47 protein-coding genes (1 of these 47 only partly in view) are annotated in these 47,430 nt (G+C 72.6%); 12 read left to right on the forward strand and 35 right to left on the reverse strand.

Features of this window, described 5'->3' with window-relative positions; translation table 11 throughout:
- The 7 genes from lepB to ACIRPP_RS28835 form a co-directional block, all read right to left on the reverse strand.
- Positions 1-427 carry the 5' portion of a signal peptidase I gene (gene lepB, locus ACIRPP_RS28805; RefSeq protein ID WP_403648700.1) on the reverse strand. It extends 311 nt beyond the left edge of the window, so the window shows 427 of its 738 coding nt (coding positions 1-427); its start codon is at positions 425-427; its stop codon lies beyond the left edge, outside the window.
- Positions 428-472: 45 nt separating this feature from the next.
- Positions 473-823 carry a 50S ribosomal protein L19 gene (gene rplS, locus ACIRPP_RS28810; protein ID WP_164334521.1) on the reverse strand — a complete coding sequence of 117 codons (351 nt, stop codon included), beginning with the start codon at positions 821-823 and terminating at the stop codon, positions 473-475.
- A 129-nt stretch (positions 824-952) separates the two neighbouring features.
- Complete coding sequence (gene trmD, locus ACIRPP_RS28815) at positions 953-1,786, reverse strand: tRNA (guanosine(37)-N1)-methyltransferase TrmD (protein ID WP_403648704.1); 834 nt, start codon at positions 1,784-1,786, stop codon at positions 953-955.
- A complete protein-coding gene (gene rimM, locus ACIRPP_RS28820; RefSeq protein ID WP_403648707.1) occupies positions 1,786-2,361 on the reverse strand; it encodes a ribosome maturation factor RimM in 576 nt (191 codons plus the stop codon). Before rimM ends, trmD begins: the two co-directional genes overlap by 1 nt.
- Positions 2,362-2,443: 82 nt before the next feature.
- Entirely contained in the window at positions 2,444-2,683 is a 240-nt protein-coding gene (locus ACIRPP_RS28825) for an RNA-binding protein (RefSeq protein WP_055606155.1), read from the reverse strand.
- Between the two features lie 2 nt (positions 2,684-2,685).
- Positions 2,686-3,114 (reverse strand): 30S ribosomal protein S16, encoded by a 429-nt coding sequence (rpsP, locus tag ACIRPP_RS28830; RefSeq protein WP_164334524.1) that lies wholly within the window; start codon positions 3,112-3,114, stop codon positions 2,686-2,688.
- A gap of 268 nt (positions 3,115-3,382) precedes the next feature.
- Positions 3,383-3,982 (reverse strand): hypothetical protein, encoded by a 600-nt coding sequence (locus ACIRPP_RS28835; protein WP_164334525.1) that lies wholly within the window; start codon positions 3,980-3,982, stop codon positions 3,383-3,385.
- A gap of 543 nt (positions 3,983-4,525) precedes the next feature.
- On the opposite strand from ACIRPP_RS28835, the gene ACIRPP_RS28840 reads away from it, so the two are divergent.
- Positions 4,526-5,380, forward strand: coding sequence for a methyltransferase domain-containing protein (locus ACIRPP_RS28840; protein ID WP_403648711.1), 855 nt, complete (start codon positions 4,526-4,528; stop codon positions 5,378-5,380).
- Positions 5,381-5,469: 89 nt separating this feature from the next.
- Here the strand turns inward: ACIRPP_RS28840 and ffh are convergent, their stop codons facing one another.
- The 5 genes from ffh to ACIRPP_RS28865 all read right to left on the reverse strand — a co-directional run bounded on the left by ffh (position 5,470) and on the right by ACIRPP_RS28865 (position 13,185).
- Positions 5,470-7,011, reverse strand: a complete 1,542-nt coding sequence (gene ffh, locus ACIRPP_RS28845; protein ID WP_403648714.1) for a signal recognition particle protein — start codon at positions 7,009-7,011, stop codon at positions 5,470-5,472.
- A gap of 220 nt (positions 7,012-7,231) precedes the next feature.
- Positions 7,232-9,673, reverse strand: a complete 2,442-nt coding sequence (locus ACIRPP_RS28850; RefSeq protein WP_403648717.1) for a [protein-PII] uridylyltransferase — start codon at positions 9,671-9,673, stop codon at positions 7,232-7,234.
- 29 nt (positions 9,674-9,702) lie between these two features.
- Positions 9,703-10,041 carry a P-II family nitrogen regulator gene (locus ACIRPP_RS28855; protein ID WP_403648720.1) on the reverse strand — a complete coding sequence of 113 codons (339 nt, stop codon included), beginning with the start codon at positions 10,039-10,041 and terminating at the stop codon, positions 9,703-9,705.
- Positions 10,038-11,375, reverse strand: a complete 1,338-nt coding sequence (locus ACIRPP_RS28860; protein WP_403648722.1) for an ammonium transporter — start codon at positions 11,373-11,375, stop codon at positions 10,038-10,040. Before ACIRPP_RS28860 ends, ACIRPP_RS28855 begins: the two co-directional genes overlap by 4 nt.
- 316 nt (positions 11,376-11,691) lie before the next feature.
- Positions 11,692-13,185, reverse strand: a complete 1,494-nt coding sequence (locus ACIRPP_RS28865) for a hypothetical protein (protein ID WP_403648725.1) — start codon at positions 13,183-13,185, stop codon at positions 11,692-11,694.
- Positions 13,186-13,632: 447 nt separating this feature from the next.
- On the opposite strand from ACIRPP_RS28865, the gene ACIRPP_RS28870 reads away from it, so the two are divergent.
- Complete coding sequence (locus ACIRPP_RS28870; RefSeq protein WP_403648728.1) at positions 13,633-14,307, forward strand: bifunctional DNA primase/polymerase; 675 nt, start codon at positions 13,633-13,635, stop codon at positions 14,305-14,307.
- Between the two features lie 116 nt (positions 14,308-14,423).
- Here ACIRPP_RS28870 and ftsY read toward each other — a convergent pair whose 3' ends face one another.
- A complete protein-coding gene (gene ftsY, locus ACIRPP_RS28875; RefSeq protein WP_403648829.1) occupies positions 14,424-15,623 on the reverse strand; it encodes a signal recognition particle-docking protein FtsY in 1,200 nt (399 codons plus the stop codon).
- Between the two features lie 164 nt (positions 15,624-15,787).
- Here ftsY and ACIRPP_RS28880 point away from each other — a divergent pair, with 164 nt between their 5' ends.
- On the forward strand, positions 15,788-16,759 hold the full coding sequence (locus ACIRPP_RS28880; protein ID WP_403648731.1) for an LLM class flavin-dependent oxidoreductase: 972 nt from the start codon (positions 15,788-15,790) through the stop codon (positions 16,757-16,759).
- A gap of 141 nt (positions 16,760-16,900) precedes the next feature.
- Here ACIRPP_RS28880 and ACIRPP_RS28885 read toward each other — a convergent pair whose 3' ends face one another.
- From ACIRPP_RS28885 to ACIRPP_RS28900, 4 genes are all read right to left on the reverse strand, one after another.
- Positions 16,901-18,319, reverse strand: a complete 1,419-nt coding sequence (locus ACIRPP_RS28885) for a sugar porter family MFS transporter (RefSeq protein ID WP_403648734.1) — start codon at positions 18,317-18,319, stop codon at positions 16,901-16,903.
- Between the two features lie 205 nt (positions 18,320-18,524).
- The gene (gene smc / locus ACIRPP_RS28890; protein WP_403648736.1) at positions 18,525-22,079 is read right to left on the reverse strand and encodes a chromosome segregation protein SMC; all 3,555 of its coding nucleotides are present in this window, start codon (positions 22,077-22,079) and stop codon (positions 18,525-18,527) included.
- Positions 22,080-22,342: 263 nt separating this feature from the next.
- Positions 22,343-22,546 carry a hypothetical protein gene (locus tag ACIRPP_RS28895; protein WP_030824772.1) on the reverse strand — a complete coding sequence of 68 codons (204 nt, stop codon included), beginning with the start codon at positions 22,544-22,546 and terminating at the stop codon, positions 22,343-22,345.
- A 378-nt stretch (positions 22,547-22,924) separates the two neighbouring features.
- Positions 22,925-23,206 (reverse strand): acylphosphatase, encoded by a 282-nt coding sequence (locus ACIRPP_RS28900; RefSeq protein WP_403648739.1) that lies wholly within the window; start codon positions 23,204-23,206, stop codon positions 22,925-22,927.
- A gap of 161 nt (positions 23,207-23,367) precedes the next feature.
- Here ACIRPP_RS28900 and ACIRPP_RS28905 point away from each other — a divergent pair, with 161 nt between their 5' ends.
- From ACIRPP_RS28905 to ACIRPP_RS28915, 3 genes are read left to right on the forward strand one after another with little or no spacing between them, the layout of a single operon-like run.
- Complete coding sequence (locus tag ACIRPP_RS28905; protein WP_403648742.1) at positions 23,368-24,975, forward strand: CAP domain-containing protein; 1,608 nt, start codon at positions 23,368-23,370, stop codon at positions 24,973-24,975.
- Positions 24,976-25,002: 27 nt separating this feature from the next.
- The gene (locus ACIRPP_RS28910) at positions 25,003-25,584 is read left to right on the forward strand and encodes a GNAT family N-acetyltransferase (RefSeq protein ID WP_403648745.1); all 582 of its coding nucleotides are present in this window, start codon (positions 25,003-25,005) and stop codon (positions 25,582-25,584) included.
- 15 nt (positions 25,585-25,599) lie between these two features.
- Positions 25,600-26,001: a winged helix-turn-helix transcriptional regulator gene (locus tag ACIRPP_RS28915; protein ID WP_403648748.1), complete on the forward strand. Its 402-nt coding sequence runs from the start codon at positions 25,600-25,602 to the stop codon at positions 25,999-26,001.
- Here the strand turns inward: ACIRPP_RS28915 and mutM are convergent.
- From mutM to ACIRPP_RS28960, 9 genes are all read right to left on the reverse strand, one after another.
- Entirely contained in the window at positions 25,974-26,840 is an 867-nt protein-coding gene (gene mutM, locus ACIRPP_RS28920) for a bifunctional DNA-formamidopyrimidine glycosylase/DNA-(apurinic or apyrimidinic site) lyase (protein ID WP_403648751.1), read from the reverse strand. The two genes, ACIRPP_RS28915 and mutM, sit on opposite strands and share 28 nt — an antisense overlap.
- Before the next feature lie 153 nt (positions 26,841-26,993).
- A complete protein-coding gene (rnc, locus tag ACIRPP_RS28925) occupies positions 26,994-27,821 on the reverse strand; it encodes a ribonuclease III (protein ID WP_403648832.1) in 828 nt (275 codons plus the stop codon).
- 19 nt (positions 27,822-27,840) lie between these two features.
- Entirely contained in the window at positions 27,841-28,014 is a 174-nt protein-coding gene (rpmF, locus tag ACIRPP_RS28930; protein ID WP_003951102.1) for a 50S ribosomal protein L32, read from the reverse strand.
- A gap of 2 nt (positions 28,015-28,016) precedes the next feature.
- Positions 28,017-28,661 carry a YceD family protein gene (locus ACIRPP_RS28935; RefSeq protein ID WP_403648755.1) on the reverse strand — a complete coding sequence of 215 codons (645 nt, stop codon included), beginning with the start codon at positions 28,659-28,661 and terminating at the stop codon, positions 28,017-28,019.
- Between the two features lie 172 nt (positions 28,662-28,833).
- Positions 28,834-29,961 (reverse strand): cell division initiation protein, encoded by a 1,128-nt coding sequence (locus ACIRPP_RS28940; protein WP_403648757.1) that lies wholly within the window; start codon positions 29,959-29,961, stop codon positions 28,834-28,836.
- A 132-nt stretch (positions 29,962-30,093) separates the two neighbouring features.
- The gene (gene coaD, locus ACIRPP_RS28945) at positions 30,094-30,573 is read right to left on the reverse strand and encodes a pantetheine-phosphate adenylyltransferase (RefSeq protein ID WP_403648760.1); all 480 of its coding nucleotides are present in this window, start codon (positions 30,571-30,573) and stop codon (positions 30,094-30,096) included.
- Positions 30,574-30,599: 26 nt separating this feature from the next.
- Positions 30,600-31,187, reverse strand: coding sequence for a 16S rRNA (guanine(966)-N(2))-methyltransferase RsmD (rsmD, locus tag ACIRPP_RS28950; RefSeq protein ID WP_403648763.1), 588 nt, complete (start codon positions 31,185-31,187; stop codon positions 30,600-30,602).
- A 73-nt stretch (positions 31,188-31,260) separates the two neighbouring features.
- The gene (gene recG, locus ACIRPP_RS28955) at positions 31,261-33,546 is read right to left on the reverse strand and encodes an ATP-dependent DNA helicase RecG (RefSeq protein WP_403648766.1); all 2,286 of its coding nucleotides are present in this window, start codon (positions 33,544-33,546) and stop codon (positions 31,261-31,263) included.
- Positions 33,547-33,694: 148 nt separating this feature from the next.
- Positions 33,695-35,428: a DAK2 domain-containing protein gene (locus ACIRPP_RS28960; protein ID WP_403648769.1), complete on the reverse strand. Its 1,734-nt coding sequence runs from the start codon at positions 35,426-35,428 to the stop codon at positions 33,695-33,697.
- 267 nt (positions 35,429-35,695) lie between these two features.
- Between ACIRPP_RS28960 and rpmB the strand changes: the two genes are divergently transcribed.
- Positions 35,696-35,881, forward strand: coding sequence for a 50S ribosomal protein L28 (rpmB, locus tag ACIRPP_RS28965; RefSeq protein WP_003993230.1), 186 nt, complete (start codon positions 35,696-35,698; stop codon positions 35,879-35,881).
- Between the two features lie 102 nt (positions 35,882-35,983).
- Here rpmB and thiD read toward each other — a convergent pair whose 3' ends face one another.
- Both thiD and ACIRPP_RS28975 read right to left on the reverse strand, forming a co-directional pair.
- Entirely contained in the window at positions 35,984-36,808 is an 825-nt protein-coding gene (gene thiD / locus ACIRPP_RS28970) for a bifunctional hydroxymethylpyrimidine kinase/phosphomethylpyrimidine kinase (RefSeq protein WP_403648773.1), read from the reverse strand.
- Positions 36,805-37,770, reverse strand: coding sequence for a thiamine-phosphate kinase (locus ACIRPP_RS28975; RefSeq protein ID WP_164334632.1), 966 nt, complete (start codon positions 37,768-37,770; stop codon positions 36,805-36,807). Before ACIRPP_RS28975 ends, thiD begins: the two co-directional genes overlap by 4 nt.
- Before the next feature lie 206 nt (positions 37,771-37,976).
- On the opposite strand from ACIRPP_RS28975, the gene ACIRPP_RS28980 reads away from it, so the two are divergent.
- Positions 37,977-38,210 (forward strand): Lrp/AsnC family transcriptional regulator, encoded by a 234-nt coding sequence (locus ACIRPP_RS28980; RefSeq protein WP_164334633.1) that lies wholly within the window; start codon positions 37,977-37,979, stop codon positions 38,208-38,210.
- A gap of 20 nt (positions 38,211-38,230) precedes the next feature.
- Positions 38,231-38,731, forward strand: coding sequence for a DUF3515 domain-containing protein (locus tag ACIRPP_RS28985; RefSeq protein ID WP_403648776.1), 501 nt, complete (start codon positions 38,231-38,233; stop codon positions 38,729-38,731).
- 52 nt (positions 38,732-38,783) lie between these two features.
- On the opposite strand, the gene ACIRPP_RS28990 is transcribed toward ACIRPP_RS28985, so the two are convergent.
- The 3 genes from ACIRPP_RS28990 to ACIRPP_RS29000 form a co-directional block, all read right to left on the reverse strand.
- Complete coding sequence (locus tag ACIRPP_RS28990) at positions 38,784-39,941, reverse strand: D-alanine--D-alanine ligase family protein (protein WP_403648779.1); 1,158 nt, start codon at positions 39,939-39,941, stop codon at positions 38,784-38,786.
- Between the two features lie 104 nt (positions 39,942-40,045).
- Positions 40,046-41,056, reverse strand: a complete 1,011-nt coding sequence (locus ACIRPP_RS28995) for an NAD(P)H-dependent glycerol-3-phosphate dehydrogenase (protein ID WP_403648781.1) — start codon at positions 41,054-41,056, stop codon at positions 40,046-40,048.
- Positions 41,053-41,889 carry a lysophospholipid acyltransferase family protein gene (locus ACIRPP_RS29000; protein ID WP_403648784.1) on the reverse strand — a complete coding sequence of 279 codons (837 nt, stop codon included), beginning with the start codon at positions 41,887-41,889 and terminating at the stop codon, positions 41,053-41,055. The genes ACIRPP_RS28995 and ACIRPP_RS29000 overlap by 4 nt, the downstream gene beginning before the upstream one ends.
- A gap of 158 nt (positions 41,890-42,047) precedes the next feature.
- Here ACIRPP_RS29000 and cofC point away from each other — a divergent pair, with 158 nt between their 5' ends.
- Positions 42,048-42,686 (forward strand): 2-phospho-L-lactate guanylyltransferase, encoded by a 639-nt coding sequence (gene cofC, locus ACIRPP_RS29005; RefSeq protein ID WP_403648787.1) that lies wholly within the window; start codon positions 42,048-42,050, stop codon positions 42,684-42,686.
- Positions 42,687-42,696: 10 nt separating this feature from the next.
- On the forward strand, positions 42,697-42,900 hold the full coding sequence (locus ACIRPP_RS29010) for a hypothetical protein (protein WP_164343022.1): 204 nt from the start codon (positions 42,697-42,699) through the stop codon (positions 42,898-42,900).
- A 95-nt stretch (positions 42,901-42,995) separates the two neighbouring features.
- Here ACIRPP_RS29010 and ACIRPP_RS29015 read toward each other — a convergent pair whose 3' ends face one another.
- From ACIRPP_RS29015 to leuC, 4 genes are all read right to left on the reverse strand, one after another.
- Positions 42,996-43,640 carry an HU family DNA-binding protein gene (locus ACIRPP_RS29015; RefSeq protein WP_403648791.1) on the reverse strand — a complete coding sequence of 215 codons (645 nt, stop codon included), beginning with the start codon at positions 43,638-43,640 and terminating at the stop codon, positions 42,996-42,998.
- Between the two features lie 136 nt (positions 43,641-43,776).
- The gene (locus tag ACIRPP_RS29020) at positions 43,777-44,007 is read right to left on the reverse strand and encodes a hypothetical protein (protein WP_164343024.1); all 231 of its coding nucleotides are present in this window, start codon (positions 44,005-44,007) and stop codon (positions 43,777-43,779) included.
- 274 nt (positions 44,008-44,281) lie between these two features.
- Positions 44,282-44,875 carry a 3-isopropylmalate dehydratase small subunit gene (gene leuD, locus ACIRPP_RS29025; protein ID WP_403648794.1) on the reverse strand — a complete coding sequence of 198 codons (594 nt, stop codon included), beginning with the start codon at positions 44,873-44,875 and terminating at the stop codon, positions 44,282-44,284.
- 6 nt (positions 44,876-44,881) lie between these two features.
- The gene (gene leuC / locus ACIRPP_RS29030) at positions 44,882-46,312 is read right to left on the reverse strand and encodes a 3-isopropylmalate dehydratase large subunit (protein ID WP_403648797.1); all 1,431 of its coding nucleotides are present in this window, start codon (positions 46,310-46,312) and stop codon (positions 44,882-44,884) included.
- Positions 46,313-46,526: 214 nt separating this feature from the next.
- On the opposite strand from leuC, the gene ndgR reads away from it, so the two are divergent.
- On the forward strand, positions 46,527-47,240 hold the full coding sequence (gene ndgR / locus ACIRPP_RS29035; RefSeq protein WP_164343030.1) for an IclR family transcriptional regulator NdgR: 714 nt from the start codon (positions 46,527-46,529) through the stop codon (positions 47,238-47,240).
- Positions 47,241-47,430 lie beyond the last annotated feature (190 nt).

Raw genomic sequence — 47,430 nt, forward strand, 5'->3', positions numbered from 1 at the left:
TCACCCGGATCCTCCCCTCCTCGTCGCAGCAGACCACGCGGTCCCCGCCCACCCCGACGACGCGCTTGATGAAGTCGCCGTCGCCGAAATGTCCGGCTCCGTCGAACACCACCACGTCGCCGCGCTGCGGCGCGGCTCCGAAACGGTATGCCAACTTGTTTACGAGAACACGGTCCCCGATCCTCAATTCCGGCTCCATCGAGCCGCTGGGGATCTGGAAGGGCCGCACCACGAACGTGCTGAGCGCCAGCAGGAAGACCAGGCAGAGCGTCAGGGTCAGGGTGACCCATCCGCCGGGAAGCCAGGCGACGCCCCGCCCCAACGCGGAACGCGACCGGCCCTCCGGGCCCGGTGTCCCCGAGGTGTCCTCGGTCGTGTCCGGGCGGGAGGAGCGGTCGCGCTCCGTCTGCTGTGCTTCGGTGTCCATCGGGGCCAGATGCTATCCGGCCCCGGCGTGACCCCGGAAAAGCGCTCAGCTCTCGCGCTTCTCCCTGATCTTCGCGGCCTTGCCGCGCAGTTCGCGCAGGTAGTACAGCTTGGCGCGGCGGACGTCACCCTTGGTGACGAGCTCGATCTTCTCCACGATCGGGGTGTGCACCGGGAAGGTGCGCTCGACGCCGACGGAGAAGGAGACCTTGCGGACCGTGAAGGTCTCGCGGACGCCGGCACCCTGGCGGCGGATCACCACGCCCTTGAACTGCTGCACACGGGAGCGGCTGCCCTCGATGACGCGGACGTGGACGTTGACGGTGTCGCCGGGGCGGAAGGCCGGGACGTCGCTGCGCAGCGACGCGGAGTCGACGGAGTCGAGCAGGTGAGACATTTCGTCTGCTTTCTTCGCTGATGCCGCAGGTCATCAACGGCAAGAAGGTCGGATCGGGGATGTGCGGCGCGGGCGGGCGTCGTGTCCCCCTGCGGCAGGGGCGCACGCCGGTCGGCGCACAACAGCGGCCTATTCTTCCACGCCGCCGGTCCTGCGCCAAAATCGGCCGTACGGCTCGCCCGCGGGGTCCGGTTCCCAGCCCAGGACGGACAGCATCTCGCGGTCCTTCTTGTCGAACGCCGTGGGGGCGCTGCGCTCGATGAGGTCGGGCCTGTGGGCGGTGGTGCGCTTGAGCGCCTCGTCGCGGCGCCAGCGGGCGATCCTGCCGTGGTGGCCGCTGAGCAGCACGTCGGGGATGCCCCGGCCGCGCCAGTGCGGCGGCTTGGTGTGCACGGGACCCTCCAGGAGGCCGGCCATGGCGCCGGGGGCGAAGGAGTCGTCGCGGTGGGACTCGGCGTTCCCGAGCACGCCGGGCAGGAGCCGCGCGACGGCCTCGGTGACGACCAGGACGGCCGCCTCGCCGCCGGCCAGGACGTAGTCCCCGATGGACACCTCGTACACGGGCATGCGGGTGGCGTACTCGTCGACGACCCGGCGGTCGATGCCCTCGTAGCGGGCCGGGGTGAAGATCAGCCAGGGGCGCTCGGAGAGGCGGACGGCGAGTTCCTGGGTGAACGGGCGGCCGCTGGGGGTGGGCACGATGAGGGCCGGTTCCCGGGCGCCGCTCTCGTACCCGTCCGCCAGGACGGTGTCCAGGGCCTCGCCCCACGGCTCGGGTTTCATCACCATGCCGGGACCGCCGCCGTACGGGGTGTCGTCGACGGTGTGGTGCCGGTCGTGGGTCCAGGCGCGCAGGTCGTGCACCCGGACGTCCAGCCGGCCGCGCGCGCGGGCCTTGCCGACCAGGGAGACGTTCAGCGGTTCGAGGTACTCGGGGAAGATCGTGACGACGTCGAGCCGCATCAGGCGTCGTCCCCGGCGTCGTCGCGGGTCCCGTCGGCGTCGTCGCGGGCGGAGGCGATCTCGGCGCGGTCGTCGATCAGACCCGGCGGCGGGTCGATGACCGCGCGCTGTTCTCCCAGGTCGATGTCGGTGACGATCTCCTCGACGAACGGCACGTAGACCTCGCTGCCGTCGGGACGCTCCACGACGAAGAGGTCCTGGGAGGGCAGGTGGGAGATCTCGGTGATCCGGCCGACCTCGGTGCCGTCCACGGTCACCACGTCGAGGTCGATCAGCTGGTGGTCGTAGTACTCGTCCTCGTCCTCGGGGCGTTCGTCCGGGTCGACGTCGGCGATGAGGAGGGTGTTGCGGAGTGCTTCGGCGGCGGTGCGGTCGCGCACGCCCTCGAAGCGCAGCAGCAGGCGTCCGCTGTGGACCCGGCCGGTCTCGATGGTCAGCGGCCCGGTCGAGGGCGGGTCGGTGGCCAGGACGGCACCGGGGCCGAGCCGGAGCTCCGGCTCGTCGGTGCGGACCTCGACGGTGACCTCGCCCTTGATGCCGTGGGCGCGGCCGATGCGTGCGACTACCAGCTGCACGGTGCTTGATCTCCTGTCGGGACGACTTCGGGCCGGGGACGGCCGAGTGGCCCTCCCCGGCCCGAGCCGGTTGCGATAAGCGTCAGCGGACGTGGTCCACGTCGACGAGGTCGACACGGACACCGCGGCCGCCGATGGCGCCCACGACGGTGCGCAGAGCGCGTGCGGTGCGGCCGTTGCGGCCGATCACCTTGCCGAGGTCGTCCGGGTGCACCCGGACCTCGAGCACGCGTCCGCGGCGCAGGTTGCGCGAGGCGACCTGCACATCGTCAGGGTGGTCGACGATGCCCTTCACGAGGTGCTCGAGAGCCTCCTCGAGCATGCTCAGGCCTCGGTCGGCTCGGACGCGGAGGAGTCGGCCGCGGCCTCGTCCTTCTTGTCCGCCTTCTTCTTCTGGGTGATGGCCTCACCCTTGGCGTCGTCGTCGCCACCGATCGCCTCGAAGGACGGACGGGCGGCCTTCTCCTCCGGCTGGAGGAGCGGCGCCGGGGCGGGCTCGCCCTTGAACTTCTGCCAGTCGCCGGTCTTCTGCAGGATGGCGCGGACGGCCTCCGTCGGCTGGGCGCCGACACCGAGCCAGTACGCCACGCGCTCGCTGTCGACCTCCATCACCGACGGGTTGTACGTCGGGTGGTACTTGCCGATCTCCTCGATGGCCCGGCCGTCACGGCGGGTACGGGCGTCGGCGACGACGATGCGGTAGTGAGGCGAACGGATCTTGCCCAGACGCTTCAGCTTGATCTTGACTGCCACGGGAGTGGAATCTCCTGAATTTGACGTGGTTGGGCACGGCGAGTGAAGCCGCGTGGGGTTGCGGTACCCGAGTGCCCGATGGACGCGTCAGCCGGAGGAGAGAGGGGTCCTGTGCGACTGTCGAGTACAGCAGGCCATTCTGCCACACCCGCGGGGTGGTCGCGGACAGCGGGTGCGGGCGGGCACGACGTCGAGGCGCTCCGCGAGCGCGGAGCGCCTCGACGCGCCGGCACCTGACCCCCCGGCACCCACGAGATGCCGGGCGGGGTCAGCCTGCCGCTGCCACGACCTCCGGAATGCGGAACGGCTTGCCGCAGCCGCCGCAGACGATAGGGGCCTGGGCCAGCACCGACGGGACGACGCGGACGTTGCGGCCGCAGTCGCACACCGCCTTGACGCGAACACCTCCTCCGGAGGATCCGTGCCGGGCGGCGGGACCGCGGAAGCTGCGCGCGGTGTCCCCCGCGGTGGCGGCGGTGTGGGCCTTCAGCGCGCGCTGGAGGCGTTCGATGGTCGGACGGTAGCGGCGCTTCGCCTCCGGGGTGAGCGTGACCAGTGAGAAGCCGCTGCTGGGATGCGGCTCCTCGGGATGGTCCAGGCCCAGTTCCTCGGCGATCGCGAGGAACCTGCGGTTGTGGTAGCGGCCCGCTCGGGACGTGTCGCGTACGCCGCGCGCGGCGGCGACGCCATGGACTGCCTCGTGCAGCAGTCGCTCGAAGGAGAGCTCGTGACCGCACGCGGACGACGACTCCCCGATCAGGGACTCGGGCGCGGCAAGATCCGGCAGCTCGGGGTGGTGCCGCTGAATGTCGGCCCACGCCTGCGCCAGCTCTGCGGCGAGTACAGGTGGTGTCTGTGTCGTGCTCACGTAATGACAACGAGCCGGGGTGGCTGTGTGTTCCGATTCCGGGCCATCCCAAATATTTTGCACGTACCCGTCAGTTCGCACTGATGCGTCCTGACGAGGGCGGGTGCGCTGATCTGCGGAGAAAGCCTCGCAGCTCGCCTCAAGCCGGTACGTAGGCTGACGTACGGCCCCGCGCACGGGCGGGCCGCGTGCGCCGATCATGCCAGGGATCGCGGAAGCGCAAGAGGCATTTCGGCCGTACTCGCGCCGGAACATGCCCCGGGAGGCCGGGGAGGGCGAGCGGTACGACCGTGACGTTACCGGGTCCGCGGCCGCCCCACGCCGCCGCCCCGCACCCCCGCGGACCCGGCCCGGGAGCGCCCCGTGTTGCCGCCAGGTGAATTCTTGCCACTGGCACGAGCAACTACCAAGCCGCCGTCCCCTTCCACTGGACGCCGGGTCGAGGGCGGAGTTACCTGGCATACGGGGGGAGTGCGAGCGCACTGCACGGGGGCCAAGGAAACGGGCACAGCGGCAACTCTCGGCTGATTGGGGCGCTTACCTATGACACCTACGCTCGTGCGGCAGCACCTGCCTCAGGCGGGGGCCGCCCCCCGCGTGGACCTGCATGCACGCGCGCGTGACTGGTCCGAGATCCAGGAGCGGATGCTCGTCCCGCTCTACGAGGCCGTCCACGAACGGCTCGACGTGGGGCCGGCGACCCGGCTGCTCGGCCTCGGCTGCGGTTCCGGACTCGCGCTGCTGATGGCCGCCTCGCGCGGAGCCGCCGTGACCGGCGTCGACACCGGCTCCGACCTGCTGCGCCTCGCGCGCGAGCGGCTGCTGCCGGAGGACCGGGACCCACGCGGGCGCTCGGAGCCCCGCATCGTGCGCGGGCACCCGGCCGACGCCGCCCCCGCTCCCCGGCACCCGTACACCGTGGTGACCGCCTTCGAGCCGATCGGCTGCCTGGCCGGGGACGCGGACGCCCTGGCCGGCCTGCTCGCCGAGGCCGTACCGCTCGCCGGACGCGGCGCCGCCGTGGTGCTGGCGGGGTGGGGTCCGCCGGAACGGTGCGCCACGCTCTCCGTGCTCCGCACCGCCACCGGAGCGGCCCAGCCGCTGTGCAGCACCGGAACCTGGCGCCCCACGCACCGCGACGACTTGGAGGAGGTGGCCGCCCGGGCGGGGCTGCGGCCCGACGGCTCCGGGCGGGTGGCCTGCCCGTTCGGCTACGCCGACCCGGACAGCGCCCTGCGGGGCCTGCTGTCGACCGGCCTGTTCGACCCGGCGATCAAGGCCACGGACCAGGTGCAGGTCACCAAGGAACTGGCCGAGGCGCTGCACCCGTACCAGCGCCCCGACGGCACCGTGTGGATGCCGAACGTCTTCCGGTACCTGATCGCCCGCACCCCCTGATCGCCCGCACCCCTGAACGCGCGAAGGGCGCCGCCTCCCGTGGAGGGGCGCCCTCGGCGGACGTGGGGCCGCGCGGCCCGTACGCCCGTTCAGCCCATGAACTTCTTGAACTCCTCGGGCAGCTCGAAGTCCTTGCCGCCCTGCTGCGGCAGCCCGAAGGCGTTGCCGCCCTCGGCCGCGGCCGCGCGGCGGGCGGCCTCCTCCTGCTCCTGCTGCTTGCGCTTCATCGGGTTGCCGGAGCGCTGCTTGCCCTTCGCCTGCTTCTGCTTCTTCTTCTGCCGGCCGGGACCGCCCCCCATGCCCGGCATCCCCGGCATGCCGCCGCCCTGCGCCATGCGGGACATCATCTTGCGGGCCTCGAAGAACCGCTCGACCAGGTTCTTCACCGCGCTGACCTCGACACCGGAGCCCTTGGCGATCCGGGCGCGGCGCGAGCCGTTGATGATCGTCGGCTCCTGGCGCTCGGCCGGGGTCATCGACTTGATGATGGCGGCGGTGCGGTCGACGTCGCGCTCGTCGAGGTTGTTGATCTGGTCCTTCATCTGGCCCATGCCCGGCAGCATGCCGAGCAGCTTGGAGATCGAGCCCATCTTGCGGACCTGCTCCATCTGGGCCAGGAAGTCGTCCAGGGTGAAGTCCTGGCCCTTCTTGGACGCCAGCTTGGAGGCCATTTTCTCGGCCTCTTCCTGGCTGAACGTCTTCTCCGCCTGCTCGATCAGGGTGAGCAGGTCACCCATGTCGAGGATGCGGGAAGCCATCCGGTCCGGGTGGAAGGCGTCGAAGTCGTCCAGCTTCTCGCCGTTCGAGGCGAACATGATCGGCTTGCCGGTGACCTGGCGGATCGACAGGGCCGCACCACCGCGCGCGTCACCGTCCAGCTTGGACAGCACCACGCCGTCGAAGCCGACGCCGTCGCGGAACGCCTCGGCGGTGTTGACGGCGTCCTGGCCGATCATGGCGTCGACGACGAAGAGGATCTCGTCGGGCGAGACCGCGTCGCGGATGTCCGCGGCCTGCTGCATCATCTCCTGGTCGATGCCCAGGCGGCCGGCGGTGTCGACGATGACGATGTCGTGGACCTTGGTCTTCGCGAACTCGATGGAGTTCTTGGCGACCTTCACCGGGTCGCCCACGCCGTTGCCCGGCTCGGGCGCGTAGACGGCGACGCCCGCGCGCTCGGCGACGACGCTGAGCTGGTTGACGGCGTTGGGGCGCTGGAGGTCGGCGGCGACCAGGACCGGGGAGTGCCCCTGGTCCTTGAGCCACTTGCCCAGCTTGCCCGCGAGGGTGGTCTTACCGGCACCCTGCAGACCGGCCAGCATGATCACGGTGGGGGGCTGCTTGGCGAAGCGGAGGCGGCGGGTCTCGCCGCCGAGCACGTGAACAAGTTCGTCATTGACGATCTTGAGAACCTGTTGCGCCGGGTTCAGTGCCTTGGAGACCTCGGCGCCCAAGGCCCTGTCCTTGACGTTCTTGATGAACGATCGGACGACCGGCAGGGCCACGTCGGCCTCGAGGAGCGCGATACGGATCTCCCGCGCCGTGGCGTCGATGTCGGCCTCGGACAACCTGCCTTTGCCGCGGAGGTTTTTGAAAGTCGCGCTGAGGCGGTCGGAGAGGGTATCGAACACGGTGGCGTCGGTCCTCGAAGTCGGGGGCGGAACTGGGCTGCCCTCCAGAGTATCCGGCCCGGCAAGTAAATCGCCCCCGCCCACTGCAGCGAGTGGACAGGGGCGGACCCCCGCGTCAGCGGGGAGCAACCGAGGATCGTGATGAGCTCGTCGTTCACGATCGGACCATCCCCGCTTCGGCGGGCAGCACGCCCCATCAACGCACGGAGCGTCCACGAGGTCACGCCTCCAACGTTTCCTCCACTTTCCCCGCCACCGCCACCGCCTCCTCGGCGGGGAGGCGTGTGCCGTCCGGGCCGGTGACGTAGAAGGCGTCCACGGCGTTCGCGCCGAGCGTGGAGACGTGGGCGCTGCGCACCCGTACCCCCGCGTCCTCGAGCGCCCGCCCGATGCGGAACAGCAGCCCCGGCGCGTCCTGCGCGCGGACCTCGATCACCGTGGCGTGCCGGGAGGCGGCCGGGGCGACCGTCACACGAGGCGGGGGCGCGACCACGCCGCGGCGTCTCGGATACGCGGCGTCGCGTTCGGTGAGGCGGCTCGCGACGTCGAGGCCGCCGTCCAGGGCCCGCACCAGGTCCGCGCGCAGCCGGGCGGCCTGGGGCAGGGAGCCGTACTCGGCGGCGACCCGCCAGTCCAGGAGCAGCACGCTGCCGTCGACGCCGTCGGGGAGGCCGGCCGCGCGCAGCCCGGCGGTGCGGACGGTCAGCCGGTGCAGGGCGAGCACCCCGGCGACGGCGGGCAGGACGCCCGGCTGGTCGGGCACGGCGACGAGGAGTTCGACGCCCAGCGGCTCGGGGCCGGCTGCGTCCTCGGCGGCGGAGGGCTGCTCGGTCCGGGTCCGCAGGGCGAGCACCGGGCCGCCGGTGGCGGCCGCCTCGACGGCGAGCCGTTCCTGTTCGGCGGTGGGGGCCGCCTCCTCGGGGGCGGAGGGGGGTGCTCCGGCGAGGACCGACGAGACGCGGTGCACCAGGCCGGTGACGAGGGAGGCACGCCAGGCCGACCAGGCGGCGGGTCCGGTGGCGAGGGCGTCGGCCTCGGTGAGGGCGTGCAGCAGTTCCAGGGTGCCGGGCGTTCCGACGGCGTCGGCGACCGCGCGGACGGTGGCCGGGTCGTCCAGGTCGCGCCGGGTGGCCGTATCGACGAGGAGCAGGTGGTGGCGCACCAGGGTGGCGATCACGTCGACGTCGTGGACGTCGAAGCCGATGCGGGCGGCCACGTCCCGGGCGATGACCTCGCCGGCCACCGAGTGGTCGCCGGGCCAGCCCTTGCCGATGTCATGCAGCAGGGCTGCGACGAGCAGCAGGTCGGGGCGGTGCACGCGCCGGGTGAGGGCGGAGGCGCGCACGGCGGTCTCGATGAGGTGCCGGTCGACGGTCCACAGGTGCACGGCGTTGCGCTGCGGGCGGCAGCGCACGCGCTCCCAGTCGGGCAGCAGCCGGCTGATCAGGCCCTCCGCCTCCAGGGCCTCCCAGACGTCGACGGCGGGGCGCCCGGAACCCAGCAGGGTGACGAGCTGTTCGCGGGCCTCGGCGGGCCAGGGGGCGGGCAGCGGGCGGGTGGTGGCCGCGAGGCGTCGTACGGCGTACAGGGAGAGCGGGAGGCCGGCCTGGGCCGCGGCGGCGGCGGCGCGCAGCGGGAGCACGGGGTCTCGTTCGGGGCGGGCGGTGCGGGCGAGGACCACTTCGCCGTCTTGTTCGACGACTCCCTCGGCGAGGGGGGTGCGTTCGGCGGTCTGCCTGCCGCCGAGGAGGGAGCGCAGCCGGGGCCGGGCGGAGCGGGAGCGCAGGACGCGTCCCACCTCGCGCCAGGTGACGTCGCCGGCGTAGGCGATGACGCGGGCGGCCTCGTAGACCTGCCGCAGGAGGGCGTCGGCGTCGAGGAGGCCGAGGGCGGCCGCGACCTGGTCCTGTTCCTGGAGGGCGAGCCGGTCCGTCGCGCGGCCGGTGGTCAGGTGCAGGGCGTCGCGTACGTCGAGAAGGCGGCGGCGGGCGTCGGCGAGGCCCTCGCGCGGGGCGTCGGCGAGCCAGGAGGCGGCGACGGCGCGCAGGGCGGTGGCGTCCCGCAGGCCGCCGCGGGCCTCCTTGAGGTCGGGTTCCAGCAGGTAGCAGAGTTCGCCCTGCCGTCCGGCGCGCTCGTCGCACAGGTCCTTCAGGGCGGTCAGGCGCCGGGGGGCCTGGTTGCGCCAGTCGGCGAGCACGGTGGTGCGCAGGGCGGTGGTGAGGCCGAGGTCGCCGGCGAGGTGCCGGGCGTCGAGCAGGCCGAGCTGGACCTTGAGGTCGTCGGCGGCGGTCCCCCGGGCCTCGGCGGGGGTGCGCACGGAGTGGTCGAGGGCCAGGCCGAGGTCCCAGACGGGGTACCAGAGGCGGTCGGCGAGCGCGGCGACGGCCTTGGGGTCGCTGCCGTCGTGCAGGAGGAGCAGGTCGAGGTCGCTGCGCGGGGAGAGCTCGCCGCGCCCGTAGCCGCCGACGGCGACCAGGGAGACGCCCCGGGTGTGTTCGGTGCCCGCCGTGAACAGCCCGGTGAGCCAGGTGTCGGTCAGCTCCGCCAGGGCGGTGCGGCGGTGCGGCCCGGGCCGCGCCTCCTCGGTGAGGAGGCGCAGCCGGGCCGCCGCGTAGCCGCCGGGTCCCGCGATGTCCGTGTCGTGCGTGTCCGTACCCGTCACCCGGCGGCTCCTGTTCCGTTGCCGTGTCGTCAGAGCGCGTCCGGTCCGCGCTCGCCGGTCCGGACCCGTACGGCCGTGTCGACCGGGAGGGACCAGACCTTGCCGTCACCGATCTTGCCGGTGCGGGCGGCCTTGACGATCACTTCGATGAGCTGTTCGGCGTCGTCGTCCTCGACCAGCACCTCGATGCGGATCTTGGGCACGAGATCGACGGTGTACTCGGCACCGCGGTAGACCTCGGTGTGGCCGCGCTGGCGGCCGTATCCGCTGGCCTCGGTGACGGTCAGACCCTGTACTCCGAAGGCCTGGAGGGCTTCCTTGATCTCGTCGAGCCGGTGCGGCTTCACGACGGCGATGATGAGCTTCATGCGTCCACCTTCTTGCTCTCGGCCGGTGCGGGGGCGGGGGCGGCGGCGGTGCGGGAGCCGCCGCCGGTGCCGCTGAAGTCGTAGGCGGTCTCGGCGTGTTCGGCCTGGTCGATGCCGGCGACCTCGTCGTCCTCGGGGACGCGCATGCCGATGGTCCTGTCGAGGAGGAGGGCGAGGACCGCGGAGGCGATCAGGGAGTAGGCGAGGACGCCGAAGACACCGGCGCACTGCTTCCAGAACTGGTCGAGGCCGCCGCCGTAGAAGAGGCCGGCCACGTCGGACTGGCCCTTGCCGGTGGCGAAGAAGCCGACGAGCAGGGAGCCGATGATGCCGCCGACGAGGTGGACGCCGACGACGTCGAGGGAGTCGTCGTAGTTGAACCGGTACTTCAGGCCGACGGCCATGGCGCACAGGACACCGGCGACGAGGCCGACCGCGATGGCGCCGAGCGGGGAGACCGCGCCGCCGGCGGGGGTGATGGCGACCAGGCCGGAGACGGCGCCGGAGGCGGCGCCCAGGGTGGTGAAGGCGCCGTGGCGGATCTTCTCGTAGGCCAGCCAGCCGAGGACGGCGGCGCCGGTGGCGACCTGGGTGTTGACGAACATCAGCGCGCCGACGCCGTCGTCGTTGCCGAGCCACGAGCCGGAGTTGAAGCCGAACCAGCCGAACCACAGCAGGGCGGCGCCGAGCATGACCAGCGGGAGGCTGTGCGGGCGCATCGGGTCCTTCTTGAAGCCGATGCGGCGGCCGATGACGAGGATCACGCCGAGCGCGGCGGCGCCGGCGTTGATGTGGACGGCCGTGCCGCCGGCGAAGTCGATGACGCCGAGCTCGAAGGCCCAGCCGCCGGAGCCCCAGACCCAGTGGGCGACCGGGAAGTAGACGACGGTGACCCACAGGGCGACGAACAGGCCCCAGGCGGTGAACTTCACGCGGTCGGCGAGGGCGCCGCTGATCAGGGCGGGCGTGAGGATGGCGAACATCATCTGGAAGACGAGGAACACGAAGAGCGGGATGGTGGTGCCGTCCCACAGTTCGGTGAGGCCGATGTCGCTGAGGCCGACCCAGTCGGAGTTCCAGCCGATGAGGCTGCCGGAGTCGGTGCCGAACGCCATGGAGAAGCCGTACAGCACCCACAGGACGGTGACGATGCCGAGGCTGATGAAGCTCATCATCAGCATGTTCAGGGTGCTCTTGACCCGGACCATGCCTCCGTAGAAGAAGGCCAGGCCCGGCGTCATGAGCATCACCAGGGCGGAACAGATGAGCATGAACCCTGTGTTGGCGGCGGACAGCGCGGGCGCGTCTGCGGCCAGGGTGATGGCTGGTGCCATCGGCGTCTCCTCGTCGTTGGTACGGCCCCGTGCGGGCGAAGCCTTGAGCGGATTGAGGGGTGGGCCTTTATGGGCCATGAGATTCGCGCAGCACCGTTTCGGTGGGCGCCCCTCGTTGTTTCGCCGCCGTGACGAAGACCTCCGGCGTGTTACGCGTCGGTGAACAGCGGTGTGCCCCGCTGTCCGGCGCGGGCCGCGGCAGGTGCGGGGGAACGGGGCCGGCCGCGGCCGGCCTCCGAAATGACTGGCATGGGGGAGCCGAGTCGGGCAGTTCGGGAGGGCCGGCCGCGGCCGGGGTCTGCGGTTCCGCCGCGGGTCAGACCGCCTCGGCGGTCTCCGGCAGCTCGACGGAGAGCCGCTCGGTGAGGTCGACGACGGCGGCGAGGTCGCCGAAGTCGCGGACGGCGGTGTCGACCGTCTTTCGGATACGAGTGTTCACGCGCTCCGAACGGACCTTCTTGGCCGCCCTGATGGCGTCGATGGCCAGGGCCGCGCCCTGCTCGGGTTCGCGCTGGAGGAGGTGGACGGTGGCCATGCCGATCAGGTTGAGGGCGTAGGAGCGCTGGTGCTCGCCGCTCTCCCGGGCGAAGAGTTCGACGGCGCGCTCCATCAGCGGTTCGGCGAGGGAGGCGTAGGTGGGGCTGCGGCCCGCGACGTAGGCGAGGTCGCGGAAGGAGTGGGAGTTCTCCCCGTACAGCTCGGCCTCGGAGAAGAAGCTGATCCAGCCGGGGTCCGGCTCGTCCCACTCGGCGGCCTCGGCGAAGGTGTCCTCGGCCATGCGGACCGCCCGCTTGCACCGGCCGGGCTGGCCCATGTTGGCGTAGGCGCGGGCCTCCATCGCATACAGCATCGACTGGGTGCGCGGACCGGCGCAGTCCCGGCTGCCGTACTGGGCGAGGTGGATGAGTTCCAGGGCGTCGTCGGGGCGGCCGAGGTGGATCATCTGGCGGCTCATGCTGGAGAGGATGTAGGAGCCGAGGGGACGGTCGCCGGCCTCCTTGGCGGCGTGCAGGGCGAGGACGAAGCACTTCTGCGCGGTGGGCTGGAGCCCCACGTCGTACGACATCCAGCCGGCCAGCTCGGCGAGCTCGGCGGCCACCTTGAACAGGCGCCGGGTGGTGGACTCGGGCTGGGGTTCCTGGAGCAGGTCCGTGACCTCGTGCAGCTGTCCGACGACGGCCTTGCGGCGCAGGCCGCCGCCGCACTGGGCGTCCCACTGCCGGAACATCACGGTGGTGGCCTCCAGCAGGTCCAGCTCCGGCTTGGACAGCCGGCCCCGGCCGCGGCCCGAGGAGGCGGACTCGGACTCCGGGCGGGACTGCGGGGCCGCCGGGGTGGGGACGAGCCAGCGCTGCATCGGCTCGATGAGGGACGGGCCCGCGGAGAGGGCCAGCGAGCTCCCGAGGAAGCCGCGCCGCGCCAGCATCAGGTCGCTGCGCGAGAACTCGCTGAGCAGGGCCACGGTCTGCGGGCCCGTCCAGGGCAGGTCGACGCCGGCGGCGGAGGGTGACGGCCGGGTGGCGCGCAGGCCCAGGTCCTCGACGGAGACGACGACGCCGAAGCGCTCGGAGAACAGCTCGGAGAGGATCCTGGGGATGGGCTCGCGGGGGTTCTCGCCGTCGAGCCAGCGGCGCACGCGCGAGGTGTCGGTCGAGATGTGGCCGGCGCCCAGCTGGCGGGCTCTGCGGTTGACCTGACGGGCCAGCTCGCCCTTGGACCAGCCGCTGCGGACGAACCACGAGGAGAGCAGTTCGTTCGGACGTTTCTCCGGACTCGCCGCGCTCGCACCGCCGTCGCCGTTGCCGCTCACTGGAACGCCCCCATCCCTGAAGACCACTTGTCGCTGAGTGCGCCAAGCCTTATCAGAATGCCGCTTGCCAGGGCCGCCCGTCCGGCGGTTGCCACTCTTCGAACGGAAAGCCGAGTTGCCTCCGGCATACCCATGAGTGCATGTGCCCCGAGAGGTTGTGCACACACCGTAATCTCACGATCACCCGTCCAGCCATGGCGTATGCGCAATCGCCACCATTCGCCACCCCTTCGAATGAACTCATGGTTGCCATCTCGCGATTGACTTGACACTGGACAGCCAAGAGCGGAGGCGTCAGCGCGCGCAGGGGCGCACACGGCCATGCGTACCACCCTTGGCGCTGCCGGACGCCGAGTGGGCCGAGCGGCACGGGGAAGTCGGAATACAGAGCGTCACATCTCGCGTCCGCTGCGTAACCACCGGCTTGTCGGACCCGTTGGAGGGGGCATGGGCTTCACGATCGGTATCAGCCGGGGCATCCGCGACATCCGGTCCGGCTCGCGTCGCCGCGGCCGCGCGTCGGACGCCACCACCGTGGCGGAGTACACCGGCCTGTGGGGCTGGGACGTCCTGCCGGGCGCCCGGGCCGCAGCCGGCGCCTGTTCCTGCGGGCGGCCGGACTGCCGGATGCCGGGCGCGCACCCGCTGGACTTCGCCCCGCGCATCCCCGCGGGAGCGCCGCTGGACGAGGTGACCGAGACCTGGGCCGGGTTCCCCGGGGCGTCGGCGATGCTCCCGGTCGGCAACGCCTTCGACGTGCTGGAGGTGGCCGAGCCCGCCGGCCGGCACGCGCTGGCCCGCCTGGAGCGCATGGGCCTGCCCGTGGGACCGGTCACCGCCACCCCGGACGGACGCGCCCAGTTCCTCGTGGCCCCGGGCGCCGCCGCGGCACTGCCCCGGCTGCTCTACCGCATGGGCTGGGACGACCCGGCCACGCTGGACCTGCGGGGCCTCGGTCCCGGTACGCACATCACGGCCCCGCCGTTCGACCGGGCCGGCCTGGGCCCGGTCCGCTGGCTGCGCTCCCCCGCCCTGGACTCCGCCACCCGGCCGCCCCAGGCCCGCCTGATCCTCGGCACGCTGGCCTACGTGGCCCACCGTTCGCGCGCGCAGGGGGCGTGACCGGGCGGCGTACGCGGCGCCCCGCTCCCCCTCCGCCGGTGCCGGTACGGCGAAGCGCCCGTCCCCGGGCTGTCCGGGAGGCGGGCGCTTCTTCGCGTGCGGGTGGCGGCCGGGGGTCACTCCCCGAGGAGAGCGTCCACGAATGCCGCCGGTTCGAACGGGGCCAGGTCGTCCGCGCCCTCGCCGAGCCCGATCAGCTTGACCGGGACGCCCAGCTCGCGCTGGACCGCGACGACGATGCCGCCCTTGGCGGTGCCGTCCAGCTTGGTGAGGACGATGCCGGTGATGTCGACGACCTCGGCGAAGACACGCGCCTGGACCAGGCCGTTCTGGCCCGTGGTGGCGTCCAGCACGAGCAGCACCTCGTCCAGCGGGGCCTGCTTCTCCACGACGCGCTTGACCTTGCCGAGCTCGTCCATGAGGCCGGTCTTGGTGTGCAGGCGGCCGGCGGTGTCGATGAGCACCGCGTCGGCGGCCATCTCCTTGCCCTCCTTGACCGCGTCGAACGCGACGGAGGCCGGGTCGCCGCCCTCGGGGCCGCGCACGATGTGGGCCCCGACCCGCTCGCCCCAGGTCTGGAGCTGGTCGGCGGCGGCGGCGCGGAAGGTGTCGGCCGCGCCCAGCACGACGGTGTTGCCGTCGGCGACCAGCACGCGGGCCAGCTTGCCGGTGGTGGTGGTCTTGCCGGTGCCGTTGACCCCGACGACCATCACGACACCGGGGCCGCCGGTCTCGTTGCCGGTGTGCACGGTGCGGTCCATGTCGGGGCCGACCAGCGTGATCAGCTCCTCGCGGAGCAGACCGCGCAGTTCCTCGGGGGTGCGGGTGCCGAGGACCTTCACGCGCTCGCGCAGCCGCTCGACGAGCTCCTGGGTGGGCTGCACGCCGACGTCGGCGGTGAGCAGGGTGTCCTCGATCTCCTCCCAGGTGTCCTCGTCGAGGTGCTCGCGGGACAGCAGGGAGAGCAGGCCCTTGCCGAGGGCGTTCTGCGAGCGGGAGAGACGGGCCCGCAGGCGGATCAGGCGGCCCTCGGTGGGGGCCGGGATCTCGATGGCGGGAGCCTCCGCGGCCGGCGGCTCCTCGATGACGACGGCCGAGCCGTCCGGAAGATCAACCTCCTCGATGGTGCGCCGCGGTTCCTCCCGCGGCGTCTCGGCCTCGTCGCCGACGTGCGGCTCGGCCGGAGGGGCGGTGATGTCGGGCGCGGCGGGCGGCGGCGGGGGCAGCGGCTTCTTGCGGCGGCTGCCGACGATGAGCCCGCCGATCGCGCCGAGCACGACCACGGCGATGACTACAGCAAGGATGACGATGTCCATAACCCGTCCAGTATCAGCCATGGCATCCCCCGCCGCCCCGACCGCGGGCCGCCCGGACCGGCCGTGCCGGGGGCTCACGCAGCCTGGCCGGCTGACTGCCCGTCAGCTACCGTCCGTCCCAGAGCCGCCCGGCGGACGGTGGACACGGCGAAGGGGACCCAGCCATGCCCGTCACGGTCGTACGTTTCAACCTGGTCGCTCCCGGCGCCTCCCCCGCCGAGCTCGGCGCGCGCTACCGGGCCGCCCTGGAGATGGCCGCCTATGCGGACGACCGGGGGATCACCACCGTGCAGACGGAGGAGCACCACGGGGCGGTCGACAACTGGCTGCCGTCGCCGTTCGTCTTCGCCGGTGCCGTCCTCGGCGCCACCCGGCGGATCGCGGTCACCGTCTCCGCCATGATCGGCCCGCTGCACGACCCGCTGCGGCTGGCCGAGGAGATCGCGGTGCTGGACCTGATCGGCGGGGGCCGGCTGGTCACGGTCGCCGGGATCGGGTACCGCCCGGAGGAGTACGAGCTGTTCGGAGTCGATTTCGCCCGGCGCGGCGCACTCCAGGACGAGCTGCTGGAGACCCTGCTGAAGGCGTGGACGGGTGAGGAGTTCACCCATCGGGGCCGCACGGTGCGGATCACTCCGCGCCCCTCGACCGAGCCGCACCCGCCGCTCCTGGTGGGCGGGTCGTCCCGGGCCGCCGCCCGCCGGGCCGCCCGGCTCGGGCTGCCGTTCTTTCCCAGCGCGCACCTGCCGGAGCTGGAGGCGTACTACAAGGAGCGGCTCGCGGAGTACGGCACCTCGGGCTGGGTGATGATGCCCGCCGCCGAGACCTCGCTGCTGCACGTGGCGGAGGACCCGGACCGGTCCTGGGCGCTGTACGGGGACCACTTCCTGCACGAGGCGCGCACCTACGCTTCCTGGCAGCCGGCCGGGGTCCGCTCGGCGGTGCGGTCGGCGGCCGCCACGGTGGAGGAACTGCGCGCGGAGGGCGTGTACCGGATCCTGACCCCGGACGCCTGCGCGGCCCTGGGGCGTGACACGTACGTGCTGCACCCGCTGGTGGGCGGGATGCCGGTGGACGAGGGGTGGCGCAGCCTGCAGTTGTTCGCGGAGCGGGTCCTGCCCCGGCTGGACGCCTGACCGTCCTGGCCGTCGCCGGACGTGACGCCGCCCCGGCCCGGGGGTCCGGGGCGGGGCGGCGGTGGGGGGAGGGGGAGGGGCAGCGGGGAGTGAGCCCTTCCCCCGTTCGTGGGGCGCCGGCCGCGGGGCCGGCCGCCGGGGTCAGCCCATCTCCTCCAGCGCCTTGCCCTTCGTCTCCTTGACGAACTTCAGGACGAAGGGGATGGAGAGGGCGGCGAAGAGGGTGTAGATCACGTAGGTCGTCGACAGGTTCCAGTCGGCCAGCGACGGGAAGCTGGCGGTGATGGCCCAGTTGGCGATCCACTGCGCGGCGGCGGCCACGCCCAGGGCGGCGGCGCGGATCCGGTTGGGGAACATCTCGCCGAGCATGACCCAGACGACCACACCCCAGGACAGGGCGAAGAAGAGGACGAAGACGTGGGCGGCGATCAGGGCGACCCAGCCCTGGGTGGCGGGCAGCTTGCCGTCGACGAGGTCGAAGGAGAAGGCCCAGGCCTCCAGTCCGAGGCCGATCACCATGCCGACGGAGCCGATGACGGCCAGCGGCCTGCGGCCGATCCGGTCGACGAAGATCATCGCGATGACGGTGCCGACGATGTTGATGATCGACGTGGTGAAGGAGTAGAAGAACGAGTCCGTGGGGTCGACGCCGACCGACTGCCACAGCGTGGCCGAGTAGTAGAAGGCGACGTTGATGCCGACGAACTGCTGGAAGACCGACAGGCCGATACCGACCCAGACGATCGGCTTGAAGAAGAAGCTGCCGCCGAGGAGGTCCTTGAAGCTGGTCTTCTCCTCCCGGTGCATCGCGGCCCGGATCTCGCCGACGCGGGCGTCCAGATCGACGTTCGAGCCCTCGACCTCTTCGAGGATCTTCCGGGCGCGCTCGTGCTTGCCGACGGAGATCAGGTAGCGGGGGGACTCGGGGATGGCGAAGGAGAGCAGGCCGTAGAGGACGGCCGGGACGACCATGACGCCGAGCATGACCTGCCAGGCCTCCAGGCCCAGCAGCTTGCCGCGCTGGTCGCCGTCGGCGGCGTTCAGGATGCCCCAGTTGACCAGCTGTGACACGGCGATGCCGACGACGATCGCGGCCTGCTGGAAGGAGCCGAGCCGGCCGCGGTAGGCGGGCGGGGCGACCTCGGCGATGTAGGCGGGGCCGATCACGGAGGCCATGCCGATGGCGATGCCGCCGACGACGCGCCAGAAGGCGAGGTCGTACAGCGAGAAGGGCAGCGCGGAGCCGATGGCGCTCACGGTGAACAGGACCGCGGCGATCTGCATGCACCGGATGCGGCCGATGCGGTCGGCTATGCGGCCGGCGGTCGCGGCGCCGATGGCGCAGCCGATCAGGGCGACGGCGATGACCTGCGCGAGGGCGGCCGAGCCGATGTCGTAGCGGTCACGGATGGCCTCGACGGCGCCGTTGATCACGGAGCTGTCGTAACCGAAGAGGAAACCGCCCATCGCGGCCGACGCCGCGATGAAGACGACGTGCCCGAGATGGTCGGGGTGAGCCGTTGCGGCTCCTGGTGGGTGTGCCTGCGTCGAGCTGGTCACGTGTACTCCTCGGGCCACCGGCAGCATCGCCGGACGGGGGGGTCGGCCCTTCGAGGTTCACCTGAAGGTACCTGAAGGTAAGAACAACATCGCAGAGACTATGTCTTCAATTCTTGAAGTCAAGAGTCCATGTCATGTGACTTTTTAGACCGCACGGAGCGCAGAAGGATCTGATGCGTTCAGGGTTTGAAGCTGATGTGACGGTTCAGCGCAGACGCTGACTGATGACCTTGGACACGCCGTCGCCCTGCATGGACACGCCGTACAGCGCGTCGGCGACCTCCATGGTCCGCTTCTGGTGCGTGATCACGATCAGCTGCGACGCCTCCTGCAGCTCCTGCATGATCCGGATCAGCCGCTGGAGGTTGGTGTCGTCGAGCGCGGCCTCGACCTCGTCCATGACGTAGAACGGGCTGGGGCGCGCCTTGAAGATCGACACGAGCAGCGCCACGGCGGTCAGGGACCGCTCACCGCCCGAGAGCAGCGACAGCCGCTTGACCTTCTTGCCGGGCGGACGCGCCTCGACGTCCACGCCCGTCGTGAGCATGTTGTCGGGGTCGGTCAGCACCAGCCGTCCCTCGCCGCCCGGGAACAGGCGCGCGAAGACGCCCTCGAACTCCCTGGCGGTGTCCCGGTACGCCTCCGTGAAGACCTGTTCGACGCGTTCGTCGACCTCCTTGACGACCTGCAGCAGGTCCGCGCGCGTCTTCTTCAGGTCCTCCAGCTGCTCGCTGAGGAACTGATGGCGCTCCTCCAGCGCCGCGAACTCCTCCAGGGCGAGCGGGTTCACCTTGCCGAGCTGCTGATAGGCACGCTCGGCGGACTTCAGGCGCTTCTCCTGCTCGGCCCGGACGAAGGGGCGGGGCCTGTTGCGCGGGTGCTCCGGGTCCTCCGGCAGCTGCTCGCCCTCGGCGGGGGGCGCGGGCGGCACCAGCTGGTGCGGACCGTACTCCGCCACCAGCCCCTCCGGTTCGACACCCAGCTCCTCCAGCGCCTTGGTCTCCAACTGCTCCACGCGCAGCCGCTTCTCGGCGCCGAGTACCTCGCCGCGGTGAACCGAATCCGTCAACTTGTCGAGTTCCGCCTTGAGATCGCGCCCCTCGGTCCGCGCCCGGGCCAGTTCCTGCTCGCGGTGGGCCTTGGCGGCCTCGGCGGCAACCCGCTCCGCGTCGGCCCGCGCGAGCGACACCTCGACGTGCGAGAGCAGCTGCCGGGCGCCCGCGGCGACGGCCCCGGCGACGGCGGCCTCGTGGCGCAGCCGGGCCCGGTGCTGCTCGGCCCGGGCGCGTGCCTCGCGTTCGGCGCGCGCCGCCCGGTCCAGCGAGTCGGCCCGCCCGGCCAGCCCCTTGACCCGCTCCTCGTGGGTACGGACCTGGAGGCGGGCCTCCATCTCGGTCTGCCGGGCGTTGGCGCCGTCGGCGGCGAGCCGGTCGCGCACGGCGGTGTCGGGCTCCTCCTCGAACGGCATCTCCTCGGCCACGGCGAGCCGTTCGGCGAGTTCCTCCACCTCGGCGAGCGCGCTCTCGTGGGCGTCCTGGGCCCGGGCCGCCGCGGCGGCGGCCCGCTCGGCCTCCCCGGCGGCGCCGCGTGCCTGCCCGGCGAGCCGGCCGAGCCGCTGGGCGACCGCGGACTTCTCCCGGTCGGCGGCCCGCCGCCGCTCCCCCAGTTCCTCCACCCGCGCGGCGCACTCCCGGCGTCGCGCCTCGGCCGCCGTCTGTTCCCGGGCCAGCTCCTCGCAGCGCACGGCCAGTTCGGCCAGTTCGGCGGCCGCCTCGTCCACCGAGGCCTGCACCTCCAGCAGGCTGGGGGCCCCGGCCGACCCGCCCTGCGCGAAGTGCGCGCCGAGCAGATCGCCCTCGGCGGTCACGGCGGTCAGGCCGGGCCGGGCGTACACCAGCTGCTCGGCGTCCTCCAGGGTGCCGACGACGACGATCCCGCGCAGCAGCCGGCGCACGGCGGGCATCAGCTCGGCCGGGCCGCGCACCAGGTCGGCGGCGTACGGCCGCCCCTCGACGGGCGGTTCGCCCGGGACGTCGTCGGGGGCGCCGGTGACCAGCAGCGCGGCACGGCCGGCGTCCTGCTTGCGCAGCAGGCGCAGGGCGTCGGCGGCGGCCGTGGGGGTGCTCACGGCGAGCGCGTCGGCGGCGGCGCCGAACGCTGCGGCGAGGGCGGCCTCGTGACCGGGGGTCACGGTGAGCAGCCCGGCGGCGGGGCCGAGGAGGCCGGTGAGGCGGTCGCGTGCGGCGAGCAGGGCGCCGGTGCCGTCCTTGCGGCGCAGGCCGAGCGCGAGGGCGTCGTGCCGGGCCTGGGTCGCGGCCCGCGCGCGTTCGGCGGCGGTGGCCGCCTCCCGGGCGCCGGTGAGCCCGGCCTCGGCCTCCGCGAGCTGCTGCCGGGCCGTCTCGTGCCGCTCGGCCAGTTCGGCGTCGTCCACGTCGAGGCCGTCCACCTCGGCCTGGAGGGCCTCGTACTCCTCCTGGGCGGCGACGGCCCGCTCCTGGGCCTCGTCACGGGCGGCCGCCAGCCGTTCGATCTCGGCCTGGGCCGCGGCGGCCCGGGACCGGGCAGCGCCGACCTGCCCCTTGAGCCGGGCCAGGCCCTCCCGGCGGTCGGCGATGGCCCGGGCGACGTCCTTCAGGCGCCGCTCCTCCTCGGCGAGTTCGCGCTCCAGTTCGGCGCGGTGGGCGACGGTGTCCTCCAGCGCGCGTTCGGCCGCCTCCAGGGCGGCTTCCAGTTCGGCCTCCTGCTCGCGGACGCGGGCCGCCTCGCGCTCCAGGTCCTCCGGGTCCCGGCCGCGGCGTTCCTCCGGCGGGGCGGAGGTGGCGCTCTGCACCCGCGCGTCGGCCAGGGAGACCGTGCCGCGCACCCGCTCGGCGAGCCGGGACAGCTCGTACCAGGTCTGCTGGGCGGTCTGCATGCGCGGGGTGAGGCGGCGTACCTCCTCCTCCAGCTCGGCCTCCCGCCGCAGGGCCTTCCCCAGGGCCTGCTCGGCGGCCTCCTTGCGTTCCTTGAGGGCGGCCTCGTCGGCGATCTCGGCGGCGAGCGCCTCCCGCAGCCGCACCAGGTCGTCGGCGAGCAGGCGCAGCCGGGCGTCACGCAGGTCGGCCTGGATGACGGCGGCCCGCCGGGCCACGGCCGCCTGCCGGCCGAGCGGCTTGAGCTGGCGGCGGAGCTCGTCGGTGAGGTCCTGCACCCGCGCGAGGTTGGCCTGCATCGCGTCCAGCTTGCGCAGCGCCTTCTCCTTGCGCTTGCGGTGCTTGAGGACGCCGGCGGCCTCCTCGATGAACGCGCGGCGGCCCATGGGGTCGGCGTGCAGCACGGAGTCGAGCTGGCCCTGGCCGACGATGACGTGCATCTCGCGGCCGATGCCGGAGTCGGAGAGCAGTTCCTGGATGTCGAGCAGCCGGCAGGTGTCGCCGTTGATCTGGTACTCGCTGCCGCCGTTGCGGAACATGATCCGCGTGATGGTGACCTCGGCGTACTCGATGGGCAGCGCCCCGTCGGAGTTGTCGATGGTCAGCGACACCTCGGCCCGGCCCAGCGGGGGGCGGCCGGTGGTGCCGGCGAAGATGACGTCCTCCATCTTGCCGCCGCGCAGCGACTTGGCGCCCTGTTCACCCATGACCCAGCTGAGCGCGTCCACCACGTTGGACTTGCCCGAGCCGTTCGGACCGACGACACACGTGATGCCCGGTTCGAACCGGAGCGTGGTCGCGGAGGCGAACGACTTGAAGCCGCGGAGGGTCAGGGCCTTGAGGTGCACGCCGCCGGACTTTACCGGCCGGGGAGGTCTCACTCCATGAACGCGCGGTTTCGCCGGTGAACGGGAAGGGCACACCAGACGTTGAAGACGGTGAAAGGATGCGCGGGGCAAGGAACCCGAGGGGCGGGCCGGGACGCGGGGGCATCGGAGGCGGGGAAGCCAAGAAAGAAGGGACGCCGAGGCGTCCCTTGCACTTCAGACAATAGGGCGGGTGTGATGAGCGGCCCGACCACTGCGGTGCTGTTCGTGGAGCGGTGCAGTGATCAGGTCAGCGCGGGCTCCGCCTGGTGTGCGTCAACGCTCTCCATGATCCTGTCGTGAGAAGCGGCAGCCGCCAGCGCGTCCTTCTCGGCCTGGATCCGTACGAGCTCGGATTCCAGGTCCTGGACGCGCTGCTGGAGCCGTCGCATCTCGGCGAGGAGTCGCGGGTCGGAGCCGCCGACGTAACCGAGAAGCGCCTTTGCCATGATGGATGGTCCTCCACAATGAGTGACCGACCGATGCGGTGTGGGTCGTGAGGGATTCGCACCGCCGGTGCTCGGCAGGCTTGCAGTTGTGCTGCCGTTCAGCCATGCCAAACAGCTAAGGTGCGCGGGGCTTTCAGCGTCTCACCAAAAAGTTTGACGGTCAACACGATCACGCCCCGTATGGGCGGACAACCGGGTGCATACGGCCGCACGACGGCGGCGTCGCGATCTCTCCGGGTCCTCGGGACGTGGCGGTCATCCTGTCGGTCCGCGGGCGCCACCACAAGCGGCTTTCCGCAATCACCAGGACGTTTTCCGTTCCGGGGCCGGGCCGAGGCGGCCGGGCGGCCCGCGTGCGGCGCCGCGGAGCGGCGGTCCTCAGCGGATGGCGAAGCCGTCGTAGCCGCCGCGCGGTGTGTCCCAGATCTCGGTGACTCCGTCCACGCGCCCGGGCGTGTCGCCGTCCCGCAGCCAGTCCAGAAGCGCTTCGCAGCGCGCCCGGGGGCCCTCGGCGACCACCTGCACCCGTCCGTCGCCCAGATTGAGAGCAAAACCACTCAGGGCGCCGAGTTCCAGGGCCTTGGCCCGGGTGAACCAGCGGAAACCGACCCCCTGGACCCGCCCGCGCACCCAGGCGACCAGTCGCACATCCTCGCTCATGACTGCAACCTAACCGGACAATGTCACACCGGGCACACGGTCCCCTGGCGGCATGCGGTACCGTCCCGACCCAATGAATCTCATATGAAACTCACTCGATGGTGTGAGTTTCGTGGTGATCGCGAGGACGAGTCGACCGCAAGGACGAGGAAGGCCAGGACATGGGACGCCACCGACGCTCAGCCGCCGGCCGCGCCGCCACGGGCCGCGCCACGGGGGTCACTCAACACGACGGCTCCCAGGACGCGGGCCACGACGGCCTGCTGGACGCCCACGCCACCGACCGGCCCACGATGGGCATCGCGCCCTATCTGAACCCGGCCGCGTACGCCGAGACCTACGCGAAGAGCGAGGCCTATCTGTACGCCACGCCAGACGCCGAGGGCGCCCCGGACGCCGGCTCCACCGCCCACGCGGCCCCGGCCGCCGATCCGTACGGCGTGCCGTTCCAGGACTCCCCCGCCGCTCCTGCGGGCGGCACCGCCTTCTCCGACACCGCCGTCTTCCCGGCCGCACCGGACGTCACGCAGGGCCCGGCCACCCAGGTCTTCCCGGCCGACGGGATCACCGGCCCCGCCTTCCCCGGCCACGACGCACCGGCCGGCGCACACCTTTACGGCGGACACTCCTACGACGGACACGAGTTCGACAGGCATCCGCAGGGCCTGCCCGGCGGCCATCCGCACGATGCGTTCGCCGACGACCCGCTGCCCGGCCACCGCTTCGCCGCCGACCCCTTCGGCCCGGACTTCCCCGACGACCCCTTCCCCGGTGACCCGTTCGCCGGCGAGGGGCTGCCGGAGGGCGACCTCGCCCCGGACCGGTTCTCCGACGGCCTTCCCGGTGACACCGTGGACACCCGCCACACCGACGAGGGCCTCCCGCCCGGCGGCGGGGTCCGGCGGGCGCCCGGACACCGGCGCCGGAAGAAGAAGACCGGCACCCCCGTCCGCAGCGGCCTGCTCGGCGTCTCCGCCGCGGTCGCCATCGGCACCGTCGCGGTGGCCACGGGCGCGGTCCCCGGCCTGGAGAACTACAAGCTGGGCGGCGACAGCGCCCCCAGCGACGGCGTCCAGGCCGGCGGCGTGCCCACCAACTCCCCCGCCGGACAGGGCGGCTCCTCCGGCAGCCTGGAGAGCCCGGGCCGCGAGGCCGGCTCCCCGGCGAGCCGCGACGGCGACCGCGCCACCTCGCCGGAGGCTTCCCCGTCCGCCCCCGCCGCTCCGGCCGAGACCCCGGAGAAGGAAGAGGAAGCGGACAAGGGCGAGGAGAAGGAGGAGGCGCGCACTCCGTCCGCCACCCCCGACGAGAAGACGCCCGAGCGCAAGAACCCGCCCCGCAAGGCCGACCCGTCCACCAAGAAGCCCGCCAACCCGGGCTCCACGTCGGCCGAGCAGGCCGCCAGTGCCCAGGTGCTGAGGCTGGTCAATCAGGAGCGGGCCAAGGTCGGGTGCCGTCCCGTCGCCGCGGACAACGCCCTGGCAGGGCTCGCGAAGGCGTTCAGCGACGACATGGCCGAGCGCGGCTTCTTCGACCACACCGACCCCGACGGCGCGACCCCCTGGGACCGCGCCAAGCAGGCCGGCATAGCCGACCTCGGCGGCGAGAACATAGCCCGCGGCCAGGTCGACGCCGCAGCCGTGATGGAAGCCTGGATGAACAGCCCCGGCCACAAGGCCAACATCCTGAACTGCGACTTCAAGACCCTCGGCGTCGGCGTCCACATGGGCCCCGGCGGACCGTGGTGGACGCAGAACTTCGGGTACTGAGCAACGGCCCCTCCCCACCCCTCCCCGATGACCGTGTCCGGCTCCCTGAGCCTTGCGTCCGCTCCCCTGCGCACCGCCCGGCTCGTGCTGCGGCAGGCCGGGGCGCGGGACCGGGAGCGCTTCATCGCGCTGCTGTCGTCGCCCGAGGTCTACGCCCACCTCGGCGGGGCCCGGCCGCGGGAGGAGCTCGAGCAGGTGGTGCCCCGGGTGCCCGGGCGGCGTCCCGGTGTCTTCGTGATCGACCGCGGCGGGGAGATGATCGGCACCGTCGAGCTGAAGCGGCGCGGGCCGCGGCGGCCGGGGCACGTCCGGCCGCAGGGCGGTGAGGTCGAACTCGGGTACCTGCTCCTGCCGGAGGCGTGGGGGCACGGGTATGCCGCCGAGGCGTGTGCGGCGGTCCTCGGCCGGGTGGCCGGGACGCTGCCCGGCGAGCCGGTGGTGCTCTGCACGCAGGTGGCCAACGTCCGCTCGCTGCGCCTCGCGGCGCGGCTGGGCTTCACCGAGGTGGACCGCTTCGAGGAGTGGGGCGCCGAGCAGTGGTTCGGCGTGTGGACGCCCGGCCCGCCGCTTGCCGACGGTCAGCGCGTTCTGCCGGTCGGTACCGACTGACGTAATCTCGTGAACATGACGAGCGTGCAGCGGGAAACGGCGGCGGACGGCCTGCCGTACGACGTGTTCGCCCGGGCCTGCCCCTCCCGGAGCACGCTGGAGCATGTGACCGGGCGCTGGGGATCGCTCACGCTCGGGGCCCTGTACGAGGGGTCGCTGCGGTTCAACGCCCTGCGGCGGCGGGTCGACGGGGTGAGCGAGAAGATGCTGTCCCAGACGCTGCAGGCACTGGAGCGCGACGGTCTGGTGCACCGCGAGGCCCAGCCGACGAATCCGCCGCGGGTGGACTACGAACTGACCCCGCTGGGCCGTGAGGTCGCGGGGCGGCTGCTCGCGCTCATCCGGTCCGTGGAGAGCGGTATGGACGCCGTGCTGGAGGCCCGGGAGCGCTACGACACGACCCGCGGCGCCCGCTGACACCGGGGGCAGTAGTAGCTGGACCGGTTCATCCAGGGCCGGCGGCGGATCGGGGTGCCGCAGCGGCGGCAGGGCAGTCCTTCGCGGCCGTAGGCGTCCAGGGAGCGGTCGAAGTAGCCGGACTCCCCGTTGACGTTGACGTACAGGCTGTCGAAGCTGGTGCCGCCCACCGCGAGGGCGGCGTTCATGACGTCGCGGACATGTCCGAGGAGAACCAGGGTGCGCGGCCGGGTGAGGGTCGCCGTGGGGCGTTCGTAGTGGATGCGGGCCCGCCACAGCGCCTCGTCCGCGTAGATGTTGCCGACCCCGCTGATCAGTGACTGGTCGAGCAGGGCGCGCTTGACCGTGGTGCGCTTGCGGCGCAGCGCCCGGTGGAAGGCGTCCTCGTCGAAGAGGGGGTCGAGCGGGTCGCGGGCGATGTGGGCGATGACGTCGGGCAGGCCGTCCGGGGTGGTGTCGTGCAGGGACAGGCCGCCGAAGGTGCGCTGGTCCACGAAGCGCAGTTCGGTGTCGCCCGCCGGGTCCTCCGTGAAGCGGACGCGGACGCGCAGGTGCTTCTCGTCGGGGGCGGAGTGCGGCTGCACGAGCAGCTGGCCGCTCATGCCGAGGTGGGCGAGGACCGCCTGGCCGGTGTCCTCCAGGGGCAGCCACAGGTACTTGCCGCGCCGGCTGGGGGTGCCCATGCGGTGGCCCCGCAGGCGGTCCGCGAAATCGTCGGGTCCGGCGAGGTGGCGGCGCACCGCACGCGGGTGCAGCACCTCGGCGTCGGCGACGGTCCGGTGGGCGACCCACCGGAGCAGTCCGCGCCGGACGACCTCGACCTCGGGCAGCTCGGGCATGGCGTTTCCCCTCGGGCCCTGTGCTTGCGTACCGGTCTCCGGGCCCCTTGTTCCGTACCGGTGCGGAGCGGCGAGCGCCCGCCCCGGGCGGGGACGGGCGCTCGCGTCGCTTCGGTCGTGCTCCTCACCGCCGGGTGAGGGGCGCGGCGGGTGTCAGGCGGGGGCCGACGGGGCGTCGGCGCCCTGTGCGGAGGCTTCGGCCTCGGCGGCCTCGGCGGCCTCGACGGCCTGCTCGGCCTCGGCCGCCGCCTTGGCCCGCTCGTCCGCGGCGGCGCGGATGGCGCGCCATGCGGACTCGGCTGCCTGCTGCTCCGCCTCCTTCTTGCTGCGGCCGGTGCCGGTGCCGTACGAGACGCCTCCGACGCGGGCGGCAGCAGTGAAGGTCTTCTCATGGTCGGGGCCGGTCTCCGTGACCAGGTACTCGGGCACTCCGAGTCCTTCGGTCGCGGTGAGCTCCTGGAGACTGGTCTTCCAGTCCAGGCCGGCTCCGAGGTTCGACGACTTCTCGATCAGCGGGTCGAACAGGCGGTGCACCAGTTCGGAGGCCGCGTCGAGACCCTGGTCGAGGTAGACGGCGCCGATCACCGCTTCGAGGGTGTCGGCGAGGATGGATGCCTTGTCCCGGCCGCCCGTGCCCTCTTCACCGCGGCCGAGCCGGATGAAGGAGCCCAGGTCGAGCCCGCGGCCCACCTCCGCCAGCGCACGCGAGTTGACCACCGCGGCCCGCAGCTTGGCCAGCTGGCCCTCGGGCAGGTCGGGGTGGGTGCGGTACAGCGTGTCCGTGACGACGAGGCCGAGCACGGAGTCCCCGAGGAACTCCAGCCGTTCGTTCGTCGGCAGACCGCCGTTCTCGTACGCGTAGGAGCGATGGGTCAGCGCTCGCACCAGAAGGGCGGACTCGACCTGATAGCCGAGCCGCCCTTCCAGAAGCGTGTGGGACGAGGCCTGGTGGTCCGCAGAGTTCTTCTTCGGCGTGGACACAGTGCCTCTCACCAGCCGCTCAGACCTCGAGGACCTGGCGCTTGTTGTAGGTGCCGCACGACGGGCACGCGATGTGCTGCTGCTTGGGCTCGTGGCAGCGCTCGCACGCAACCAGGGTGGGGACCGCAGCCTTCCACTGCGACCGGCGGTGGCGCGTGTTGCTGCGCGACATCTTCCGCTTCGGAACAGCCACGGCTACTTCTCCTGCTTCTCGTCGACGCCAGGTTCGGCGCCGCTCATCTCGTCCTTCTCGCCGTCCTTCATGGTGTCGGCGAGTCCCTGCAGTGCCGCCCAACGGATGTCGACGGCGTTGTGGTGGTGTTCCGGGTCGTCCGCGAGACGCGCTCCGCATTCGGAACACAGACCCGGGCAGTCTTCCTGGCACACCGGCTGCATCGGCAGTGCGAGCACCACCGCATCGCGCAGCACAGGCTCGAGGTCGAACAGGCCGTCCTCGAGAAAGAGCCTGTCCTCGTCGTCCTCGGCGTCGTCGCCCGGCTCCGCGGTGACGCGGCCCCGGTCGTCGGCGTCAGGGTACGAGAACATCTCCTGGAAGTCCGCTGCGAGCTCCAGCTCGAGCGGCTCCAGACACCTTACGCACTCCCCCTCGGCCGTCGCACGGGCGGTGCCGGTGACGAGCACACCTTCCATGACCGACTCGAGCCGGAGGTCGAGCTCCACCGGAGCGCCTTCCGGCACTCCGACGACTCCCTTGATACCGAGGTCCTTGGGGGCGTCCACCGTGCGGTTCAGGCGCTGGAGCGCACCAGGACGCCGTCCCAGCTCGTGTGTGTCGAACACGAGGGGGTTGCGGTGGTCGAGGCGGGCGTTCAGGGCCATTCCTGCTTTCGGTCTTCGAGCTCTGGGGGAGACGCTGCCGCGCGGTGTTCCGGGCAGCGCTGATCGCGGACGTCCACGAAGTCAGCAGAGCGCGCACGCGACCGATGAGCCAGGATACTGGACCATCGGCTCTCGACCCAATTCGGTCGTCGGGGAGCCCGGGCCGGGGCCGTCAGCCGTTGCCGCGGCCCTGTTCGTAGGCCCGCAACTGGTCCGCGCTGATCATGCTGGTGTCGAACAGGCTGGTCTCGTCCAGGGACGGCGCCTGCTGGGGGACGTACCCCTGCTGGGCCTGCTGGGCCTCGTAGGCGGCCTGCTGGGGGTCGTAGCCCTGGTAGGCGGCGTACGGGTCGGCCTGCTGCGGGTAGCCGTAGGGGTCCTGCTGCCCGGGGTACTGCTGGTGCTGCTGGTAGCCGCCGTAGGGGTCGGGCTGCTGGGACTGCTGGTAGCCGTAGTCCGGCTGCTGGTCCTGCTGGGCGTAGGCGGCCTGCTGGTCCTGCTGCGCGTACACCGGCTGGGGCTCGGGCTGCTGCGGCGCGAAGTCCGGCTGGGCCGGCTGCCGGTCCGGGCGGGCCGGGGCGTCGGAGAGCGCCGCGAGGTCGGCGAGGTAGTCGGCGTCGCTGGAGTGCTGGACGGTCGAGGGGTCGTCGGAGAGGGCGCCGAGGTCGTCGGTGGCGATCCGGCCGTGCAGTTTCTGCCGCCCCCGGCCGACGGCCTCCAGGGTCTTGGCGAGGACCGCCTCGAAGGCGCCCAGCTTGACGTCGACGTAGGCGTCGGCGTCGCGGCGCAGGGTCTCGGGGTCGTGGCTGCGCTCGGGGGCGTCCTCGTCCTCGTAGCCCTGCTCGTCGAGGCCGGGGCCGGTGCCGAGCAGCTTCTCGCGCCCCCGGCCGACGGAGCCGAGGGTCTTGGTGAGGACGACCTCGAAGTTGGCCAGCTTGGAGTCGACGTAGTCGTCGGCCTCGGCGCGGATCTCCTCGGCCTCCTGGCGGGCCTCGGAGAGGATCCGGTCGGCCTCGGCCTGGGAGCGGCGGGCGATCTCGGTGCCGGAGACCAGGGAGCCGCGCTCGGCGTGCGCGCTCTCGATGATCCGCTCGGCCTCCTGGCGGGCCTGCTCGACCATCTGCTCCCGGCCGCCGATCAACTCCTGTGCCTGGGCGAGGGAGTCGGGCAGCGCCGCGCGCACCTCGTCGAGCATCGCGAGCAGTTCGGCGCGGTTGACCACGCACGACGCCGACATGGGCATCGACCGGGCACTGGAGACCGCGGCGACGATCTCGTCGAGCTTCTTCTGCACGTCCACCGTGTGCTCGCCACTCTCTACAGCTGTGTTGGAGACGGACGGGACGACTGTACGGCCCCGGCCCGCCGGGGGGACACCGACCGGCGGATCGGCGGCGTCCGGCCCGGGCGCGGGTGGTGTTCCCGCTCGGCGTCAGTCCGTGCGCAGGCGGTCGGCCAGGGCCGCGAGGACCTCCGGCGGGACCAGGTGGGAGACGTCGCCGCCCCAGGTGGCGACCTCCTTGACCAGGGAGGACGACAGGAAGCTGTAGGTGGGGTTGGTGGGGATGAAGAGGGTCTCCACGCCCGAGAGGCCGTTGTTCATCTGGGCCATCTGCAGCTCGTAGTCGAAGTCGCTGACCGCGCGCAGGCCCTTGACGATGGCGGGGATGTCGCGCTGCTTGCAGAAGTCGACGAGGAGGCCGTGGAAGGCCTCGACGCGGACGTTGCCGTACTCGGCGGTGACGCGGCGGATCAGGTCGATCCGCTCCTCGATCTCGAACAGCCCTTTCTTGGACTGGTTGATCATCACCGCGACGTAGACCTCGTCGTAGAGCCTGGAGGCGCGGGAAATGATGTCGAGATGTCCGTTGGTGATCGGGTCGAACGACCCGGGGCATACGGCGCGGCGCACTTGTGATCCCTCGCTCTCCGGTCCGGTCATCGTGCGTCTTCGCACGTAGAGGCGGCGCGACCGTACCAAAACGTTCCCTCGCCGTAGCGGCGGGCCCGGATCGGTTCGAAGCCGGGCGGCCACCCGAATTCCCCGCCCCTGGTGCTGCGCTCCACGGTGACGAGGGCATCGTCCGTGAGCCACCCCTGCGAACGGAGTGTGAGGAGGATCTCGCGAAGATCGTCGTCGGAGACGGCGTACGGGGGGTCCAGGAAGGCGAGGTCGTACGGCTCCCCGGCGGGGGCGGCGCGGACGATCTGTTCGGCTTTGCCCGGTCTGACCTCGGCGCCGGGCAGGCCGAGGGAGCGCACGTTGTCCCGGACGGTGCGCACCGCACGGGCGTCGGCCTCCACGAGGAGGGTGTGACCGGCTCCCCGGGACAGGGCCTCCAGGCCGACCGCGCCGGAGCCGGCGTAGAGGTCGAGGACGCGTTCGCCGTCGAGGGGGCCGCCGAGCAGCGCCTGCCAGGTGGAGAACAGGCCCTCGCGTGCACGGTCGGAGGTGGGGCGGGTTCCCTGCCCCGGCGGTACGGCCAGGCGGCGTCCGCCGGCCGCGCCGGCGATCACGCGGGTCATGTCCTCGGTCCTTGGGTGTGTGCGGTGGGCGGTGCGGAGGTCGGTGGGCGCGGTGGGTGGCGCCCCCAGTCTGTCAGCCCTTCTCCAGGTACTGCTCCCGCTCCGCGTCCAGCAGGGCGTCCAGGGCGGTGCGCAGGGCGGGCAGCTCCGTCAGGTCCGGGTCGGCGGCGACGACGGCCGCGGCCTCCTCGCGGGCGGCGGCGATGACCTCCTCGTCGTCGATGACGGCGAGCATGCGCAGGCTGGAGCGGGTGCCGGACTGGGCCTGGCCGAGGACGTCGCCCTCGCGGCGCTGTTCGAGGTCGATGCGGGAGAGCTCGAAGCCGTCGAGGGTGGAGGCGACGGCGTTCAGCCGCTGCCGGGCGGGGCTCGCCTCGGGCATGTCGGTGACCAGCAGGCACAGCCCGGGGGCCGCGCCGCGGCCGACGCGTCCGCGCAATTGGTGGAGCTGGGAGACGCCGAAGCGGTCGGCGTCCATGATCACCATCGCCGTGGCGTTCGGCACGTTGACGCCGACCTCGATGACGGTGGTGGCGACCAGGACGTCGGTGTCGCCCGCGGCGAAGCGGCGCATCACGGCGTCCTTGTCGTCGGGCTGCATCCTGCCGTGCAGGACCTCCACGCGCAGCCCCTTCAGGGGGCCCGCGGCGAGCTGGTCGGCGACCTCCAGGACGGCCAGCGGCGGGCGCCGGTCGGCGTCCTCCCCGCCGGCCCCGTCGCGCGTGCCGGGGCCGGACGCCTTCTTCCTTGCCGCCTTCGGGTCGTCGTCCTCGTCGCCGATGCGGGGGCAGACCACGTACGCCTGGTGGCCCTTCTCGACCTCCTCGCGGACGCGTTCCCAGGCGCGGGCCAGGAAGTGGGGTTTGTCGGCGGCCGGGACGACATGGCTGGCGATGGGGGAACGCCCGGCCGGGAGCTGGTCCAGGACAGACGTCTCCAGGTCGCCGAAGACGGTCATGGCGACGGTGCGCGGGATGGGAGTGGCCGTCATCACGAGCAGGTGCGGGGGCTGCTTGCCCTTGCCGCGCAGCGCGTCGCGCTGTTCGACACCGAAGCGGTGCTGTTCGTCCACCACGACCAGCCCCAGGTCGTGGAACTGGACCTTGTCCTCGATGAGCGCGTGGGTCCCGATGACGATGCCGGCCTCGCCGGTGACCAGGTCGAGCAGGGCCTGGCGGCGGGCCGGCGCCCCCATGGACCCGGTCAGCAGCACCACCTTGGTGGCGTCCTCCGCACCGCCGAGCATGCCGCCCTCCCGTCGCCCGCCACCGCCCTTCTGAGGAGGCGCTTCGCGCCACAGCCCCCAACTGGCCAGTTCGCCCATCATCTCCGTGATCGAGCGGTGGTGCTGCTGGGCGAGCACCTCGGTGGGCGCGAGCATCGCCGCCTGGCCACCCGCGTCGACGACGGCGAGCATGGCGCGCAGCGCCACCATGGTCTTGCCGCTGCCGACCTCGCCCTGGAGGAGCCGGTGCATCGGGTGTTCGGTGGCCAGGTCGCGGAAGATCTCGCCGGACACCTTCTGCTGGCCCTCGGTGAGGGTGAAGGGGAGACGGTCGTCGAAGGCGGCGAGCAGGCCGTCGGGCTTCGGCCGGCGGGCGACGGCGGGGAGCTGGGCGTCGGCGTGGCGGCGCCGGGCGAGGGCGACCTGGAGGACGAAGGCCTCGTCCCACTTGAGGCGGGAGCGGGCGTCCTCGATGTCGGCCGGGGTGTGCGGGCGGTGGATCTTCAGCAGGGCCTCGGGGAGCGGCAGCAGCCCGCGGCCCTCCCGCAGGGATGCGGGGAGCGGGTCCACGGCCTCCTGGGCGCTGGGCAGCACCGTCTGGAGCGCCTTGCCGATCTTCCAGGACTCCAGCTTGGCGGTGGCGGGGTAGATGGGGATGAGCGCGCCGGCCCAGGTCTCCACCGTCTCGTCGGTGTCGCCGCGCAGCAACTCGTATGCAGGGTGCGCCAGTTGGAGGCGCCGGTTGAAGACGGAGACCTTGCCCGCGAACATCGCGCGGGTGCCCGGGAGGAGTTCCTTGTGGGGCTTGTGGACGCCGTTGCCGAAGAAGACCAGCTGCAGGCGGCCGTGGCCGTCCGTGATGGTCACCTCCAGGCGCTGGCCCCGGCCGCGCGGGGCGCGGGAGGAGGCGAAGGAGTGCAGGCGGGCGTCGGCGACCTGGGCGACCACGGTGACGTGCTCGTCCATGGGGAGGTCGGCCAGGTGGGTGAGCTGGCCGCGCTCCTCGTACCGGCGCGGGTAGTGGTGCAGCAGGTCGCCGACGGTGTGCAGGCCGAGGTGCTCGGCCATCACCTTGGCGGTGGCGGGGCCGAGCACCTTCTTCAGTGGTTCTTCCAGTGCGGGCACGAGATCCATTGCACACCACGGCACCGACAATGGGGGAACGCTGTGCCGCGCGTGGTCCGGCCGGCGGCCGGAAACACCGGTCGGCGGGGCGGCTACGCCCGCGGGACGGCCCGCTCCGGCGCCGTCCCGGCCGGGACGGGCCCCGGCGGCGGATCGTTCATTCCACGCCGATCAGCAGCAGCGCGCCCTGGTGGCCGCCGCTGTAGACGACCGTGTCGACGGCCAGGTAGCCCTCCCGGACCCGGGTCTCCAGATGGGCGGCGACGGTGTCCGGGGCGTCGTCGCCGACGACCAGGGTGACCATCTCGCCCCCGGCCGCGAGCATGCGGTCCAGCACGGCGGACGCCGTGGCGGCGACCTCCTGGCCGATGACGGCCACGTCGCCGTCGATGAGGCCGAGGACGTCCCCGGCCTGGCAGATGCCGGCCATGGTCCAGGACTGGCGTTCGGCGACCGTGACCTCGGCGTAGCGGGTCGCGCCCGCAGCCGAGGTCATCGACACCACGTCCTCGTCGAACCGGCGCTCCGGCTCGTGCACGGCGAGCGCGGCGATGCCCTGGACGGCGGAGCGGGTCGGGATGAGGGCGACCCTGAGGCCCTCGGCGCGCGCCTGGTCGGCCGCCGCGGCGGCGGTGTGGCGCAGGTCGGCGTCGTTGGGCAGCAGGACGACCTCGTGGGCCCCGGAGCGGCGTACGGCCTGCACGAGTTCCCCGCTCGCGGGCGGCTCCCCGGGGCGGGCGAGCACAGTGGTCGCGCCCGCCTCGGCGTACAGCCCGGCCAGGCCCTCGCCCGGGACGACGGCCACGACGGCCCGCCGAGGGCGCTCGGGGAGGGCAGGGCGTCCGGCGCCGGTGGTGTGGACGTCGGCGGCCCCGAAGTGGGTGATCCGGATCCGGTAGGGCCGACCGGCCTCGACCCCGGCCTCGACGGCGGCCCCGGCGTCGTCGACGTGGACATGGACGTTCCACAGCCCGTCGCCGCCGACCACGACGAGGGAGTCGCCCAGGGCGTCGAGCCGCCGGCGCAGCCGGGCGACGGCCTCGTCGTCGGCCTCCAGCAGGTAGATCACCTCGAAGGCGGGCCCGGTGGGCGCGCCGTGGTCCGGGCCCGCCGCGGTGTCGGTGCATGCGCCCGGGGTTCCGCCCGGGTCGGGCTCGGGGAGGGGCCGGGGCACGCGGCCGCCCTGCTGTCCGGCGGGGTCGGCGGGGATCCTCGGCGTCTCGCCGGTGAACGTCTGGACGAGGGCCGCGAGGACCGTCACCAGCCCCCGGCCGCCCGCGTCCACCACGCCCGCCCGCCGCAGCACGGGCAGCCGGCCCGGGGTCTCGGCGAGGGCGACGCGCGCCCCCTCGTAGGCGGCCCGGGCCACCGATCCGCAGTCGCCCTCGGCGTCGGCCGCGGCCCGGGCGGCGGCGGAGGCGACGGTGAGGACGGTGCCCTCGACGGGGTGGGCGACCGCCTGGCGGGCCGAGTCGGCCGCGTGCCGCAGGGCCTGCCGCAGGCCCTGCCCGTCGGCGTGGGCCGCCGCCTCGTCCCCGGCGAGCACCTGGGCCATGCCGCGCAGCAGCTGGGCGAGGATCGTGCCGGAGTTGCCGCGCGCGCCGATCAGCGCGCCGTGGGCCATCGCGCGCGCGGCGTCGGCCAGGCTGGGGCCCGTGCCGGGGGCGGTGCCGGCCGCGGCACCCGCCTCGTGGCCCTCGAACACGGCCTCGACGGCCGCGGCTGCGGACTCGACGGTGAGGTAGAGGTTCGTCCCGGTGTCCCCGTCCGCGACGGGGTAGACGTTGATCGCGTCGATCTCCTCGCGCGCCCGCCCGAGTGCCTCCAGCGCTAGGCCGCACCACGCACGCACCGCGAGAGCATCGAAGAATGTCTGCGGCACCTGCGCCACCGCGCCTCCCTGAGCTGCTGGACGTGGCACGCAGCGTAGACCTTGGGGGTGCGGGCGCCCCAGGAGGGCCGGGCGGGGGGCGGGGGCCGTCATGGTAGTTTCGTTCTACGGGTGCAGCCGTTGTATGCTGCTCCGGTTGCCCGATCCGATCGGGCCTTCCCCCTGGCAACGCCACCCGGATCCCCAAGAGCTCCCCGGAGTTCCTGGATCCTGATCCCGGCATGCCGGGATCAACCGTAAGTGCATCTGAAGTCTTTGGAGTGACCCGTGGCTGCCAACTGCGACGTCTGCGGCAAGGGGCCGGGCTTCGGCAACAACATCTCGCACTCGCACCGCCGTACGTCCCGTCGCTGGAACCCGAACATCCAGCGTGTGCGTACCGTGGTCGGCGGGACGCCGAAGCGCGTGAACGCCTGCACCTCGTGCATCAAGGCCGGCAAGGTCTCGCGCTGACGCTTCCGCTGAGCGCGCGGCCACATCCGGTTTCGCCGCACTGAGCCGGTCCACCCCCTGGTGGACCGGCTTTTTGCCGTGCCCCGACGCCCGGCCGGCGGCTCAGGCCCGGCCGGGGTCCGTCTCCCGCTGCCAGAAGGCCCACGCATGGTCCACCGGGCCGATGCCGCCGCCCAGGGCGAACCCGGCGGCGAGCGCCCCGGTGACGTACGCCTTCGCGGCGGCCACCGCCTCCGGCACCGGCCGCCCCTTGGCGAGCTCCGAGGCGATGGCCGAGGCCAGGGTGCAGCCCGTGCCGTGGGTGTGCCGGTTGTCGTGGCGCGGGGCGCGCAGCCAGTGCTCCTCGGAGCCGTCCGTCAGCAGGTCGACGGCCTCGCCCGCGAGATGGCCGCCCTTGATCACGACCCAGCGCGGGCCGAACTCCAGCACCGCGTCGGCCGCCCGCCGCATCTCCTCCTCCGCGCGCACGCGGACACCGGTGAGCTGCTCCACCTCGTCGAGGTTGGGAGTGGCTACGGTCGCCGCCGGCAGCAGCTTCGCGCGCACCGAGTCCAGCGCGGACGCGGCCAGCAGCGCGTCCCCGTGCTTGGAGACCCCCACCGGGTCCACGACCGCGGGCACGCCGGTGCCGGCGATCAGGTCCGCCACCGCCGCGACGAGCTCCGCCGAGGCGAGCATGCCGGTCTTGACCGCCTGCACGCCGATGTCGTCCACCACACTGCGGTACTGGGCCCGCACGGCCTCCACCGGCAGTTCCCAGGCGCCCTGCACGCCGAGGGAGTTCTGGGCGGTCACCGCGGTGAGCACGCTCATGCCGTGCACGCCGAGCGCCAGCATCGTCTTCAGGTCCGCCTGGATGCCGGCTCCGCCGCCGGAGTCGGAGCCGGCCACGGTGAGCACCCGGGGCGGTGCGGTCCCCGCGCTCATGACTCGATGTCCCCGAAGTGGTCCCAGCCGCCCTTGCTGGTCCAGGGCGCGCCGTCGACGGTCACCTGGGGCAGCGCCGAGGGGTTGAGCACCTCGCCGATCACCTTCCAGCGGGCGGGCAGCTTCACGTCCGGCGGGAAGGTGGCCACGATGGCGTGGTCCTCTCCCCCGGTCAGCACCCACTGCATGGGGTCGACGCCGACTGCCTGGCCGATGTCGTTCATCTGGGACGGGATGTCGACCGCCCCGGAGCGGACGTCGATGCGCACCTTGCTGGCCTCGGCGATGTGCCCGAGGTCGGCGATCAGCCCGTCGCTCACGTCGCACATCGCGGTGGCGCCCAGTCCGGCCGCGGCCGGGCCCGCGTGGTACGGCGGTTCGGGGCGCCGGTGGGCCTCCACGAAGGCGCGCGGGGAGCGGAAGCCGCGGGAGAGCACCGCGTGGCCGGCGGCGGACCAGCCGAGCCAGCCGGTCACCGCGACGAGGTCGCCGGGCTGGGCCCCGGACCGGGTCACCGGCTCCTGGTTGCGCAGATCGCCGAGCGCCGTGATCGACACCATGATCTGGTCGCCGCGCACGACGTCGCCGCCGACCACTGCGGCGCCCGCGACCTGGCACTCGTCACGCAGGCCGTCCATGAGTTCGCTGGGCCAGGTCACCGGAAGTTCCGACGGGACGACCAGGCCGAGCAGCAGCGCGGTCGGCACGGCGCCCATGGCGGCGATGTCCGCGAGGTTCTGCGCGGCCGCCTTGCGGCCGACGTCGTAGGCCGTGGACCAGTCGCGGCGGAAGTGGCGGCCCTCCAGGAGGATGTCGGTGCTGGCCACGACCCTGCGGTCGGGTGCGGCGACCACGGCGGCGTCGTCGCCGGGGCCGACCCGGACCGCCGGGGTGGTGGTGAGACGGGAGGTGAGCTCCCTGATGAGCCCGAACTCCCCGAGCTCACCAACAGTGCCCTTCATTGCCCTTGCTCCCCTTCTGTCCCTGTCCGTTCCCGGTCGCGAGTCCTCTGTGTGCTCGCTACGGTCGAGGTGACCGTCAACTTCTCTCCTGCCTGACCCCCGGCGCGCAAGGCCCGGTCCCCGCGGGTCTCCCCGTGGCGAGCGGCGACGCGATACCGTGGCGTTCCTTTTCCCCACATGATCCTCGTGGCCGCTGTGGAGGTTCCGTGGTACAGGCGTACATCCTGATCCAGACGGAGGTCGGCAAAGCGTCGACCGTCGCGGATCTGATCGGCAAGATCCCTGGAGTCATCCAGGCCGAGGACGTGACGGGTCCCTACGACGTGATCGTGCGCGCCCAGGCGGACACCGTCGACGGCCTGGGCCGCATGGTGGTCGCCAAGGTCCAGCAAGTGGACGGCATCACCCGTACCCTGACCTGCCCGGTCGTCCATCTGTAGCCCCCGTCTACCCTGAGCCGGTGAAGTCCTTCCGTCACCGGTTCGCCGTCCTGCCCGCGTTCGTCGTGCTGCTCTCCGTCGCGGGCTGCTCCTCGGCAGACGACGGCGCGTCCGTGGCGGTTCCCCGTCCGGACGCGAAGGTCACCGAACTGTGCCGGAACCTGGACAAGGTCCTGCCGGACGAGGTGGACGGCGAGAAGCGCGACGATCCCGAACCCGCGTCCGAACTGACCGCGGGCTGGGGCGGCGTGGCGATCATACTGCGGTGCGGTGTCACCCGGCCCCCGAAGATGACCGACCCCAAGGTGGCGAGCGGTCACGACCCGACGGCCGTCGCGGGCGGCGTCGAGGGTGTCGACTGGCTGATGGAGACGAAGGACGGCGACGCGCACCGGTTCACGACCGCCAACCGGGAGGCCTACGTGGAGGTACGGGTCACCGGCGGGCGGGACAGCACGGGCGTCCTGATCGACCTGGCCCCGGCCGTGAAGAAGGCGATCCCCGAGGGGATCGCCTCCTGAGCACCGTGCCGGGCGGGCGGTGGACGGCCCTCGGGGCCGCTGCCCGCGCCGGTCAGCGCAGGCCGGTCGAGCGGCGCAGCGCCGCCTGCACCAGGCGGTCCACCAGCTCCGCGTAGCCGACGCCCGTGGCCTGCCACATCTGCGGGTACATCGAGATCGGCGTGAAGCCGGGCATGGTGTTGATCTCGTTGATCACGAACTCGCCGTCCGCGGTGAGGAAGAAGTCCGCGCGCACCAGCCCCTCGCAGGAGGCCGCGTCGAACGCCTCGACGGCGAGCCTGCGCACCTCGGCGGTCTGCTCGTCGGTCAGCGGGGCGGGCACGATGCCGGGCGTGGAGTCGATGTACTTGGCCTCGAAGTCGTAGTAGGCGTGCGCGTCGGGCGGCGGGATCTCGGCGGGCACCGAGGCACGCGGCCCGTCCTCGAACTCCAGCACCCCGCACTCGATCTCGCGGCCGTGCAGCGCGGCCTCCACGAGGATCTTCGGGTCGTGGAGCTGCGCCTCGGCGATCGCCTCGTCCAGGCCGGCGAGGTCCTCCACCTTGGTGATGCCGATGGACGAGCCCGCGCGGGCGGGCTTCACGAACAGCGGCCAGCCGTGCTCACCGGCGAAGTCGATGATCTTCTTGCGGGCGGCCGGTTCGTCGCGCTCCCACTCGCGGGGCCGGATCACCACGTACGGGCCGACCTTGAGCCCGAAGGAAGAGAACACCCGCTTCATGTACTCCTTGTCCTGGCCGACGGCCGAGGCGAGCACCCCGGAGCCCACGTAGGGGACGCCGGAGAGCTCCAGGAGGCCCTGCAGGGTGCCGTCCTCGCCGTAGGGGCCGTGGAGCACCGGGAAGACGACGTCGACCTCGCCGAGCGCCTTGGGCACCGACCCGGGTTCGCTGTAGACGACTTCGCGGTTCGCCGGGTCGACGGGGAGCACCACACCGCCGTCGGCGGACTCCGCGAGCTGGTCCACGCTGGGCTGCCTGCGGTCGACGATGGCCATGCGTTCGGGTTCGTCGGCGGTGAGGGCCCAGCGGCCGTCCTGGGTGATGCCGATCGGCAGGACGTCGTACTTGGTCCGGTCGATGGCCTTGAGGACGGCGCCCGCGGTGACCACGGAGATCCCGTGTTCGGAGCTGCGCCCGCCGAACACGACGGCCACGCGCGGCTTGCGCGGCGGCTGCTCGGGGCTCTGGGGGAGGTTCTCGGTGCTCATATCGCGACGAGACTACCCGTTGGCGGTGCCCCGACACAGCGCCCGCAACGCCGCGGAAACGGCGGAGTCGCCCGGTCGCCCGGCGCCGCCCGGCCGGCCGTCGCTCAGCGTCGTTCGGGCTTCGCGCTGCGCGACATCAGCTCCTTGAGGGCCACCACGGGCGGCTTGCCCTCGTGGACGATGCCGACGACCGTCTCGGTGAGCGGCATGTCGACGTCGTGCCGGCGGGCCAGATCCAGCACCGACTCGCAGGACTTGACGCCCTCGGCGGTCTGCTTGGTGACCGCGATGGTCTCCTGCAGCGTCATGCCCTTGCCGAGGTTGGTGCCGAAGGTGTGGTTGCGCGACAGCGGCGAGGAGCAGGTCGCCACCAGGTCGCCCAGGCCCGCGAGTCCCGAGAAGGTCAGCGGGTCCGCGCCCAGGGCCACGCCGAGCCGGGTGGTCTCGGCGAGCCCGCGGGTGATGAGCGAGCCCTTGGCGTTGTCGCCGAGGCCCATGCCGTCCGCGATGCCGACGGCCAGCCCGATCACGTTCTTCACCGCGCCGCCCAGCTCGCAGCCGACGACGTCGGTGTTGGTGTAGGGCCGGAAGTAGGGCGTGTGGCAGGCGGTCTGGAGACGCCGGGCGACGCTCTCGTCGGCGCAGGCCACGACGGCGGCGGCGGGCATGCGGGCGGCGATCTCACGGGCCAGGTTGGGACCGGTGACCACGGCGACGCGGTCGGCGCCGACCCCGGCGACGTCCTCGATGACCTCGCTCATCCGCATGGCGGAGCCGAGTTCGACGCCCTTCATCAGCGACACGAGCACGGTGTCGGAGGCGAGCAGCGGCACCCAGTCGGCGAGGTTGCCGCGCAGGGTCTGCGAGGGCACCGCGAGGACGGTGAAGTCGGCGTCCTTGGCGGCCTCGGCGGCGTCCGTGGTGGCCCGCAGGTTCCGGGGCAGCTCCACGCCGGGCAGGTAGTCGGGGTTGGCGCGGGTGGAGTTGACCGCCTCGGCGAGCTCCGGGCGCCGCCCCCACAGGACGACGTCACAGCCGGCGTCGGCGAGCACCATGCCGAACGCGGTGCCCCAGGATCCGGTGCCGAACACGGCGGCCTTGACGGTCTTGCTCACGAACCCAGCCCTTCCTCGCGCGCGGCGGCCCTGCCGTCCGGCGCCGTCCGTCCTCCCGGTACCCGGTCCTGCCGCGGGTCCGCGCCCCGCCCCTGCGTCTGCGCGCGGGTCTTGCGGCGCTGCTCCACACGCTCCCGGCGCGGGTCGTAGGGCGTCGCGGGGGCCTTCTCGCCCCGGATCTCCTCCAACTGGCGGGTGATGGCGGCCATGATCGCCTCGGTCGCCTCCTTGAGCAGCTCCGGGGTCATCTCCCGGTCGTAGAAGCGGTCCAGGTCCACCGGCGGCCCCGCCAGGACGCGGTGGGTCTTGCGGGGCAGCAGACGGGGCTTCCTGGCGTAGGGCGGCAGGATCTCGTTGGCTCCCCACTGGGCGACCGGGATGACCGGGCACTTGGTCTGCAGGGCCACGCGCGCGGCGCCGGTCTTGCCGGTCATGGGCCAGCCGTCGGGGTCGCGAGTGAGGGTGCCCTCGGGGTAGAAGGCGACGCACTCGCCGCGCTCCACGGCGTCGATGGCGGCGCGGAAGGCGCTGAGGGCGTCCGTGCTCTCGCGGTACACGGGGATCTGGCCGGTGCCGCGCATGGCTGCGCCGACGAATCCCTTCTTGAAAAGCCCGCTCTTCGCCAGGAATCGCGGAACGCGTCCGGTGTTGTACTGGAAATGCGCGTAGGCGAAGGGATCGATGTGCGAATTGTGGTTCACCGCGGTGATAAATCCACCCTCGGCCGGAATGTTCTCCATTCCGCGCCAGTCGCGCTTGATCAGTACCACCAGCGGCGGTTTGCAGATCACCGCGGCGAAGCGGTACCAGAAGCCGATTCTGCGGCGCGGCACAAGGACACCTTCCTCTAGGGCCCGGACCCGGAGGCCAGGCGGGCCGCACAAGTGTCGCCCCGGGCCGCCGGTCTGTCGAGAACACGGTACGCCCCGGCGGGCCCGGGGCCGGGTGCGGCGGGGGACAATGGCCGGGACAAGAGAGGGACGTAACACTCGTGCAGTGGACCTTGGTGGTACCCCTGAAGCCGCTGGCCCAGGCCAAGAGCAGGCTCTCGGACACCGCGGACGACGGGCTGCGGCCCGGTCTGGCCCTCGCCTTCGCCCAGGACACGGTGGCGGCCGCGCTGGCCTGCCCGGCGGTGCGGGGTGTGGTGGTCGTCACGGACGACGTCCCGGCCGGCCGCGCCCTGGCCGCCCTCGGCGCGGGAGTCGTCCCCGACGAGCCGCGCGACGGCCTGAACGCCGCCCTCGCGCACGGGGCGGCCCTGGTGCGCGCCCGGCAGCCGGCCGGCGCGGTGGCCGCGCTCAACGCCGATCTCCCGGCCCTGCGGCCGGAGGAATTGGCCCGGGTCCTGGAGGGGGCCTCCGCTTTCCCGCGGGCCTTTCTCAGTGATGCGGCGGGCACCGGCACGACCCTGCTGTCGGCCGCCCCGGGGCAGGAACTGCGCCCCCGGTTCGGCGTCGGCTCCCGGGCCGCGCACCGGGCGTCGGGCGCGGTGGAACTGCGCCCCGACGGGGTGGATTCCGTGGGGCAGGACGTGGACACGGGCGAGGACCTGCGGGCCGCCCTGGCCCTCGGGGTGGGGCCCCGCACGGCCGCGGCCGCCGCGCGCCTGCTGATTCCCGGGCAGTAGGCTGCCGGACATGCAGGCGACCGCGTACACCTACGACCCGGAGAGCCGCAGCGGACAGGTGCTGCTGGACGACGGCACACCGGTGCCCTTCGACGCCCCGGCGTTCGACGCGGGGGGACTTCGGCTGCTGCGGCCCGGGCAGCGCGTGCGCGTCGAGACGGAGGGCGAGGGCGAGGACCGGCGGATCACGCTGGTGACCCTGTACACCTTCTGAGGGCGCCCGCCCGGAGCGGAGCGGTGCCCGGACACGCCGCGGGCCGGACTCCGTGACGGAGTCCGGCCCGGCGCGTGAGTGCCGCTCGCCGGTGGCTACTTCTTGCGGGCGGTGGTCTTCTTGGCGGTCGTCTTGCGGGCGGTCGACTTCTTGGCGGGCGCCTTCTTGGCCGTGGCCTTCTTCGCCGGCGCCTTCTTCGCGGTGGTCTTCTTCGCCGCCGCGGTCTTGGCGGCGGTCGCGGTCTTCTTGGCGGGTGCCTTCTTCGCGGTGGTCTTCTTCGCCGCCGCGGTCTTGGCGGTGGTCGCCTTCTTCGCCGCCGTCTTGCGGGCCGTGGTGCTCTTGGCCGCGCCCGTCGCCTTCTTGGCGGCGGCCTTCTTGCCCGCGGCCTTGGAGATGGTCGGGGGCGGTCCGGACAGGCTGCCCTTGGGGGCCTTCTTCACGGCGATGTCGTTCTTCGGGAGCTTCTTCGACCCGCTGACCAGGTCCTTGAAACCCTGGCCTGCCCGGAAACGGGGAACGGAGGTCTTCTTGACCCGAACCCGCTCGCCCGTCTGGGGGTTGCGGGCGTAGCGGGCCGGACGGTCGACCTTCTCGAACGAGCCGAAGCCGGTGACCGAGACCCGGTCTCCCGCCACCACGGCGCGGACGATGGCGTCCAGTACCGCGTCGACAGCGTCGGCGGCCTGCTGCCGGCCGCCCATCTTGTCGGCAATCGCTTCTACGAGCTGCGCCTTGTTCACGTCTTCCCCTTCGGAGACATCGCCGGAACGAATCTGTTCAAGCGTTTTCGCACGTTAGGCAGATATATACCGCAAATCAAACACGAAACGGGCTTATCACCCTTGTGCCGCAACGAACTCGGTTGTCTCGGCTGGTTCAGCGTTCCTCTTCGGGGAATCGCCCCTCGTCGAGGTCCGCGATGAACCGCTCCAGACGCCTTGCCGCAGTGGCGAGATCGTGCTTGGCCGCGGCCGTAATGACCAGCAGCTTCCGGGTCAGCGCCATCCGTACGCCCTCCGGGACTTGCAGTGCGCGCACCCTTGCATGCGCTTCCTTGAGCCGGACCGCGACCGCCGCATAGAGCTCGAGTTGGCCGTCGTGTTCCATGCACAGATTGTGCCATCTGGGGCGAGTTGTCGCCCCCGCAGGGGGCAACTGCCGCCTCTGACAGCCGTCCTGGCACAGCCGGTGGTCACGGGCACATGACACGTGTACCCAAGCAACATCCGTCATAACGTGGGAAGTTGTGAGCCAGTTGGGGAGCAGGAGCGGCCGAACGGGTGCAGAAACGTCCGTACCCCCGATCGGGCCGATCGGGGGTACGGACGGGCGTTTCGGTGGCCGAAAGTCGACCTGCCGCGGGGACTTCGCGGCCGGGGGGTCAGCCGGTGAGCGTCCGCGGCTTGAAGGAGGGGCGCCGCGCCTCGTAGGCGGCGATGTCCGCCTCGTTCTGCAGGGTGATGGAGATGTCGTCGAGGCCGTTCAGCAGCCGCCAGCGGGAGTTCTCGTCGAGCTCGAAGGCCGCGGTGACGCCCTCGGCCCGCACCTCGCGGGACTCCAGGTCGACGGTGATCTCCGCGGTCGGGTCGGCCTCCGTCAGCTCCCACAGCGCGTCCACGGTCTTCTGGTCGAGGACCACGGTGAGCAGGCCGTTCTTCAGCGAGTTGCCGCGGAAGATGTCGGCGAAGCGGGAGGAGATCACGGCCTTGAAGCCGTAGTTCTGCAGCGCCCAGACGGCGTGCTCGCGCGAGGAGCCGGTGCCGAAGTCGGGGCCCGCGACGAGCACGGTGGCGCCCTCCCGCTCGGGCCGGTTGAGCACGAACTCCGGGTCCTTGCGCCAGGCCTCGAACAGCCCGTCCTCGAACCCGTCCCGGGTCACCTTCTTGAGCCAGTGGGCGGGGATGATCTGGTCGGTGTCGACGTTGCTGCGGCGCAGCGGGACGGCCCGGCCGGTGTGGGTGGTGAATGCTTCCATGACTGATCAGACTCCAGCGGGCGTACGGGCGTCGGCGGCGGCGAGGTCGGCCGGGGAGGCCAGGTGACCGAGGACCGCGGTGGCCGCGGCGACCTGCGGGGACACCAGGTGGGTGCGGCCCCCCTTGCCCTGCCGGCCCTCGAAGTTGCGGTTGGAGGTGGAGGCGGAGCGCTCACCGGGGGCGAGCTGGTCGGGGTTCATGCCCAGGCACATGGAACAGCCCGCGTGCCGCCACTCGGCCCCGGCCTCCTTGAAGACCACGTCCAGGCCCTCGGAGACGGCTTGCAGACCGACCCGCGCCGAGCCGGGGACGACCAGCATGCGGACGCCGTCGGCGACTTTGCGGCCCTTGACGATGTCCGCGGCGGCGCGCAGGTCCTCGATGCGGCCGTTGGTGCAGGAACCTACGAAGACGGTGTCCACGGTGATCGACCGCAGCGGCTGCCCGGCCTCCAACCCCATGTACTCCAGGGCCTTCTCGGCGGCGAAGCGCTCCGAGGCGTCCTCGTACGAAGCCGGGTCGGGGACCGACGACGAAAGCGGCGCGCCCTGGCCGGGGTTGGTGCCCCAGGTGACGAAGGGGGACAGCTCGGCGGCGTCGATGACGACCTCGGCGTCGAACTCGGCGTCGTCGTCGGACCTCAGGGTCTTCCAGTAGGCGACGGCCGCGTCCCAGTCCTCGCCCTCGGGGGCGTGCGGGCGGCCCTCCAGGTAGGCGAAGGTGGTCTCGTCGGGGGCGATCATGCCCGCGCGGGCGCCGGCCTCGATCGACATGTTGCAGATGGTCATCCGGGCTTCCATCGACAGCTTCTCGATGGCCTCGCCGCGGTACTCCAGGACGTAGCCCTGACCGCCGCCGGTGCCGATCTTCGCGATGATCGCCAGGATCAGGTCCTTGGCGGTGACGCCGTCGGGCAGCTCGCCGTTGACCGTGATCGCCATGGTCTTCGGGCGGGCCATGGGCAGCGTCTGGGTGGCCAGCACGTGCTCGACCTGGGAGGTGCCGATACCGAAGGCCAGGCCGCCGAAGGCGCCGTGGGTGGAGGTGTGCGAGTCGCCGCAGACGACGGTCATGCCGGGCTGGGTCAGCCCCAGCTGCGGGCCGACCACGTGCACCACGCCCTGCTCGACGTCGCCCAGCGGGTGCAGCCGGACGCCGAAGTCGGCGCAGTTCTTGCGCAGCGTCTCCAGCTGGACCCGGGAGACCGGGTCGGCGATCGGCTTGTCGATGTCCAGGGTCGGGGTGTTGTGGTCCTCGGTGGCGATGGTGAGGTCGGTGCGGCGCACCCGGCGCCCGCTCTTGCGGAGACCGTCGAAGGCCTGCGGGCTGGTCACCTCGTGCAGCAGGTGCAGATCGATGAAGAGGAGGTCGGGCTCGCCCTCGGCGCGCCGGACGACGTGGTCGTCCCAGACCTTCTCCGCGAGTGTCCTACCCATCGCTTTCCCTCCGGCCGGCACGCGGGCGCGCCGGCCCAACTAGAGATCTGTGCGGAGACGGGGCGCCCGCATCCCCTGGTTACCGGGCGTCCGCCCCCAGGCCCATGTGTCCACGCTCGAGTGCACGGGCCGCGTTGCTTCCGTGTTTCAAGAGTGGCGGGTTCCACGGAAAATTGAACTTGCGTTTCACAGAGTGAGACGCAAGTATCGTTTCATGGACAACAGTAGCGGCGTCGGCGTTCTGGACAAGGCGGCCCTCGTCCTGAGCGCTCTGGAGTCCGGCCCGGCCACCCTCGCGGGACTGGTCGGGGCGACCGGACTGGCACGACCCACGGCCCACCGCCTGGCCGTGGCGCTGGAACACCACCGTCTGGTGGCGCGCGACATGCAGGGCCGGTTCATCCTCGGCCCGCGCCTGGCCGAACTGGCCGCGGCGGCCGGTGAGGACCGCCTGCTCGCCACGGCCGGCCCGGTGCTCACGCACCTGCGGGACGTCACCGGGGAGAGCGCCCAGCTCTACCGCCGCCAGGGCGACATGCGCATCTGCGTCGCCGCGGCGGAGCGCCTGTCCGGGCTCAGGGACACGGTGCCGGTCGGATCCACCCTGACGATGAAGGCCGGTTCCTCGGCGCAGATCCTGCTCGCCTGGGAGGAGCCGGAGCGGCTGCACCGCGGCCTGCAGGGCGCCCGCTTCACGGCGACGGCCCTGTCGGGCGTGCGGCGCCGCGGCTGGGCGCAGTCGATCGGCGAGCGGGAGCCCGGCGTCGCGTCCGTCTCCGCGCCGGTGCGGGGCCCCTCCAACCGCGTGGTCGCCGCCGTGTCCGTCTCCGGCCCCATCGAGCGACTGACCCGGCACCCGGGGCGCATGCACGCCCAGGCCGTGATCGACGCCGCCGCGCGCCTCTCCGAGGCGCTCCGCCGCTCCTGACCCTTCCCCGTCCCGTGCACCCGACCGTCGGGACGGGCCCGCCTCAACGCCGCGGCGGGCCCTCCCCCGGCGTCCCGGGGCGCCCGGCCCCCCCCGGGGGGGGCGGCGCGTACCTGGGCCCCCCCGGTCCGCCGGGCCGGCGGCCCCGGCCCGGGGGGCCCCCCGGCCGGCCCCCCCCGGGGGCCCCCCC

This window comes from Streptomyces sp. NPDC101219 (assembly GCF_044767675.1).
In the GTDB taxonomy this organism is placed as follows: Bacteria; Actinomycetota; Actinomycetes; order Streptomycetales; family Streptomycetaceae; genus Streptomyces.

Excerpts from the sequence above, each read along its gene's own strand:
- rplS (WP_164334521.1), bottom strand. The coding sequence starts at position 823 with ATGTCTCACCTGCTCGACTCCGTCGACTCCGCGTCGCTGCGCAGCGAC.
- trmD (WP_403648704.1), bottom strand. The coding sequence starts at position 1,786 with ATGCGGCTCGACGTCGTCACGATCTTCCCCGAGTACCTCGAACCGCTG.
- ACIRPP_RS28825 (WP_055606155.1), bottom strand. The coding sequence starts at position 2,683 with ATGCTCGAGGAGGCTCTCGAGCACCTCGTGAAGGGCATCGTCGACCAC.
- ACIRPP_RS28840 (WP_403648711.1), top strand. The coding sequence starts at position 4,526 with ATGACACCTACGCTCGTGCGGCAGCACCTGCCTCAGGCGGGGGCCGCC.
- ACIRPP_RS28855 (WP_403648720.1), bottom strand. The coding sequence starts at position 10,041 with ATGAAGCTCATCATCGCCGTCGTGAAGCCGCACCGGCTCGACGAGATC.
- ACIRPP_RS28860 (WP_403648722.1), bottom strand. The coding sequence starts at position 11,375 with ATGGCACCAGCCATCACCCTGGCCGCAGACGCGCCCGCGCTGTCCGCC.
- ACIRPP_RS28870 (WP_403648728.1), top strand. The coding sequence starts at position 13,633 with ATGGGCTTCACGATCGGTATCAGCCGGGGCATCCGCGACATCCGGTCC.
- ftsY (WP_403648829.1), bottom strand. The coding sequence starts at position 15,623 with ATGGACATCGTCATCCTTGCTGTAGTCATCGCCGTGGTCGTGCTCGGC.
- ACIRPP_RS28880 (WP_403648731.1), top strand. The coding sequence starts at position 15,788 with ATGCCCGTCACGGTCGTACGTTTCAACCTGGTCGCTCCCGGCGCCTCC.
- ACIRPP_RS28895 (WP_030824772.1), bottom strand. The coding sequence starts at position 22,546 with ATGGCAAAGGCGCTTCTCGGTTACGTCGGCGGCTCCGACCCGCGACTC.
- ACIRPP_RS28900 (WP_403648739.1), bottom strand. The coding sequence starts at position 23,206 with ATGAGCGAGGATGTGCGACTGGTCGCCTGGGTGCGCGGGCGGGTCCAG.
- ACIRPP_RS28905 (WP_403648742.1), top strand. The coding sequence starts at position 23,368 with ATGGGACGCCACCGACGCTCAGCCGCCGGCCGCGCCGCCACGGGCCGC.
- ACIRPP_RS28910 (WP_403648745.1), top strand. The coding sequence starts at position 25,003 with ATGACCGTGTCCGGCTCCCTGAGCCTTGCGTCCGCTCCCCTGCGCACC.
- ACIRPP_RS28915 (WP_403648748.1), top strand. The coding sequence starts at position 25,600 with ATGACGAGCGTGCAGCGGGAAACGGCGGCGGACGGCCTGCCGTACGAC.
- mutM (WP_403648751.1), bottom strand. The coding sequence starts at position 26,840 with ATGCCCGAGCTGCCCGAGGTCGAGGTCGTCCGGCGCGGACTGCTCCGG.
- ACIRPP_RS28935 (WP_403648755.1), bottom strand. The coding sequence starts at position 28,661 with ATGGCCCTGAACGCCCGCCTCGACCACCGCAACCCCCTCGTGTTCGAC.
- rsmD (WP_403648763.1), bottom strand. The coding sequence starts at position 31,187 with ATGACCCGCGTGATCGCCGGCGCGGCCGGCGGACGCCGCCTGGCCGTA.
- recG (WP_403648766.1), bottom strand. The coding sequence starts at position 33,546 with ATGGATCTCGTGCCCGCACTGGAAGAACCACTGAAGAAGGTGCTCGGC.
- thiD (WP_403648773.1), bottom strand. The coding sequence starts at position 36,808 with ATGAGCGCGGGGACCGCACCGCCCCGGGTGCTCACCGTGGCCGGCTCC.
- ACIRPP_RS28975 (WP_164334632.1), bottom strand. The coding sequence starts at position 37,770 with ATGAAGGGCACTGTTGGTGAGCTCGGGGAGTTCGGGCTCATCAGGGAG.
- ACIRPP_RS28990 (WP_403648779.1), bottom strand. The coding sequence starts at position 39,941 with ATGAGCACCGAGAACCTCCCCCAGAGCCCCGAGCAGCCGCCGCGCAAG.
- ACIRPP_RS29010 (WP_164343022.1), top strand. The coding sequence starts at position 42,697 with ATGCAGGCGACCGCGTACACCTACGACCCGGAGAGCCGCAGCGGACAG.
- ACIRPP_RS29020 (WP_164343024.1), bottom strand. The coding sequence starts at position 44,007 with ATGGAACACGACGGCCAACTCGAGCTCTATGCGGCGGTCGCGGTCCGG.
- leuD (WP_403648794.1), bottom strand. The coding sequence starts at position 44,875 with ATGGAAGCATTCACCACCCACACCGGCCGGGCCGTCCCGCTGCGCCGC.
- leuC (WP_403648797.1), bottom strand. The coding sequence starts at position 46,312 with ATGGGTAGGACACTCGCGGAGAAGGTCTGGGACGACCACGTCGTCCGG.
- ndgR (WP_164343030.1), top strand. The coding sequence starts at position 46,527 with ATGGACAACAGTAGCGGCGTCGGCGTTCTGGACAAGGCGGCCCTCGTC.